The following is a 44,855-nucleotide window of genomic DNA, read 5'->3' as shown; positions in this document are numbered from 1 at the left end:
GGCGCTGCCGAAGGCACCGCAGATTCTTTAGCGCGTGCTGATGCCGTCTGGAATGACATTATTGCCGCAGGTTAATTAATCTGCGTTTGGGGTAGCTGTCAGCGTTTTTTAGCGCTGATAGTTGACCCCTTTTATTTTTGAATTTTTTTTAGCATGCAAGTTGCACAGCTTTCGCAACAGAGAATATTTTCATTCAGAATGAGCGTTGTTCACATTGTTGAATGAAATCGCGCTTTTTTATAAGTGTTCGCAGTGAACAGGAAAAATTCGCCTTTTCTGCTTCATCAATACCGACGAGCCCTGATTAGCAGAGCGTATTTATGCGCTGTATCACCCTGCTAAGCGACTCACGCTGCCTCTTTCCACCCCGTTCATGGGGTGACGATGACCTCAGGCATTCCTTCGGCACGTGCTCTTCACTCTCTGGCTCAAAAAGCGGGCGCGTTCAGGTACGCAGCCCAGCTTTTACGATCCACTTCAAAAATATCAGTAAATCCTCTGGCTGAAGGCCAAATATCAGTTGCCTGTTGAACAGGCTTCTCGAATGATAAGTAGAACGTTCTAGTAGAACGTTCTACCACTTATAACAGCACTTAAAAAGTGTCATCCAGGGTCTTAAATCGGGGAAAGCAGCATGAGTCTGTTCTCAGGATTGATAAAGTCGTTATCCAAACTATCGATGATCGGCCGCGCGCTTATGCTGCCTATCTCGCTGTTGCCAGCCGCTGGTCTGCTGCTGGCATTCGGCGACAAATTCCATCTGCCGCTGATGATGAACGCCGGCGGCGTCATCTTCGACAACCTGCCGATGCTGTTCGCCATCGGCTCCGCCGTCGGGCTGGCGTCTGAGTCGGGTATTGCGGCGCTCTCCGCCGCCGTCTCGGTTTTTATTACCAATATCACTATCGGCACGGTAATGGGCATTACCCCGGAGATGGCGTCGCAAGGAGGAAAATATGCGATGGTGGTCGGCATACCCACGCTGCAAATGGGGGTGTTTGGCGGTCTGCTCTGCGGCATCCTGGCCGCCTGGTGCTATAACCGCTTTCACACGCTGCAGCTGCCTGAGTTCCTCGGCTTCTTTTCGGGCAAGCGCTTCGTCGCCATCGCTACGGCCTGCTTATCCTTTCTGATGGGGCTGCTGCTGCCCTATATCTGGCAGCATATCCAGTCGGGCATCGATGCGCTTTCTGTGGTGGTGAACGGCGATAATCAGGCGGCCTCCACCTTTATTTTCGGGTTAGTGGAGCGCGCGTTGATTCCGCTCGGGCTCCATCATATCTGGTATCCCTCTTTCTGGTATTCGTTCGGCGACTACACCACGCACGCCGGCCAGGTGATCCACGGCGACCAGACGATCTGGTTTAAGATGCTGGAAGAGGGCGTTAAATCCTTCAGCAGCGACTCCTATCAGAACGCCGGCAAGTTCATGCAGGGCGAGTTCCCGCTGATGCTCTTTGCTTTGCCTGCCGCCTGCCTGGCGATGTATCACGAAGCGCAAACGGCCAATAAAAAAATCGCCGCCGGGATCCTCTTCTCCGCCGCGCTCACCTGCTTCCTGACGGGGATAACCGAACCGGTTGAGTTCACCTTTATCTTTGTCGCGCCGATCCTCTACGTGTTTAACGCCATCATGGCGGGCCTGGCCTACATGATGATGTATCTGATGCATGCGCATATCGCTAAATCATTTTCCGCCGGATTTATCGACTACCTCTCATTCGGCATTCTGCCCTCGTTCAACGGTTATCAGACCCACTTCCTCAACGCCGTGATCATCGGCGTGCCGATGGGACTGATTTACTACTTTACGTTCCGCTATGTTATCCGCCGCTTTGATATCAAAACGCCAGGCCGCACCCTTGTGACGGCCAATATGAACGATAAATCGGATAACGAGATTGCGACCGAAATTATCGGCTTGCTTGGCGGGGCGCAAAATATCAATACTGTCGGATCCTGCATCACCCGTTTGCGGCTTGAGGTAGTGAAAAGCGAACTGGTCGATAAGGATGGCCTTAACGGCGTCGGCGCGCGCGGAGTGGTCTTTGTCGGTGATACGGGCATTCAGGTTATTTTCGGCGCCCGCGCGCAGTTTATCGCGCAGACGATGTCGACCATGATGGCCAAATAGCAGGCAGCGGCGCTCTCCGGCTACGGCGGGAGCGCGCGCTGGAATAATGGATCGGATTGTTATCAGGAGCAGGTTTGAAAAAAGTCAGCATCATCGATGTGGCTAAAGAGGCTAGCGTATCGGTCTCTACCGTTTCGCTGGTTTTACGGCAGAAAGGCAAGATTTCCGATGCGACTATCGAGAAGGTTCAGGCCGCTATCCAGCGGCTGGGGTACGTGCATAACGTCGCCGCCGCCAACCTGCGCGCCAGCACCTCTAATCTGATAGGACTTATCCTCTGCGACTTCAGCGACAGCTATACCGTTAAGGTGATGGCGAGCGTGGTTAAAGAGCTCGAGAAAAAGGGATTTATGCTGTTTCTCGGTCAGCCGCACGATGACGAGGCGAGCCTGGAACGCTGCCTGCTTTCGTTTAAACAGCAGGGCGTCGCAGGCATTATCTACCTGACGTCCGACACCGTTAATCCCACCGTGCCGGAGCGGCTGCGACGCTGCCCTTTACCGTTCGTGGTGGTCTCGCAGACGCTAATCAGCGAAACGTGCAATCTGGTAATGCGCGACAATCGACAGGCTGCGGCGCTGGCGACGCGCTATCTGCTGGATCGCGGCCATCGTAATATCGGCTATATCGGCGGCGAAGCGGATTCGCTGCTGCGCACGCAGCGGCTGCAGGGGCTGCGGGCCAGCCTGCTGCAAAACGGTATTGCGCACAAGGACGAGCTCGCGCCTGCCTGCAGCGACGATACCTTTGCGGCGAGTCTGGCGACGCGCCACCTGCTGGAAAAAAACAACACCCTTACCGCACTGCTCTGTCATTCGTCGACGGCGCTGATTGGCTGTCTTAACGGCATTCAGCAGGTCGGGCGCACTTTAGGCAAGGATCTCTTCCTGACGCAGCAGGTCGCACTGGTCGGCTTTGAGGATATGCTGCAGGTCAATCTTACGTCTCCCTCCTTGACCTACGTCTCATCCGCGAGCGAGGAAACCGGACGGCAGGCGGTAGAGCTGATTGTCAGCAACATCCGGGATCCTGGTTTGCCCAGGCAGCGCATCTTGCTGAGCGGCGAACTTGTCGTGCGCGAGTCTGCATGACGCCGCTCCGCTTGTTTTCCACGTCGTTACCGACAGCCTGAGCGGTTTCCCCGCAGCCGAAAAAAAATCTTATGCCTCGGGAATAAAGCTGTCGCTGGTTCGTCTTATGCGCTCTTTGCAAACAAGCGATCCTATCCTATGACGAACTCTCCACTTTCCACCGGCCAGAAAGTCGCGCGCCTCGCGCTGGTCGGCGTGGTTCCGCTGGCGCTGATCATCGTGTTTTTATGGGCCGGCGGCTGGCTGGCGCCGCAGCGTCTCTCCGCCGATAAGCTGGTTACGGCATTGCAGCAGTCCGGCGGCGAACATCTTGGGTATCGGCGCAATCACGCCAAAGGGGTCTGCGTCATCGGCGAGTTTAGGGCAACCGGCAACGCCAGCGCCTTCTCGCGCGCGCCGCTGTTCGCGCAGGGCGCGACGACGCCGGTAACGGGACGCTTTGCCATCGCCGGCGGCAACCCCGGGGCGCCCGATTATGCCGTTCCGGTGCGCAGCATGGCGCTGCTGTTTCAACAGGCGGACGGACAGCAGTGGCGTACCGGCATGAATGCGATCCCGTTCTTTCCGGTTGCCACCGTGCAGGGGTTCTACGATCAGCAGGTCGCTTCGCGACCCGATCCGGCTACCGGCAAACCCGATCCGGCCAGAATGAAAGCCTTTGTGCTTCAGCATCCGGAAATCAAACCTTTCCTCGCCTGGATAAAAGGGTACGTGCCCTCGTCCAGCTGGAGCAGCGACAGCTTCAACAGCCTGAATGCCTTCCGTTTTATCGATAAATCCAGCGCTGCGCATCTGGTGCGCTGGAGTATGGTGGCGCAAACGCCCCGTCAGCCAGAGACCGCGGAAGAGAAAACCGACAAAGATTTCCTGCAAAAGGATCTTGCGCAGCGTCTGGCGAACGGGCCGCTGAAATGGGATCTGATGGTAACCCTGGCTGGCGCGGGCGATGCGGGTAACGACGCATCGAAAGTCTGGCCTGCCGATCGCCAGACCATTAATGCCGGGACGCTGGTGGTGACCCGTTCGCTGCCTCAGCAGCAGGGCCCGTGCAACGATATCAATTACGATCCGCTGATTCTGCCCGATGGCATCGCCGCCTCCGACGATCCCTTACTGAATGCGCGCTCCGCAGCCTATGCCAAATCCTATAACCAGCGCACCCGCGAACAGTCTGAACAGGCAGGTCATCCATTATGAAACAGGTAACCTATTTTCATCCCGCGCTGCGTCTGGTGCACTGGCTAATGGCGCTGGCGATAATGACTATGTTATTTATCGGTGTGGCGATGGTGTCGACCGTCTCCTCGCTGCACGGCCTGCTGGTGGCGATTCACAAGCCGCTGGGCCTGATGATATTTGTGCTGGTGGTGGTTCGGCTGTGGCTGCGCTTTTATACCGCCATTCCGCCGCTGCCCGGCTCGATTCCCGCCTGGCAGCGCGCCCTGGCGCACCTGTCGCACTGGGCGCTGTATGCAATGATGCTGGCTCAACCGCTGATTGGCTGGGCGATGCTTTCGGCGGCGGGCTATCCGGTGACCCTCGGCGGCGGATTCGTATTGCCGGCCATCGTGCCGGTGAATAACGACTGGTACGCGCTGTTGCGTCCGCTGCATTCCATCGTCGCGCTGTTGCTATTCCTGACCATCATGGCGCATCTGGCGGCGGCGTTACTGCATGCGCTGGTACTGCGCGACGGTGTGTTTAACAGTATGGCGGGAACCCGCAAACGCTGAGGAAAGCCTGTGTCGCAGCTGACTGACGAAGAGATCCGGGACGTGATGCCGCATCTGCAACGCTTCGCGCTGTGGCTGACCCGCAGCCCGCACAGCGCTGATGATTTAGTGCAAAGCTGTTTAATCAAGGCATTGACGCGAACGCCGCAGAGCCGGGATGAGCAGAGCCTGCGCGCCTGGCTGTTTGCCATTCTTTATCGGCAGTTTATCGACGGCGAACGGCGGCGAAAGCGCTATCGAACGCTTCTCGCCTTTTTTACCGGCGAGGAGGCGTTGAGTAGCTCTACCGAGTCGATGGCGATTGCAGACGATACGCTGGCGTTGTTCGCGACGTTGCCGACCGATTATCGCGCCATACTGCTGCTGGTGAGCGTGGAGGGGCTGAGCTATAAAGAGGCGGCCGAGACGCTGGATATCCCGCTGGGAACGGTGATGTCGCGTCTCTCCCGGGCGCGAAAACTGCTGCATGAGAAATTAGAAGGCAAGGTCAAGCCGTTACCCCTAAGGAGACTGAAATGAAACCCGACGAAGAGGATCTGCACGCCTGGATAGATGGCGAAGCGGATGACGCTACCGCACGACGCGTCGAGCGTTATCTGGCGGAGGATCCTCAGGCTGCCGAACGCGTGGCGGAGATGCGTTATGAGATGCAGCTTTTGCGGCAGGCGATGCACCAGCAAAAGCAGACGCTGGAAACGCCCGAGCCGCACGCTTTTCGCCGCCGTGCGCGGCAGCAGCGGCAGCGAAAGCTGGCGCTTGCCTGCGTATTGGTTCTATCCCTTAGCGTCGGCGGCTTTACCGGCTGGCAGCTGAAAGATTCGCAAATGGCCGGTCATTTGCCGATGGAAGATGCGGTGCAGGCCTATAAGCTGTTCGGCAATGCGACGCTGACGCCGATGGACGTGGTCGCCAGCCAGCAAAACGAGCTGGCGAGCTGGGTCGGGCGCTATTTTATCAACGGCAATTTGCCGCCTAATCTGGAGCAGTATGGCTTTAAACCGCTCGGCGCGCGCCTGATAGCAACGGCGCAGGGCCCGGCGGCGCTGGTGATGTATCAGGATGCGCACGGCACCCGCCTCGCCTGGTATATCCGGCCGCTCAGTCCGGTTAAGCTGCCGCACGGCGAGCGCAAAGCCGAGAATGTGATGGCGCAGTACTGGAGTGATGAGCATTACAATTATGCCCTGGTCACGCCGCTTGATGCGGCGGCGACCGGCGACGTGCGTAAAGCGCTCTCAGAAGTAACGGGGTGATATCAGGAAGCCCATCGACAATAACGTCAGCTAAATCATAACCGCTACGCCAACATGCCCGACTCTCTCTTTATCCCGGTTGTTTGAGCCGGAGGAGGGGCTGGGGACACTATCATGGAACCGGGCGTCCTTTGTAAGAGCGCTATCCAAATCTGTTATCTGCCTTTACCTGCTGCCTGGCATTATTAACAGCCGTGACAATGTCCAAATCCTTAATGCATACTATCGCCACATAGCTAAATCGGTTTAGCTTTTTACTGGAGTTTACTGATGAATCGAATCTGGTGTTTAGGTGATGCGGTGGTTGATTTGCTTCCTGAAGAGGACGGGCGTCTCCTGCAATGTCCTGGAGGCGCGCCGGCTAACGTGGCGGTGGGAATCGCCCGGCTTGGAGGAAACAGTCGATTTATTGGCCGTGTGGGAGACGATCCTTTCGGACGCTTTTTGCGACAAGTGCTTGAGAGGGAAAATGTGGATGTCTCCTGCATGTTGATGGATAAGACGCACCGCACTTCAACCGTGGTAGTAGCACTGGACGCCGAGGGTGAACGTACCTTCACATTTATGGTTCGCCCAGGCGCGGACTTATTTCTGGAACGCCATGATCTTCCTCAGTTTATCCCTCACGACTGGTTACACTGTTGCTCAATTGCACTGCTTCAGGAACCCTCTAGAAGCACCACCTTACAGGCAATGAAATCAGTGCGTGACGCAGGCGGCTATGTCAGTTTTGACCCCAATATTCGACTCGATCTCTGGCAGGATAAAGCTGAACTCCATCGCTGTATCAGGCAGGCACTTCAACTGGCAGATGTTGTGAAGCTTTCCGAGGAAGAGCTGATATGGATAGCGGATTGCGCCGACGTTGAAGCCGCTATCGAGGAGCTGGCGAAGCATTTTGCGATCAGATTACTGTTGGTCACTCAGGGTAGCGCAGGCGTATGGGCCTGGTATAACGACGGGCTTGTTCACTATCCGGCGAAGCCCGTACTCAGCATCGATACAACCGGTGCTGGAGATGCCTTTGTCGCAGGGCTGTTATGGGGACTTGCGCAGAACGGGCTTCCTGCTGATGCTGCGCAACTGGCGGCACGTCTGCAGTGCGCACAGGCATGCGGCGCGCTTGCGACAACAGCCAAAGGGGCAATGACAGCTTTGCCTGATTACCCGCAACTGCAGGATCACCTCAATCAGTAATCGCTTTTACTCCCTGTTTTGAGACATGCCTCACATCAACTAAACCGGTTTAGCAAATTCCGTTGCGCTTTCAAAATCAGCACAACTATGATGCTGACCTAAATCGGTTTAGCAATAACGTTTTATTGATGATGGCCTTACCTCAGGGATGCAAACCAGTGAAAAAACGTCTTTTAGCGCTTAGCCTCGGCACATTATTGAGTTCTGGCCCCGCCTGGGCGGTTAACTCTATGGAAAGTATTGAAGCGCGTCTCGCGGCAATGGAAAAACGCCTGGCTGCAGCTGAACAGCGGGCCAGTGCTGCGGAATACCGCGCGCTGGCTGCTGAGAATCAGGCACAGAAGCTGACTGCCACGCAACAGCAGCAACAGCAGCCCCAGATCGTGAACGAACAGAGAGAACCGCGCGCCGAGAAACCAGAACAGAGTAGCAGGAATAATACAGATGGATTTGAATTCCATGGCTACGCGCGTTCAGGGCTGCTGATGAATAGCTCCGCAGCAAAAACGCAGGGCGGCCCGACCGTCACGCCGGCAGGAGAAACCGGCGGTCACGTTGGCCGACTCGGCAACGAACCCGATACCTACGTTGAGCTTAATCTCGAACATAAGCAAATCCTCGCTAACGGCGCGACGACCAGGTTCAAGGCGATGCTGGCCGACGGTCAGCGAACCTACAATGACTGGAGTGCCGCCAGCAGCGATCTCAACCTGCGTCAGGCTTTCGTGGAACTTGGACAGTTGCCCACGTTCACTGGTGCCTTCAAAGACAGTACCGTCTGGGCTGGTAAGCGCTTTGATCGCGATAACTTCGATATTCACTGGATTGATTCTGACGTGGTGTTTCTTGCTGGCACCGGCGCAGGCATCTATGACGTCAAGTGGAGCGACGAAGCGCGCAGCAACCTGGCGATTTACGGTCGTACCTTCGGTGATATCGAGAATAATGACAACACCGCACAGAATTACATTCTGTCTCTGAATAATTTTGTAGGGCCGCTGCAGCTGATGGTGAGCGGCATGCGCGCTAAAGATAATAATGAGCGCACCGATATTGACGGCAATCGCGTTAAAAACGATGCAGCGAACAACGGTGTGCATGCGCTAATCGGACTACACAGCGATAGCTTCTATGGCCTGCGTGAAGGGTCATCGAAAACCGCGCTGCTCTATGGTCACGGCTTAGGCGCTGAGGTGAAAACCATCGGTGCCGATGGCGCACTGCTGCCGGAAGCTGATACCTGGCGTCTGGCCAGTTATGGCATGACGCCGCTCGGCGAGGGCTGGCATGTCGCACCGGCGCTACTGGCGCAAAGCAGTAAAGACCGTTACGTCAAAAGCGACAGCTATAAATGGGTTACCGCTAACCTGCGTCTGATTCAGGAAATTACCCAGAATTTCGAGATGCAGTATGAAGGCTCCTGGCAGTATATGGATCTGCGTCCTGCAGGCTACAACAACCGCAACGCCGTTAGCGGCAACTTCTACAAATTAACCGTGGCGCCGACGCTGAAGGCGAGCGACGTCGGGGAATTTCTAAAACGTCCTGAAATCCGCCTGTTCGCCAGCTGGATGGACTGGGATCACCGCCTGGATAACTACGCCACAGATGATGCCTTTGGCAGCAGCGGCTTTAAGGCCGGTGGTGAGTGGAATGTCGGCGTACAGATGGAAACCTGGTTCTGATATTGCGGCCCCCCACGGGGGCCCTGTTCCCTTTTGTTGGCATTAAAATGAAAAACTGAGGTCATTATGGATTTTGTGAACATCTCGCGCGCGCTGCTGCCGTTGCTAGGAGGCCGAGAAAATATTGCCAGCGCGGCGCACTGTGCAACGCGCTTGCGCCTGGTGCTGGTGGATGATGCCAAAGCGGATACCGCCGCAATTGGAAAAATTGAGGGAGTTAAAGGATGTTTTCGCAATGCGGGACAATTGCAGGTGATCTTTGGCACCGGCGTGGTTAATAAAGTCTACGCTGCCTTTATTCGCGAAGCCGGCATTAGTGAAGCCAGTAAGTCAGAAGCGGCTGATATCGCCGCGCGCAAGCTCAACCCCTTCCAGCGCATCGCGCGTCTGCTGTCGAATATATTTGTCCCAATCATTCCGGCCATCGTTGCATCCGGCCTGCTGATGGGACTGCTGGGAATGGTAAAAACTTACGGCTGGGTAAACCCCGACAATGCGCTCTATATCATGCTGGATATGTGCAGCTCGGCGGCATTCATCATTCTGCCAGTCCTGATTGGCTTCACCGCTGCGCGAGAATTTGGCGGTAACCCGTTCCTCGGCGCCACGCTGGGCGGCATTCTGACACACCCTGCGCTGACAAATGCCTGGGGCGTAGCGGCCGGATACCACACAATGAACTTCTTCGGCATAGAAGTGGCGATGATCGGCTATCAGGGCACCGTATTCCCGGTACTGCTGGCGGTGTGGTTTATGAGTATTCTGGAGAAACAGCTGCGCCGAGTGATTCCGGATGCACTTGATCTGATCCTGACGCCGTTCCTGACGGTAATCATTTCCGGCTTCATTGCGCTACTTATTATCGGTCCGGCAGGCCGTATGCTCGGTGACGGCATTTCATTTGTGCTCAGCACACTCATTGCTCATGCGGGCTGGCTGGCTGGATTACTCTTCGGCGGCCTGTACTCGGTGATTGTTATTACCGGCGTGCATCACAGCTTCCATGCCATAGAGGCAGGGCTGCTTGGCAATCCGTCGATTGGCGTTAATTTCCTGCTGCCGATCTGGGCAATGGCGAATGTGGCGCAGGGCGGCGCCTGTCTGGCGGTCTGGTTCAAAACCAAAGATGTCAAAATCAAGGCGATTTCGCTGCCATCCGGCTTCTCCGCACTGCTCGGCATTACGGAAGCGGCTATTTTTGGTATTAATCTGCGCTTTATGAAGCCGTTCATTGCCGGACTGGTCGGCGGCGCGTTAGGCGGGGCCTGGGTGGTATCAATGCATGTTTCAATGACCGCAGTAGGCCTGACCGGTATTCCCGGCATCGCGATCGTGCAGGCAAGCTCACTGCTCAATTATGCGACTGGCATGGTGATCGCATTTAGCGCTGCGTTTATTCTCTCTTATTTGCTCAAATACAAAACGGATGCAGACTAATGGGCTCGACCACACTGTTACCCCAAATTCTTAACGCAGTGATGCGTGGTCAGCCGAAGGCACTCAGCGATCCCCACTATCCTGGCTGGCACCTTGCGCCGGTAACGGGGCTGCTTAACGATCCCAATGGCTTTATCAATTTCGCTGGTCGCTATCATCTCTTCTATCAGTGGAATGCGTTGGGCTGTGAACACAAATTTAAATGCTGGGGACACTGGAGTTCCACCGATCTGCTCCACTGGCAGCATGAGCCGATTGCGCTGATGCCTGATGAAGCCTTTGACCGCAGCGGCTGCTACTCTGGCAGCGCCGTGGATGATAACGGCGTGTTGACGCTGATCTACACCGGCAACGTGAAATTTGACGACGGATCGCGCACCGCCTGGCAATGTCTGGCCGTCCAAAATGAGGCGGGCTGTTTCGATAAGCTGGGGCCGGTTATCGCGCTGCCGGAGGGATATACCGGACATGTTCGCGACCCAAAAGTATGGCGGCATGGCGATCAGTGGTACATGGTGCTCGGGGCACAAGACAGCCATAAGCAGGGCAAGGTGCTGCTGCTGCGCTCTGCAGATTTGCATCACTGGCACCCTTTAGGCGAGATTGCCGGCAGCGGTCTGAACGGGCTGGGCGACGCTGGCTATATGTGGGAATGCCCAGATTTGTTTACTCTTGGGGAGACGACTTTCCTGATTTGCTGCCCGCAGGGCATTGCACATGAAGAGCAGCGCTTTCTCAACGCACATGCCAGTGCCTGGCTCGCTGGCAATTTTAATTACGACACCGCCGACTTCGCTCATGGACCCTTTCACGAGCTTGATGCTGGCTTTGAGTTCTACGCCCCGCAAACCACGCTTACCGCCGACGGACGGCGGCTGTTGATTGGCTGGATGGGCGTGCCGGACGGCGAAGAGATGTACCAGCCAACAATTGCGCAATCCTGGCTCCACCAGATGACTTGCGTGCGCGAACTCGACGCGCGTGATGGTCGTCTTCTGCAGCGACCGGTCGCTGAATTGCAGGCATTGCGCGGCGACGAACACCGTTATTACGGTCGGGCAAGCGGCGCCCCGGTGTTAGCAGCGCAGCGGCTGGAACTGGTGCTTACGGGGTCGGGCGGTATTACGCTGAATTTTGCTGAAACTTTGTATCTGGACTGGCATGGAGAAGGATTGCGTCTCGCCCGGCGCAGTTTGGTGAGCGGCGAATGGCACTATCGCTACTGGCGTGGAGCGGTTACTGAGCTGCATATATTATGCGATCACTCCAGCGTTGAAATTTTTATCAATGAGGGTGAAGGCGTGATGAGCAGCCGCTATTTTCCGGCGCATCACGCGCAACTCACGCTGATCGGCGACGAAGAAGTGAATGCCCGCTACTGGCCGTTGCGTCACCTCATGGTAGAATAAGTCATTGTTTCATTAAATGTCGCATTGATGTGAAAAAAACCAGACGCGTTACCATTGCCGATATCGCCGCGTTGGCAGGCGTATCTAAAGCAACCGCCAGCCTGGTACTGAATGGCCGGGGCAAAGAGTTGCGCGTAGCGAAAGAGACGCGCGAAAGAGTACTAACGCTGGCGCGTGAACATCACTACCAGGCGAGTATCCATGCGCGCCTGTTACGTGAGAATCGTAGCCATACGCTGGGTCTGGTGGTGCCTGAGATCACTAATTATGGTTTCGCAGTTTTCTCTCATGCCCTGGAAAATCTCTGCCGCGAGGCGGGTTTACAGTTGCTCATCTCCTGTACGGATGAAAATGCCGGGCAGGAGCGGGTGGTCGTGGATAACCTTGTGGCGCGTCAGGTAGATGGATTAATTGTGGCATCAAGCATGCTCAGCGACAGCGACTATGTGAAGCTGAGCGAACAACTGCCGGTGGTGCTGTTTGACCGCTACATGAGCGATACCAGGCTGCCGCTGGTGATCACCGACTCTGTGACGCCTACCTCCGACCTGGTTGAAAGGATGGCGCGCGCTAATCCCGACGAGATTTATTTTTTGGGTGGGCAGTCGCGCCTTTCTCCTACCAGAGACCGTCTTGCGGGCTTTATGGCGGGACTGGAACGTGCAGGCGTTACGCCTCGTCCGGAGTGGATCATTCATGGTACTTATCACCCCAGCAGCGGTTACGAAATGTTTGCAGCGCTTTGTGCCAGACTGGGCCGTCCTCCTAAAGCGATATTCACTGCTGCCTGCGGGCTGATGGAAGGCGTTTTGCGCTATATGAGCCAGCACCATTTGCTCAGTAGCGATATGCGTATGGCCAGCTTCGACGATCACTATCTCTATGACTCGCTCTCTGTCGCGATTGATACTATTGAGCAAGATGTTCCCAGACTGGCCCAAGAATGTTTCACTCTGTTGACTGCGATGATTGGCGGCGAAGAACCTACTAACCAGCAAACGGTATTACCGGCAACCGTTAAATTACGTGGTAAACATTAATCTGAGGCTTGCCTTTTGTGTATACACTGGATCATAATTCGCATAATCATAATTATGTTAAATGTGATCGCGATATTCATACCGCCTCGATGTTCTGTCCGCTACCCTACTTTATGCAAAACCCGCGCTACCCGTTATTTTACTGCGCCTGATAGCTCACAGCGCCGTTCAGATCTTACAGCCTCACCTGCACGGCGAACTCAGGGCCGCCCGGGCAGCCCTGAAACCCAGCTTACTGCGCCTGCTGTTGATTCTTTTCCGCGTCCTTTTTCTCTTTTTTATGGGCCATATGATGGCCTACGGCGCAGCCCGCCGCCGCGCCGGCGACGGCATGATCTTTGATATGCCCGGCCGCGCCGCCGACCGCTGCGCCTTTGAGGCAGCCCTTCGCCTCAGCCTGGGAGGCGACCGACATCAGCAGGCCCAGGGTAATCACTAAACACGACAGTTTACGCATTTGAACGCTATCCTCATAAGAATTAACAGCACATTGCCGATAAGCAGCCCGATGAGCATAGTCGCAATGTTAGGCCCGTAGAGGGTAATACGACTACCGTTGTCATTCTGTTGAGGAATCGTTGCATGTTTATGTGAAGAGCACCCATTGCGCTTCTCGGGTTAGCGTCGGCGCCGCGCTTTGCTTCCCGGCGACAGCGTTCGGAGCAGTACTGCACCTGATCCCAGCACTTTTCCCATTTTTTACGCCAGGTCATCGGCTTCTTGCAGTTTTTACAATAGCGTACCGGCAGCGACTGTTTGTTTCCCTTAAAAACGCGCATTATTTGCCTCTCTCAGGTTCAGCATTATCGCTTCTTCGCTCGAACCGACCGCCCACCCACCAGAGCGCGAGCGCCGTCAGAGCGATAACGCCCAGCGCCGCGAATGCCGTGCTGTAGGAGTAACGCGCGGCAATGGTGCCCGCCAGCGCCGGACTCATCGCGGCGCCCGCCCCTTGCATCAGCATAATCGCGCCCTGCCCTGCATTGGTATGCCCGCTTCCCGCCAGCACGTTAACAATATAGCCCGGCACCGCCACGCCCAGCAGTCCGGCCGCCAGGCCATCCAGTATCTGAACCGGGATCATCCCCAGGGCGCCAGGCCAGGCAGAGGCGATAGCAGCGCGCAGCGGCAACACCAGCAGCGCCGCCGTAATCAGTAGTGAATAGCCCGACTTTTGCGCGCGGCTGGCGGCAAACAGGGCTACCGGGATCATCACGCACTGCGAAATCACCACGGTGGCGGCTGCATAAACGCCGGCAGGCATCGTCCCGTCATGGGCGGCGGCGGCACGCATGCTCAGCATGGGCAGCAGCGCGGCATTGCTGAGATGGAACAGCAGCAGCGTCAATCCGGTGATGATAATGGCGGGGTTGCGCAGAATAACCGAAAGCCTGGGCACCGCAAGCCGGTGGTCATCGCCGCTTAATCCGCGCGCAAGGCGATGATCGATATCTTCATGCCGGATAGCTAAAACGGAAAGCGCCGCGCAGAGCGCCATGGCGGTCATCAAAACGAAGACGGCGCCTGTTCCCCACCAGGCGACGGAAATCCCGGCGATAATGGCCGCGGTCATATTGCCGCCGTGGTTAAAGGCTTCGTTATGGCCCATCTGGCGGCTGAATCCATCTGGCCCAGTCAGGCCAAGCGTGATGCCGGTCAGCACGGGCGCGATAAATGCCGCTGCAAGGCCGGTGAGGATCTGCGAAAAAAGCGTTACCCATGAATCGGGAAAATACCAGAGCAGCAGCGTCGACACGGTAATGACCAGCGAGCCGACAATCAGCAGCAGGCGCTTATGGCGCGTCGCATCCGTTATCAGTCCGGCGGGAAGCGTGGCGAACAGGCCCGCCAGACCGCCGGCAGACATCACCCAGCCGATATCATCCGCTCGCCAGTGATGTTCGGTGAGGAAGATGCCCAAAAACGGGCCCAGTCCGTCCCGCACGTCCGCCATAAAAAAATTTACCAGACAGAGCGCCTGAAGCGATCGCAGCGTCATACACATCCTCGTTAATAAGTTTACGATTATCGGGGATAAACCCCGCTTCGTTTAAGCCTGGCACGGAAAGCGAGGTTGCGTAAAAAACAGGGGTCACTGGCCAGCTAAACGCCCTGCTACCCTGTCACCCGCGTCTATAACGCATAAAAAAAATTAACTGATAAATAAATCAGTTTGCATTAAGTAAAGAAGTAATAAATAGCGTCCCGGTGTAACCAAAAGAGACAAATGCTCAAACCGGATTAGCTGATAATAAATAGAGATAAGGCGAGAGCGAAGGAATAAATATTAAATAAATTAAATGAAAAAGGGAATGTTCCTATAATTATGCTTTGCTTTACTCGGTGGCGGAATTAAAAAGATGTTGATTATATAATCACTTCACCTGAGCGTGCTTTTTCAGCGTGTCACCTGTTGCTTCCGGAATTTTATCAGGGGCTTATATGAAAATAATAGTGAGCGGGCGCGGCTACCCGGAAAAAAGAAACATTATCGTTAACGAGCAGTACACCTACCTTGATTTTCGTTATAAAAATATATGGCTTTACATCAATAAAATAAGACAGAAGCTGGCGCGTGCTAATAAGGTCTTTATCTTCTGGCCTTTCCGTTTCCTTATGCCGGCGGACACCCAGGTCATCCATCTGTTTAACGAGGTGGCTCAGACCCGGCAGCGCTGGATCGCCACCTTTGAAACCGAGCTGCCACGCGTTCTGCCGGTGCCGGGCGTGCCCAAACTCGCCAATCCCGCGCTAAAGAAGGCGCTCAGGCTGGTCGCCGCGCCGCAGTGTGTGGCGATCGTGGCGATGTCTGAAGCCGCAAGGCAGATTCAGCTAAAACTGCTGGAAGCCTTTCCTGACGAGGCGGCAGCCATCATCCCTAAAATGCATAAGCTGCATCCCCCGCAGCCGGTGCTTTATGACGGGCCGCGCGATACGCCTGACAAAAAGCTAATTTTTACCTTTGTTGGTAATGAATTTTATCGCAAAGGCGGCGCCGAGGTGGTGCTCGCTTTTAGCGAGCTGGCCGAAGAAGGGGTAATTAATGCCGATACCGTCGAGGTGAATATAACAGGCGATCTTAACAATAGGTATAACATCGCGCATGGCAAATATCAGGATGAAGCCGCTTTTTACAGTAAAATTGAACAATCGCTAACGCGATATAATATTTTTACTCATGCTACCTCCAGACCCAACAGCGAGCTCATCGCGTTATTTAAGCGCGCCCATGTCGGGCTGCTGCCTAGCTGGCAAGATACCTATGGCTTTTCCGTTCTGGAAATGCAGGCGTGCGGCTGTCCCGTTATCACCACCAACGTGCGCGCGCTGCCTGAAATAAATCCGGACGCCGCGGGCTGGACCCTCGCCTGTCCTCTGAACGCGATGTTTGAACTCACCGTGGCGTCCGTTGAGGATAAAATAGCGCTGAGGCGTCTGATGGTGGCCCAGCTGAAAGCGCAAGTGCTGGCGATCCTGGCGGACCGGGCGTCTGTTCTCTCCCGTTCTCAAAACGCCCTGCGGCGAATCGAGACGCACCATAATCCGGCGCGTTTTAAAGAGAGCCTCGACGCAATTTATGCGCTGGCGCGGTGATGCAAGCAGCAGGGCCGCGAGAGTCAGATTCGCGCGTCGCCTTCCAGACGGACCCAGCGACGTCCGGTCGCCACCGTGAGCGCAACCAGCGTCAGGCCCGCTGCCAGATGCATTAAAAAATCGATCATATGCAGCTGCGTGTCGTGGCAGAGCGACAGCAGCATCGACGACATAAAAGCGATGCCGCATCCCGCCAGCGCCAGACTTTTTGCCGGAAAGAGCGAGCGGGTACGATAGAGGCTGAACACCGAGATCGCCATCATCGGCAGGCCCGCGCACAGCATAAAGAGATAGCAGTGAATGCCCTCGCCAAAGCGTCCTGCGCCAGCGGGCACCTGCGCGGCGGTCATGTTGCCGAGATTGAGCGCCAGCCACGCCAGCGCCGGCAAAAGAAGGTAACGCAGCGCGGGCGGCTTCCGTCCCGCCAGGCTAAGGGTAAAGGCTCCGGCGATAGCGCCGACGCCCAGCATAAAAGACAACAGCAAGGCCGCTATCGCCAGCGGCGCGCCGGGCTGCGACCAGTCGGTGTAGCGGCTGTGTAGCGCCCAGCTGCCGAGCGCGCCGCAGGGCAGCGCCGCCGCGATCCAGCCAGTGACGCGCCATGCCGTTGGCCAGATGCGTCTGACCGGCTGCGCTGACGCGCTGAGCTGTTCGATAAGTTGGTCATGATTTCTCATGCTTGCCACTTCCAGATTTACGCAGGTTGAGCATTGCGCGGTGCAAAAGCGATTTGACCGCAGAAAGCGAAAGATTGGCCTCAGCCGCCGCCTGGGCCAGGCTCTGTTCGCGCAGGTGAACGGACTCGACGATCTGTCGCTGACGTGCCGGCAACGCGCCTAAACAGTCGTTTAGCGCATCCTCGCCCGCATCGGTCTCGTTCGTTTCCGTCGTCTGGCGGTGAAGGACGTCCTCGTCCTGCACTTCATGCTGGCGGCCACGCTGACGCAGGGCGTCGATCGCCCTTGCCGAAGCGATAGCCGCCACCCAGGGCAGCAGGGGACGGCGCGGATCGTAAGTGTGGCGCACCCGATGTATCGCCAGCAGCGTCTCCTGAATCACATCTTCAACCAGCGCGTCGTCGGCGATTTTTTTGCGCACCAGGGCACGGATGGCGGGCACCATCGCTTTCAGAAGCTGGTTATAGGCGGCTTTATCGCCAGCCTGCGCGCGGGCCATTAAGAGAGGCCAGTGCTGAGCGCGCGCGTCAGTGGCGGGCATCGCCCGCGCTTAAAGGCTGAACCATCCGCCCGGCTAAGAGGTTAATCAATATTCACCCGTTCACGTTTTCTTTCCGCTTTCAGCGGCCTGCTCAAGCGCCGAAATAACGATGCCCGGCGTCAGGACCTGCGGCAGCACCAGCGGTTTTCCGCCGTTTGCCGGATAAACCACATAGAGCGGCAGCCCGCCTCGCCCGAAATCGCTGAGCGCCTGCTCGACGTCCGGATTATATTTCGTGGAGTCCGCGACCATATAGATGGTGTCGGTGCGCGCCATCGCCGCTTTCACCGCCTGAGTCGACAAAGAGGTGCGGTCGTTAACCTGGCAAGTGATGCACCAGGAGGCGGTAAAGTTCACCAGTACCGGCTTGCCCTGGCCTTTAATCGCATCCACGTTCTGCGGCGACCAGGCGACGGCCGCCGCCGCCACGGCGCTCCCGACGTTCTCTTCAGGCGCGGCAACGCTTTTCAGATTGATCAGCGGCGGCACCAGCAACAGCAGGAAAACCGCCGTCGTCAGATGCAGCGCCCAGTGGCGACGTCCCATCATACGGCGTTTCTGCGCCATGCCATATAGCCAGGCGGCAAAACTGAGCAGCAGGCAGCAGCCGAGGATCGCCGCCAGCGCCGCCGAACCCGCCTGGCGTTCCAGCACCCAAATCAGCCAGCCAACGGCGCCCAGCATCGGGAAAGCCAGCCCGTGTTTCAGCGTCATCATCCAGGCGCCGGGTGGCGGCAGCACGCGCGCCAGTACCGGGAAGAAGGCGATCAGGGTAAAGGGCGCGGCGAATCCGAGCGCCAGCGCGATAAAAATCACCAGGCTGACGGCGGGCGGCTGCGTCAGCGCATAGCCGACGGCGCTGGCCATAAAGGGCGCGCTGCACGGGGTCGCCACGACGATAGCGAGCGCGCCGGTGAGCGCCGACCCCACTAAGCCGCCACGATTGCCGCCCACCTCGCCTGCCCGCTGCAGGGAAAGCCCAATTTCAAACACGCCGAAGAGATTAAGCGCCGAGGCCAGCATCACCAGAATCAGCAGCGCGATGACCATCGGCGACTGTAGCTGAAAGCCCCAGCCGACCGAGGCGCCGCCCGCTCGCGCCAGCAGCAGTACCCCCACCAGCGCCAGCATCGTCACGACCACGCCCAGTAAAAACGCCAGCCCCTCGGCGCGGGCGTGCGCCGGTTTGTCGTGATGGCGGATCAAACTCAGCGCCTTCAGCGAAATCACCGGGAATACGCACGGCATAAGATTGAGTATCAGGCCGCCGAGAAACGCGGCGGCGATAGCTGTCAGCATGATAATTTCACCTGGTTCAGGGGTCAGGCAGGATTGGCCTGACGATATTTTTTCACTGCGTCCATCGCCTTCTGGATATGCGCATCCGGATTTTTGTCGGTATAGCTGAGCAGAATTTTGCCGTCCGGGGCGATCACGTAAGAGGTGCGATCGGAAAAAGTTTTCCCTTTAAAATCCATAGTGCTTTTGTATTCCGCCGCCACTTTGGCGCCGGGATCGGCCGCAACGGTGAATTTATCGCGGCACTCGAGCTGCGAGAATTTCGCAATCTGGTCGGTATTGCCCGCGGTCACGCCAATGACCGTCGCGCCCTGCTTGTTGAATTCGTCAGTCGCCTCGGCGAAATCGTGCGCTTCCAGCGTGCAGCCCGCGCTGAAGGCCGCCGGAAAGAAATAGAGCACTACCGGCCCTTTCTGCAGCGCCTACTGCAAAGAGAAGGTGGTCGCTTTACCGGCCAGCGCCGCGTCGAGTTTGAAATCGGGCGCCTTGTCGCCGACCTGCAGCGCGGCGAACGCCGAGGCGACAGGCAGGCTCAGGGCGAGAAGCGTGGCGGCCGCCAGCGTTTTCAGGTTGTTTTTCATCGGCATCTCATTCTTCTCCGTGGGTAATCAGGCGACATGCCTGGAGGATATAATCAAAGGTTCGTCAGCCGCTGCGGAAAAGTTTCGCTGCCGGAAAATATTTTTGCGGCAGGGCGATTCCTGAACCGGCGCGGGTACCTTGTGATACTATGCGCCGAACGGATTTCAGACCGCATGAGGCGCATCGGGATGCATAAAAACAGTACGCCGACCCCGCACGACGCGGTGTTCAAAACCTTTCTCTCGCACCCTGAGACGGCGCGCGACTTCATGGCGCTGCATCTGCCGCCCGCGCTGCTGGCGATCTGCGATCTCTCCACGCTGAAGCTGGAATCCGGCAGTTTCGTCGAGGATGACCTGCGTCCTTACTACAGCGACGTGCTTTACTCGCTGAAAACCGGCGGCGGGGATGGCTATGTGCACGTCCTGATTGAGCATCAGAGCTCGCCGGATAAGCATATGGCGTTTCGGCTGATGCGCTATGCCGTGGCGGCGATGCAGCGTCATCTTGATGCCGGGCATAAAACCCTGCCGCTGGTGATCCCGGTACTTTTTTACCAGGGCAAGCGCAGCCCTTATCCTTACTCGATGAACTGGCTCGATTCGTTTAGCGAACGTGAGCGGGCCGCGGCGCTCTATAGCGGACATTTTCCGCTGGTGGACGTGACCGTGATCCCGGATGAAGAGATTATGCAGCACCGCAGCATGGCGGCCCTGACCCTGCTGCAAAAGCATATTCGCCAGCGCGATCTTCGAGGACTGCTCGATCAGCTGGCCACGCTAATGCTGACGGAATTTATGACCGGACAGCAGGTGATGGCGCTGGTAAACTATATGCTTCAGGCCGGCGAAACGCCGGACGCGAAAGCGATGATTCGCGAACTGGCACAGCGCGTGCCGCAGCATGAGGATGAACTGATGACCCTTGCACAACAGCTTGAGCAGATAGGCCTGAAAAAAGGACTGGAACAAGGGCTGGAACAAGGCCGCCAGCTTGGCGAGCGTGAAGCCAGCCTCAATATCGCCCGAAACTTGCTGAAAAACGGTATGGACGTGCCTTCAGTGATGAAAGTGACGGGCCTGTCCGAAGAAGATCTGCAGCAAATCCGCCACTAAGTCCTGCCTGACTCATTACGCTTAGCCGCCGCGCCTTCCGGCGGCTAAGCTGTCACCCGCTTCGCTCTGTTTACTACGGCTTGATGACAGGCAGGCTTTCTGGCGAGGTGAAGATCGTCAGCCCGAGGGATTGGCCAAGGCGCACGTCATTGTCGGCGCCCTGCGACGCGCCCGGCATGCGCAAAATGGCGTCGCAGCAGGCGATTAAGCGATGCGCGACCGGATAGAGAAATCTCTCGCTGATCTCGTCGCCGATGTGGGCCGATCCTGCGGCGGCCGCGAGCGGCAGCGCCAGCCACTCGCCGATCACCGGCGTATGTCCGCGCTGATAAACCTCCAGCGCCATGCGGTTCATCTTCGCCAGGTTGGCATCGATCAACGCCGGATCGCCGTTCGTGCCGCTGCGAACCGGGCCCGCGATCAAAATCATCATTGGCTGTCCCCTTCGAAAACGGCGCTGAGCGCCAGGTGCTGCAGCAAGATGATGGTCTTGGCATCTTCAATCTCGCCGCTGCGGATCGCCGCCAGCGCGCGGGCGAAAGGCCACTCCAGCACTTCGATATCCTCGCCCTCTTCCGCCAGCCCGCCGCCCTTGCCGCGCCGATCGTCGTCATGATATTCGGCGATGAAAAAGTAGAGCTTTTCCGTAACGGATCCGGGGCTCATATAAGCCTCCAGCACCTTCTCCGCATGCGTAACCCGGAAGCCGGTCTCCTCTTCCGCCTCCGCGAGGATGCGCGCTTCGGGCGAGGCATTGTCGAGCAGGCCAGCCGCCGCCTCGATTAAATAGCCGCTATGGCCGTTGATATAGACCGGCAGGCGAAACTGGCGGGTCAGCACCACGCTTTTACGCGCGCGGTTGTAAAGCAGAATGACCGCGCCGTTGCCGCGATCGTAGGCTTCACGGCTCTGCTCTTGCCAGCTGCGCGCTGCTGCTCAAAGGTATATTTCTTCAGCGTGTACCAGTTATCGGATAACACCTGCTCGTGCAGGTGACGTATGTTCGGCTGCATGTTTTCTCCTCAGGAAGGTGACAAAAAACACGCTATCATGCATAATCGTGCAACATCAAGAAAAAACAAAGGCGTTTCTTTATGCTGAGTTCACAGCGCAAGCAGCAGATCCTGGCGATACTCGCCGAGGAAAAACAGGTGATGTCCAGCGAGCTGAGCCAGCGCTTTAGCGTCTCAGAGGACTCGATACGGCGCGATCTTCGCGAGCTGGCGGCGGAAGGCTTGCTGCAGCGCGTACACGGCGGCGCGCTGCCGGTATCTGCAGCGGTGGCCCCTTTTGAAACACGCAAAAACGTGCATGCCGGCTCCAAGCAGCTTATCGCGCAAAAAGCAGTCAGACTTATCCAGCCCGGTCAGGTCGTGATTATCGACGGCGGCACCACCACCGAAGCGATGGTGCGGCAGCTGCCTGCGGATCTGGCGTTTACCGCCGTCACCCACAGCCCGAGCGTTGCCGTGGCGCTGGTCGACTTCCCTCAGGTCGAGGTGATTATGCTTGGCGGACTGCTCTATCGTCACTCTGTCGTGGCGGTAGGTGCAGCGGTGCTGGAGGCTATCGCACGCATCAATGCCGATCTTTTTTTTATGGGCGTCACGGGCGTTCATAAGAACGCAGGATTGACCACCGGCGACTATGAAGAGGCGGGAATTAAACGGGCGCTGGCGGCGCGCGCCTCGGAAACCGTGGTAATGGTATCGCAGGAGAAGATGAATTCGGCCTCGGCGTTTGCCATCGGCGATTTGACGCTGGCCAGCACGCTGGTGGTCGACGGCGAGCCGGATGCGGAGATGAAGAGGCTGCTGGCGCAAAAGCAGATTACAGTGATTTAAAGGCGACGCATCTGGGGCGAAAACGGCGAGGAGACGACCGGCGCACCCTCGTCCGGGCTAAGGTGCGCCGCCGCAGAATAAGCGATTACTTCGCTAGCGCTTTCAGCAGCTGCGCCGCCGTTGCCGCCGATGAGCCCGGGTTCTGTCCGGTGATTAGCAGGCCGTCCTGCACTACCCAGGAGCCCCAGTCTTCGCCTTTGGAATAGAGGCCGCCTTTGGCGATCAGCTCATCCTCCACCAGGAAAGGCACGATGTTGGTCAGGCCGACGCCCTCTTCTTCGCTGTTAGCGAAGCCGGTCACTTTTTTACCTTCGACCAGCGGACGCCCCTCTGCGGTTTTCACATGGCGCAGCACGCCCGGCGCATGACAAACCAGCGCAACCGGTTTTTGAGCGGCAATAAAGCTTTCGATCAGGGCGATGGAGTGCTGATCTTCCGCCAGATCCCATAACGGGCCGTGGCCGCCTGGGTAGAACACCATATCGAAGTCGGAGGCGGAAACGCTCTCCAGGCGTACCGTTGACGCCAGCTGCGCTTTGGCTTCTTCATCCGCCTCGAAGCGATGGGTCAGATCGGTCTGGAAATCAGGCTCATTGCTTTTCGGATCCAGCGGCGGGTTGCCGCCCTGCGGCGAGGCCAGGGTAATTTCGGCGCCGGCGTCTTTAAAGGCGTAGTAAGGTGCGGCCAGCTCTTCCAGCCAGAAACCCGTTTTACGTCCGGTGTCGCCCAGCCGATCGTGCGAGGTCAAAACCATTAATACTTTCATGTCTGTTCTCCGCTTAATGAAGTTGCCATTTAAATAGTAGACCAGTCGTCTAGATTCTGCTGATAAAAAAAGTCGTTGCCGACCTTTTTTGCCGCCCCTCAGGAGGCAGCGTTAAGCATTTGCTGCGTCAGCGCCATGGCTGATGCAAACGGCCGCTTGTTGCGTACAATCTTGACCATCACGCTGGCGCCGAGCCAGAGCTGATAGAGAGTTTCCGCCACCACGGCCGGCTTCTCTTCAGTGCGCAGCGACCCTTCCGCTACGCCCGCCTCAATGGCGTCCGTCAGGCGCGCCACGATGCCGGCGGTGCCCTTTTCCAGCGTATGGCGCATCGCTTCCGAGAGATCGGCCACTTCGACGCCCAGCTTGACGGCCAGGCATTTGCCCTGACAGTCCTGAAAAGATTGCGTATCCTGCCACTGCTGCCAGTAGTGCATCAGCCTTTGCTGCATCGTGCAGTTGGGCTGGCTCAGCGTCTCATCCATATTCGCCAGATAGTCGTCAAAGTAACTTTCCAGCATAGCGACGCCAAAGGCATCTTTCGAACCGAAGTAGTGATAGAACGAGCCTTTCGGCACGCCTGCTTCCGTCAGAATTTCGTTGAGACCGACAGCCGAGTATCCTTTGCTGGCCATAATGCGCTGGCCGGTGTCCAGGATATGTTCGCGAATGCCTTCTCTGTGCTTGTGAGCGACTGTGTTCATGAATTCAAAATAGCCTTTATTAGACCGGTCGTCTAGACGCGGGCGCGATTTTTTTGCGTCTACTTTATCATGGATTATGCTAAAGCGTTAAAAAGCTTTTTAATCAACGGGATAAAAGAAGCAGCATGATGAAAAGAAAATAGCCGTAACGGTTTGCCAGGGCGGCGCCGGCGATCACAACGATCTGGCGATACCCGGCGCCGGCTGACCTGCGGTTCTCCGGGCCGGGAAGCGGGCTTCGCCTCGATCGGCTGGTGCTGGACGGCCGGTGTATCTTCATCTGGACTGCGATACGCTCGCGGAGAGCGCTTTTTTCAGGCATTGAGATCGCCGACGTCCAGCCCGCCTGGCAGCGCGTCAATATCGCCCGAACCGCTTATCAACGCGCTGCCGCCGTTATGGCGCGGGCGTTAACGCCCCTTCTTCTTGCGTCCTGGCTGGACAAAGCGTTTGCGGTTGCCGGCGCGGTCGTCGCTCTTTTCGCTTTTCTTCGGCGCGCTGCTGATAACCGGCTTTTTCACCGCGCTGCTTTTCGCGGGCGTCTTTTTCTTTGCGGGCTTCTCTTCCGAAGAGGAGTTTTCGATTAGCTTAAACAGCTCCGCCAGCTCGTCGTCGGTAAGGTCGCGCCATTCGCCCAGCGGAATGCCCTTCAGGCTGACGTTCATAATGCGCGTGCGCTCCAGCTTCGTGACCTCAAAGCCAAAATGCTTACACATGCGGCGGATCTGACGGTTCAGGCCCTGCACCAGCGTAATGCGGAAGACAAACGTGGACTCTTTCACCACTTTGCATTTTTTAGTGACGGTGCCGAGCATCGGCACGCCTGCGCCCATACCGGCGATAAAGTCGTCGGTGATCGGCTTATCAACGGTGACCACATACTCTTTCTCGTGGTTATTGCCCGCGCGCAGGATTTTATTCACCAGATCGCCATTGTTGGTGAGGAAGATCAGTCCCTGGGAATCTTTATCCAGTCGGCCGATAGGAAAGATGCGCTCGCTGTGGTTAACGAAGTCGCGAATGTTGTCGCGTTCGCCCTCTTCCATAGTGGTGATGATACCGACCGGCTTGTTCAGAGCGATCAACACCAGATCTTCTTCGCTGCGGGGCTCAATCAGCTGGCCGTTTACCTTGACGCTGTCACCCGGAAAGACCTGCGCGCCGACGGCAGCGCGTTTGCCGTTGATAAACACGTTGCCCTGTTCGATGTAGCGATCGGCGTCGCGGCGCGAACAGATTCCGCTCTCGCTGATGTATTTGTTCAGGCGCGTGGATGCGTTAAGCAAGGGAAACCTCCAAAAAGCGCGGACTATACAATAATCTTGCGGGTAAATCCTGCGCTTACTGCAGGTTAGCCCGTTCTTCTCATCTGCTGTTTTTATCGCGGCGGCAGACTGCGCTTATGTAGCATATTCTTGCGCGCTTTTCTCTCTGTTCGTCATGCCAGGCTTGCCAGCGCCATCACAATTTCCAATGACCCGCCGCCTTGTAACTTTTAAAACGGCATGACAACATCCGTACATGTATATACATGTAGCGTCGCAACGGTTAACAAAGGGCAGATAATAATTAACACTTCAACCTGGCGAGGAACCTATGTCAGCGGAACTTCCTGCATCAGCGCGTTCAGACGGCGAGAGCCAGCGGCTTTCTGAAACCCGATCGATCGATTTTATTCCCCACCGCGAACGTCACGGACATCCGTTCAGCCAGTTCACGCTATGGTTCGGCGGCAATCTGCAAATTACGGCTATCGTCACAGGCGCGCTCGCCGTGGTGCTGGGCGGCGATGTGGTCTGGTCGATTATCGGCCTGCTCGTGGGCCAGATCATCGGCGCGGCGGTGATGGCGCTGCACGCCGTGCAGGGACCGCGACTGGGCCTGCCGCAGATGATCACCAGCCGCATTCAGTTCGGCGTCTTCGGCGCGGTGATCCCGCTGGTGCTGGTATGCATTATGTATATCGGCTTCTCCGCCAGCGGCACGGTGCTGGCCGGTCAGGCGATGGCGAAGCTGCTGCATATTAATAACGCCGCCGGGATGATCCTGTTCAGCCTGATCATTATCGTGATTGCGGTGCTGGGATATCGCGTTATTCATAAGCTGGGCAAAGTAGCCAGCGTCATCGGCGTGCTGGCGTTCTTCTATCTGTTCGTCACGCTGCTCTCAACCCACGATTTAGCGCCGCTCTGGCAGAATCGCCACTTCGCTTTCTCAACCTTTTTACTCGCCGTCTCTCTCTCCTCGTCATGGCAGATCGCGTTTTGCCCCTATGTCTCCGACTATTCGCGCTACCTGCCGCAGGAGGTCTCCGCGAAACGTCTGTTCAGCGCGGTGTTCTTCGGTACCGTGCTCGGCACCCAGGCGTCGATGACGCTGGGCGTTATCGTCGCGGCTATCGCGGGCAGCGCCTTCTCCGGCAATGAGGTGGGCTATATCGTTGGCTTAGGCAGCAGCGCCACCATGGCGATGGTGATCTATTTTGCCATTTGCTTCGGCAAGATCACCTTTACCACGCTGAACGCCTACGGCAGCTTTATGTCGCTGACCACCATCGTTTCCGGCTTCAGCCGGCAAACCTCCCTGAGCCGGGGCGGACGGATTGGTTTCGTAGTGCTGATGGTGGCGATCTCCTGCGGTATCGCGCTGATCAGCGAGCCTGCTTTTCTTAAATCGTTCACCCACTTTCTGCTGTTCCTGCTGGCCTTTTTCGTGCCCTGGAGCGCCATCAGCCTGACCGATTTTTACCTTATTACCAAAGGCCATATCGACATTCCCGCGCTGTCGCAGCCGGACGGGCGCTACGGCCGCTGGAACTGGCCGGGCATCGCCACCTATTTTATCGGCGTGCTGATCCAGCTGCCTTTTATCGATAATCCGCTGCACCACGGCTCGCTGACCTGGATTTTCGCCGGGAATGACGTCTCGTGGGTTATCGGCTGGTTCGCTACGGCGCTGCTGTGGCTGGGGATGCGGCGTTTCGACCGCCGCGGTGCGCTGAGCGCGACGCGCTATCCGGTACAGTGAGTAAAAGCGGTGTGACCCTCTCACAGCCGTAAAAAAGGGGTGTCTGTGAGGGGGGCATTTCTGGCCGCAGGCTGGCGGGAAAGAGCCTCAGTGGCGGATTTGTGCCAGACCCTTTCCGGAAATCCCGCTCATTTTCATGAGGCTATCACGCTCGAGCACAGGGCGGGCAACTTCACACATACCCCATCAGCTTCAGCATCGACTGCGCCTGATGCATCGCCTCGGCGCGATGCGAGACGCCCAGCTTCTGATAGAGGTTGCGGATATGGGTTTTAATGGTGGTGGCGGCCACATCCAGCTCCCCGGCGATCTGGTCGTTGCTGTAGCCGGAGTAGATCAGGCCCAGCACCTGCCATTCGCGCTGCGTCAGCGGGCTGGTGCGGATCAGCTCCGGCACGTCGGGATGATTCAGCAGTCGGCTGACGAATCCCTCGTCGAAGTGGGCGAACTTATGGCGATGGTATTTGTTAATTTCATTCAGGATACGGCGCGCGCGATGATTATCCAGCTCTTCCAGCGCGTTAAGCTGGATAAGCTGGCGCAGCTGCTGCGCCATGATCTCGCCTTCGATCACGAAATGGCTGATAAAGCCGGTGCCGCGCGCCAGCTTCAGCGCCTCGATGAGCGCGCGCTGCGCTTCGGCTTTGCGTCCGGTCTGCCAGTAGATCTGATTGAGCAGCAGCAGGTTGCGGTTCATATCGCTCATCAGACGCAGCGCGCGCGCGTTTTCGTTGAGCTCTTCCAGCACCACTTCCGCCTGGCTGAGATCGCCCTGCAGGATCTGCGCCCGCGCGATATTGCGCCACTGCCCCTGCAGGAAGTGGTTATTGGCGAAGGCGGGCTTCGCGGTGTGCCGCATCCAGTGGCTGGCGCTCTGGACGTCACCCGTCATCTGCCAGTAGATCACCCTCACCTTGTCGGCGTTGGCGATCCAGTCGCTGTGCAGGCTGCCGTTGTTGAGCAGATTCTCCAGACGGTTCAGGTAGCTGCGCGCGTTATCCAGATTGCCGCGCGCCAGCGAGCACTGCACCAGCAGGCCCAGACACTGGATCTGCTGCTGCGGCGGGTAGCCCTTCAACACTTTCATACCTTCGCGCGCCGCCTGCTCCGCCTCGTCCAGCCGGCCCCACGCCCACATCAGCTGGGCGCGAATGCGCAGCAGAAACTCGTGCAGCGGAAACTGCGCCAGATGCTGCTCGCCAACCAGCACGAACGCTTTCTCCTGAATCTCCCAGGCGGCCTGCAGAAATCCCTGCGCGAAAAGAATTTCGCTTTGCTGGATCAAGCTCCAGAGCGCGTAGTGCCAGGTTTCGTCGCGGCGCGCCATCTGCTCGGTCTGACGCATCAGCGCCAGCGAACTCGCCAGCTCGCCTTTGCAGTGCATCACTTCGCCATGCACCGAGGTAGCGACGATGCGGCTGTAGCGGCGGCTTTCCGGCAGGGCTTCCAGCGCCAGGCGGGCAAGCTGCTCCGCCTCTTCGGTGTTGCCGTCGTTGATCGCCACCTGCGCACGCACGGCGTTGAATTCGCCCTGTAGCGCGGCGTCGATCTCGCAGCTGCACGCCTGCTCGAACTTCGCCAGCAGGCGGTTAACCTCGGAAAAGCGATGCTGGCTCTGCATCAGCCAGGCCTGTAGCAGCACCAGGCGTGGATTATCCACCAGCGTCGCCCAGGGAAGCGCGCTCAGCGAGTTCTCCAGCAGCGCCAGCTCGCTCTGATTGAACAGCGTCCAGGCGTGCGCCAGCAGCACGTCGCGCAGCATCTCGACGTCGCCTGAGGCGAGCGCATGATGGATCGCTTCGCCGGGGAATCCCTGCGCCATCCAGCTTTGCGCGGCTGCGCGATGCACCGCGGGCAGCTCGGCTGCCAGCTCCCACTGACAACGCTGGCGCAAAAACGATCCAAACAGCGGGTGATAGCTGAACCACTGGCCCGAATCATCCATACGCTGCAGGAAGAGCCCTCGCCGCTCAATCTCCTCCAGCCGCATGCGTCCGTTCGCCTCGCTGGTCACGCAGGCGACCAGGGCGTCATTCATCGAGCGTAGCAGCGCGGTTTTCAGCAGGAAATGACGCGTCGCGTCGTCGATATTGTCCAGCACCTCCTCCACCAGATAGTCGGCAAGGTGGCTGGCGTTGATGCCGGAGAGCCGCCGCGCGGAGTCCTGCGCCGAGCCGGCGCCCTGACGCGCGGAAATAGCGATCAGCTGAAGCGCCGTCGCCCAGCCCGCCACGTCGTCGCACAGGCGCCCGCTCTCTTCAGAGGCGAGCGGCGCGCTCAGGCGACAGTCAAAAAACTGTTTCGCCTCGTGATGGGTAAACGCCAGCTGCTGGCTGCCCAGCTCCAGCAGCTGTTCGCGCACGCGCAGATTAGCGATGCCGAGCTGCGGCAGATTGCGCGACAGCACGACCAGCGTCAGGTTGTCGGGCTGATGGCGCAGGAAAAAGCGCATCGCCTCATGAATGGCGGGGTTGGCGATGTGGTGATAGTCATCCACGATCAGCCACAGCGGCTGCCGCCAGTCGGCCAGCTCGATAAACAGCTGCGCGAAAAGCGCGTTGAGGTTGACGTACTGCCGCTTCTGCGCCAGCGTTTCGCTGCGGCTGCAGCCGCCCTGCGTCGCCTGCTGCAGCGCCGCGATAAGATAGTCGGCGAAGCGCTCCGGCTGATTGTCGCCCTCGTCTAATGAATACCAGCCCAGATCCTTTCTATCCGCCGCCCACTGCGAGACCAGCGTGGTTTTGCCGTAGCCCGCCGGACTGGTAATCAACACCAGCCGGTAATTGCCCGCTGCGCCCAGCTTTTGCAGCAGGCGATCGCGCGTGACGGTGCTTTCAAGGCGTACGGGACGACTGAGCTTCGAGGGAATTAACATGGGCGCACGCTTCTCCATTAACGTTCAGCGCATCATTTTTTTACGCTTCGTAATTAATCTTCATACACGTTCACGGATCCGTTAGCTGAATGCAAGCGAACCTGTAAGGCAGGCTTAACAAAAGCGAGTGCAATCACACTCCTGCGCCGCTTTCAGATTTACCCTGGCCTCTCCGCCCTCGTTATCCTCCCTGCTGAATTTCATGCAGGAGGAGGAGCGCCCGAAAGGCGGCAGGCAAACTGGCAGGCAATCCCTTTTCGTTCTGACAGGAAGCACACGACATGAATTCGCAACCCTTCGATCACGCCCGCTTTACCGCCGCACTCACGCGGCAGTGGCAACGCTTCGGCCTGCGCGACGCGCAGGAGATGACGCAACAGCAGTGGTGGCAGGCGCTGAGCGGCGCGCTGGCCGAACTGCTGGCCGAACTGCCTGCGCAGCCCGCATCCGGGCCGCAGCGCCACGTTAACTATCTCTCCATGGAGTTTCTCACCGGCCGGCTGACGGGAAATAACCTGCTCAACCTGGGCTGGTATCAGGCGGTCGCCGACGCGCTCGCCGCCTGGGGCATCGCCCTGAGCGACGTGCTGGAGCGCGAGACCGATCCGGCGCTCGGCAACGGCGGCCTGGGACGGCTGGCGGCCTGTTTTCTCGACGCGATGGCCACCACCGGCCAGCCCGCCATCGGCTACGGCCTGAACTATCAATATGGCCTGTTTCGCCAGCGTTTTATCGAAGGCGCGCAGCATGAACAGCCTGACGACTGGGGACGCGACCGCTATCCCTGGTTTCGTCACAACGCCGCGCTGACCGTGCAGGTCGGTCTGGGCGGCAAGGTGGTGACGGAAGAGGGGCGCCCGCGCTGGGAGCCCGCTTTCCTGCTGCAGGGCGAGGCCTGGGATCTGCCCGTCGTCGGCTATGGCAACGGCGTCACCCAGCCGCTGCGCCTCTGGCAGGCGAAACACGCGCGTCCGTTCAACCTGCAGCGCTTCAACGACGGCGATTTCCTGCGCGCCGAACAGCAGGGCATCGATGCGGAGAAGCTGACGAAGGTGCTCTACCCCAACGACAATCATCAGGCCGGGAAAAAGCTGCGCCTGATGCAGCAATATTTTCAGTGCGCCTGCACGCTGGCCGACATCCTGCGTCGTCACCATCAGGCGGGCCGCGCCATCGAGACGCTGCCCGACTATGAAGTGATCCAGCTCAACGATACCCATCCGACGCTGGCGATCCCGGAGCTGCTGCGCCTGCTGATCGACGAGCATCAGCTCTCCTGGGATCGGGCGTGGCGCATTACGCAGCGCACCTTCGCCTACACCAACCATACGCTGATGCCGGAGGCGCTGGAGTGCTGGAACCTGCGTCTGGTACGCGCGCTGCTGCCGCGCCATATGATGATTATCAATACGCTGAACGCGCAGCTCAAAAAAGAGGTTGAGGCGCGCTGGCCCGGCAATGAGGCGATCTGGGCGAAGCTGGCGGTGGTGCACAATCAGCAGCTGCGCATGGCTAACCTCTGCGTGGTCAGCGGTTTTGCGGTCAACGGCGTGGCGGCGCTGCACTCCCGGCTGGTGGTGCAGGATCTCTTCCCGGAATACCACGCGCTGTGGCCGGAGAAGTTTCACAACGTCACTAACGGCATTACGCCGCGTCGCTGGATCCAGCAGTGCAATCCGGCGCTGGCCACGCTGATTGACAATACGCTGTCGCGCCCCTGGGTTAACGATCTGGATGCGCTCAGCGACCTGGCGCCGCTGGCGGACGACGCCGCGTTTCGCGCGGAGTATCGCGCCATCAAGCAGCAGAACAAGGCGGCGTTAACGCGCTGGATCGCCGAAAAGACCGGTATCCGCGTTCAGCCTGACGCCCTGTTCGACGTGCAGATCAAGCGCCTCCACGAATATAAGCGCCAGCATCTGATGCTGCTGCATATCATCGCCCTGTGGCAAACGCTGGTCAGCGATCCGCAGGCGAATCTGACGCCGCGCGTGATGCTGTTCGGCGCCAAAGCGGCGCCGGGCTACGCGCTGGCGAAAAATATCATTTACGCCATTAACAAGGTGGCGGCCGTGGTTAACGCCGATCCGCGCGTCGGCGACCGCCTTAAAATCGTGTTTATTCCCGACTACAACGTCTCGGTGGCGGAGCGGCTCATTCCTGCCGCCGATCTCTCCGAGCAGATCTCGACGGCGGGCAAAGAGGCTTCCGGAACCGGCAACATGAAGCTGGCGCTTAACGGCGCGCTGACGATTGGCACCCTGGACGGCGCGAACGTGGAGATCGCCCAGCAGGTCGGCGAGGAGAATATCTTTATTTTCGGCCATACCGTCGAGCAGGTGACTGCGCTGAAGCAGGCGGGCTACGCGCCGGCGACCTGGCGCAAAAAAGATCCGCAGCTGGATCGGGCGCTGACCGCGCTGGAGGACGGCACCTTTAGCGACGGCGACACGACGGCCTTCGACGCGCTGGTGCGCAGCCTGGGCCCGACGGGCGGCGATCCCTACCTGGTGCTGGCCGATTTCCACCACTATCTCAACGCCCAGCAGCAGGTCGAAGCGCTGTGGGCCGATCCGGACGCCTGGACGCGCGCCGCGATCCTGAACACCGCGCGCTGCGGCATGTTCAGCGCCGACCGCGCCATCCGCGATTATCAGCAACGTATCTGGCAGGCCGCGCGCTGAGGAACGCCATGAAACCGAAAAATCATCTCGATCGCGCCGCAGACGGCCTGATTGCGCCCGATTACATTGATGCCCACGGCCGGCCGCAGCAGGTCTCTACGCTGACCCGCGAGCGTCTGCTGGGGCTGATGCAGCCTCAGAACGCGGGCGCGTCTCCGCTGCCGCCTGCGGCCATCTTACGCCAGGGCGAGCCGCTGACGCTCTCGCCGGTGCTTCTCAGCGCGGCCAGCTGGCAGCTGACCAGCGAAGGGGGCGCGTGCTGGTCAGGCCGCTGCGCGGCGGGCGAAACCCTGACGCTGCCGCCGTTGCCGGACGGCTACCACCAGCTGACGCTGGAGCATGAGGCGCAGCGCTACGGCTGCTGCGTTATCGTCGCGCCGCCGCGCTGCTATGAGCCGCCCGCGCTGCTGGCGGGCGAATCGCTGTGGGGCAGCTGCATCCAGCTCTATACGCTGCGATCGGCACATAACTGGGGCATCGGCGACTTTGGCGATCTGCGGCGGATGATCGACGAGACGGCGCGCCGCGGCGGCGCCTTTGTCGGGCTGAACCCCCTGCACGCCCTGTTTCCCGCCGAGCCAGAGAGCGCCAGCCCGTACAGTCCTTCGTCGCGCCGCTGGCTCAATATTCTCTACATCGACGTCAACGCGGTGCCGGACTTTCAGCAGAGCGAGGCGGCGCGGGCCTGGTGGCGTCTTGAGGCGACCCAGCAGGCGTTGCAGGCGGCGCGGCGCGCGGAATGGGTAGATTACCCTGCCGTGACGCGCCTGAAGCTGGAGGGCTTACGGCTGGCCTGGCAGGCGTTTCGACTGCGCGACGCGGATGACGCGGAGGCGGCGGCGTTTGAGGATTTTGTCGAGGCGGGCGGCGACAGCCTGCTCTGCCAGGGCCTGTTTGACGCCCTGCATGCCGAGCAACGTAAGCAGGATGGTGACAGTCACGGCTGGCAAAGCTGGCCGGACGCCTTTCAGCATCCCGACAGCGCCGCCGTGCTGGCATTTCGCATTGAGCAGAGCGATGAGGTGCGCTTTTATCTCTGGCTGCAGTGGCTCGCGGCCCGGCAGTTCGCGGCGTGCTGGCAGCGCTGTCGGCAGCATGAGATGGCGATCGGCCTGTACCGCGATCTGGCGGTAGGCGTGGCGCGCGACGGCGCCGAAACCTGGCGCGAGCGGGAGCTTTACTGTCTTGAGGCGAGCGTCGGCGCGCCGCCCGATATTCTCGGTCCGCTGGGGCAAAACTGGGGGCTGCCGCCGATGGATCCGCAGGTGATGGCCGCGCGCGCGTTTGAGCCCTGGATCACCCTGTTGCGCGCCAGCATGCAGGATTGCGGCGCGCTGCGTATCGATCATGTGATGGCGCTGCTGCGCCTCTGGTGGATCCCGCAGGGCGAAAGCGCGGCGGAAGGCGCCTATGTGCACTATCCGGTGGACGCGCTGCTGGCAATTCTGGCGCTGGAGAGTCAGCGCCACCGCTGTATGGTGATCGGCGAGGATTTAGGCACCGTGCCGGCGGCGATCGTCGACAAACTGCGGGACGCGGGCGTCTACTCCTACAAGGTGCTCTATTTCGAGCAGGCGTCGAAGCAGGCGTTCCGCGCGCCGGGGCAGTGGCCGCGCCAGGCGATGGCGGTCGCCACCACCCACGATATGCCGACGCTGCGCGGCTGGTGGCGCAGCGACGATCTTCGTCTGGGCAGCAAGCTGGGCCTCTATCCCGATAAGGACGTCCTGGCGGGGCTGTATCGCGACAGGCAGGCGGCAAGGAAAGCGCTGTTGCAGACCCTGCTGCGCAGCGGCGCGCTGCCCCCGCGCCGGCGCTTTCAGCGGGGCGGCGCGCGTATGACCCGCGCGCTCAGCCAGGCGATTCTGGGCTATCTGGCCGACACGCAAAGCGCCCTGCTCGGCCTGCAGCCGGAAGAGTGGCTGGATATGACGACGCCGGTAAACGTGCCCGGCACCGTCGACGCCTGGCCTAACTGGCGGCGCAAGCTCAGCGCGACGCTGGAGGAGATGTTCAGCGATCCGGCGGTCGATGCGCTGCTGGCGGCGGTGGATCGCGGCAGAAAGGGAATGAAATAGAAGAGAGACGTTAGCCCGCCGCGCGCGGGCTGACGATTATGGACTGCGCTATTTCCATCACCGTCAGACGATCATTTGCTCCAGTCTTCAAAAACAAGCCCTGGCACGCGCTCAAATTCCTTGACGTTATGGGTAACAAGCATGGCGTCAGCCGCAATAGCGTGCCCGGCAATGGCGGTATCATTCGGGCCAATGGGCCTGTCAATAGCGGTCAGCGCACGCTTGATTTCTGTGGTTGCGTCCACTGCATGGCGATCCCAGGCCAGAATGGCATCCAGGCGCGCGCAGAACGCTTCAACCAGCTGTACATGGCGAGGCGACGCTTTCTTGCCAACAGCGCCAAACCGCATTTCCGCATAGGTTATCGCCGACACAACAATTCGATGACGACGCAGCACAGCTTGCTCCAGCCGCATGAGTACGGCTTCCGGCTGTTCCCGCATAATAAAAGAGCAGATATTTGTATCGAGCATATAGGTTTTAATCACAGCTCAAATCGCCCTTCATCGCTGAAAACGTCTGCACGCTCCGTCATAAAATCGGCGTCAGCCTTTTCTTGCTCGCGAAATGACCCCCAGCTCGGCTTGACTGGTCGCAGGATCAGAGAGTCGCCTTCGCGAATAATCTCCAGTTCGTTTACGCCGTCGAAATCGAGATCGCGCGGCAGGCGAATCGCCCGATTATTACCGTTTTTGAATATCGATACCGTACGCATTTTTTTGTCCTCCCATCCTTACATATGCCAAGAATATGCCGAGGAAGGCGTGATGTATAACCGCCCTTCATACGTTATTTTTCCATAAAAAAAGGTGCGCCGTAGCGCACCAGGTGGGGCAACTCAGCACTGTCGGGGCAGCTTCACCCCTTGCCTTTAACACTGCTGATAAAGGTTTTGCGCGCCGACGTCGAACCCAGGCGTTCCGCCTCGTCCAGCAGCTTGAGGGCTTTATCGATATTGCCCTGATCCACCGCCTGACGGATGCTCTGATTAAAGTAACTTTCGGTATCCTCCACCAGCGGCGCCGACGGCGCGGCGGGCGCGGTGCGTGCCGCCGCCTGCGCAACCGGCTGGGTGCTGCCGACCGTAACCGGCGCCGGACCTGAGGAGCCGAACAGCGGGCCGACCAGAATCGAGGAGGCGGAGCTGGTGGAGACTTTCAGCTTTATTTTGCCGTCCACGCCGTGACGCGCGACCGGATCGGGAATATCGGGCACCGCATGGCCGGTGCCTCTGGCGTAGGCTTTCGCCGGATCCACCAGCGTGGTGGTCTGGCCGAGATCCTGCGCGGTAGTGAATACCAGCAGATAGATTTTTTGCTGGCCCAGCGCCGGCGTCAGCTTCATCACCCCTTCCAGGCGGTCGGCGCTCATCACGCCCGGCTGTTGATAGGTAAAAAAGCGGCTCGGGAACCAGGCGGCGGGACGCAGATTCTCGTCGAGCACCAGCACATTGGGGGCGAATACCTGATTGTGCGCCACTTCGCTGCTCAGCGTCACCGTCAGCTCGCCCTGGCTGGCAGGCAGGCTAAACGCGGCGACAGGACCGGTGATGCCGCTGACGTCAAGCTGCGTGCCGCTCTGCGACAGCGAGATGCTCTGCGGGCGCGAGGTGTCGACGGGCTGCCAGCTCAGTCGCTGCAGGCTCGCGGTCGGGATCGTCGGCGCGGCGGAGAGATCCTGCGGCACCAGGTTAATTTCAGCATGCGCTGGCAGTGCGAGGCTCGTCAGCAGCGCGGCGCTCAGACAGAGTGCGGTAAGCGTTTTCTTTTTCATTTTTTATATTCTCAACAGGCTGTCGGACAGCCGCTGAAGCCAGGCAATGGCCGCGGCTGCTCAGAAAGCGCCGTGCGCTGAACGCACGGCGGCCGTTTGCGTTACAGGTCGGTAGGGTTTACCACCAGATTTCCATCTGCGCGCCGAAGCTCCACTCATCGTTGTCGCCGCGGCTGTTGGTGAAGAGCCCGTTGCCGGTGCTGTCTGCGGAAGCCAGCGAGGTCAGATCGCCGGAGGCATCTTTGCTGTAGCCCCACTTCTCATCCCATTTGGCATAGGTAGCGAACAGGCGCAGCGCCGGGCGCGACCAGATGCTGTCGCCCGCCTGCCACTGCTGAGCGAGGGTGATTTTGTACTGGCCGTTGCGTTCGCTGACCTGCTGCGACTTCACGTTGTCGTAGCCCACTTCCAGCAGGGTGCTCATGATCGGCGTCCATTTGTACATCGGGCGCACGCCGACGGTGTACCACTCGGTGCCGCGGTTGTTGTCCAGATCGGTGTTCTGGTACATCGCCACGTACATCAGGTCCCAGCGATCGGCGAGCGAGATGGCGCCGTGATCGAGGACGCGGTACATGCTGCCGTTGTTGTTGATGTTGGTGCCCTGCGGCAGCCCTTTGCCCTGCGAGGTGAGCGCATCGGTGGCGTACTGCAGCACGAATTTGTTGTAGCCTTTGAGCATGCTCTGGGTATGCTCCGCCGTGAACATCCAGCCATCTTTCGACGCGCCGTCTTCGATACGGTAGCCGTCGCGCGCGTTGGCGCGGCCATAATCGACACCCAGCTCCAGCACGCCGTCCGGGTTGGTTTCCAGTCCGGCCAGGCGCACGTCGAAGACGTCGTTGGCGGTGCTGGTGGCGTAATCGCGGATGCGATCGCTGGAGAAGGTATAGGAGCCGCCCGCCTCTGAGGAGCGCGTCGCCGCGAAAGAGAGCTTGCCGAAGCCGAGATCCACATCTTCCAGACCGGCGCCCGGGCCGGAGATATCCCAGTAGTAGAAGTCGATCATATGCACGTCGTGACGCTGGTAGAAGCGCTTACCGGCCCAGATAGTGGAGCCCGGCAGGGCGTCGATCAGGTTTTTGCCTTTGACGTTCGCCTCGCGGAAGGCGGGGGATGTCGCCTCCCAGTCATTCTGTTGCGCCACTGAATAGGCGACGTTGGTGTCGAAGTAGAAGCTTTTGTCGCCCTCTTTCCACACTTCCTGGCCCAGCTTCAGTTCGGCGTAGGTTTCGCATTCGTTGCCCAGACGGTATTTGCTTTGCGCGCCGGTAGCCTGAAAGCACTGCTGTTCGCCGCCGCTGCCGGTCCAGCCGATGCCGGAACGGGCGTAGCCGGTAAAGTCGACCGCCATCGACGAGGCAGAGATCGTGCCCGCCGCGATGGCGATAGCGACGGGAAGTTTGCGCAGAGTTATCATTTTCTATCTCCTGAGATCATTGCTTTTATTGTTTTGCAGGGCTAAACACCAGGCTCCTGATGCAGCCTGCGACAGGCGCTCCCGTCCTCGCGGAACAGGTGACAGCGCTCCGGTGGCAGGCCAATGCCCATCAGGGCGCCCTCTTCTACCAGCACGACGTCCTCCTGGCGGTAAACCAGGTTTTGACGGATAGCGGGGATCTGGATATGGATTTGCGTTTCGTTGCCGAGCTGCTCGACCACCTGCACCTCGCCCTCGAGCGTGACGTCGGCGATATCGCTGGAGAGCAGGTGTTCAGGTCGGATGCCTAACGACATATTGCTGCCCACCTGGACGCCTGCGCTCTCGACCGGTAGCCAGATGCGCTGATCGTTAGGCAGGCGGACCTGCACCTGATCGATAGCGGTGGCGGTCACTTTGACGGGCAGGAAATTCATGCGCGGCGAGCCGATAAATCCGGCGACGAAGCGGTTAGCGGGATAGTGATAGAGCTCCAGCGGCCTGCCGACCTGGGCGATGCGCCCGGCATCCAGCACCACGATCTTGTCCGCCAGGGTCATCGCCTCGATCTGATCGTGGGTGACGTAAATCATGGTGCGCTTCAGGCGCTTGTGCAGGCGCGAAATCTCGATGCGCATCTGCACGCGCAGCGCGGCGTCCAGGTTGGAGAGCGGCTCGTCGAGTAAAAAGACGCGCGGCTCGGCGACCAGCGTACGGCCGATCGCCACGCGCTGGCGCTGACCGCCGGAGAGCGCTTTGGGCCGACGGTCGAGCAGATGCGCCAGCTGCAGCACTTCCGCCACCTGATTAACGCGATGCTGGATCTCGTCACGCCTGACGCCCGCCAGCTTCAGGCCGAAAGACATATTTTCCGCCACCGACAGGTGCGGATAGAGGGCATAGGACTGAAACACCATGCCGATGCCGCGCTCGGCGGGCGGCACCTCGTTCATTCGCTGGCCGCCGATCAGCAGCTCGCCGCGGGTAATGGTCTCCAGACCGGCGATCATGCGCAGCAGCGTGGATTTGCCGCAGCCCGACGGGCCGACGAACACCACAAACTCTCCTTCGCCGATTTCCAGATTGATGTCCTTCGAGACCAGGGTGTCGCCCCAGGCCTTGGTGACATTGCGTAACGCGACGCTCGCCATGATGCTTTCCTCTCCGCTTGCTCATTCTTGCCTGCATCGCCGCAGGCAGACTCCGGCGTCCACTATGGGAAAGGTTCCGGGCGCGCGCATCCTCCGCCGCAGGCGCTTTAGCTGGGGGATGAGAGAGGAGGAGGAGATCGCCGCGCCTCTCCCTGCAACGGCGGCGGCGCGCGGTTTTTTGTGATCGACTGCGCAGAGTCGCGGCGACCGGAGTGTGCGCCAGACCGTGATAACCGCCCGGTTTTGCAACGGAGATCACGGCTTAGCGTCGGCAGGCGTAGAGCGCGGGAGGATGAGAAGCAGCGGCGGATGGTCACAATGTGCGGGAAAACGATTTCCGTTTCCGCTAACAGGATGGAGTTATGACAATGAAAACCGGCGCACGCATTTTTGCCCTTTCCGCCCTTACGGCCATGCTGTTTTCGGCCTCGGCAATCGCGAAGATCGAAGAGGGAAAACTGGTTATCTGGATCAACGGCGATAAAGGCTATAACGGGCTGGCCGAAGTGGGTAAGAAGTTCGAGCAGGATACCGGCATTAAAGTCACGGTCGAGCATCCGGATAAAATGGAAGAGAAATATCCGCAGGTGGCCGCCACCGGCGACGGCCCGGACATTATCTTCTGGGCGCACGACCGCTTCGGCGGCTATGCCCAGTCGGGGCTGCTGGCGGAGATCTCGCCGGATAAAAGCTTCCAGGAGAAGCTCTTTCCTTTTACCTGGGACGCGGTGCGCTTTAACGGCAAGCTGATCGGCTACCCGGTGTCGGTGGAATCGCTGTCGCTGATCTACAACAAAGATCTGCTGCCTGACCCGCCGAAAAGCTGGGAAGAGATGGCGGCCGTCGACAAACAGCTGCGCGCCAAAGGCAAGAGCGCCATTATGTTCAACCTGCAGGAACCCTACTTCACCTGGCCGCTGCTGGCTGCAGGCGGCGCTTACGCCTTTAAAAAGAGCGACAGCGGCTACGACGTCAAAGATACCGGCGTAGATAACGCCGGCGCGAAAGCGGGCATGCAGTTCCTGGTCAATCAGGTTAAAGCCAAAACCCTCAACGCCGACACCGACTACTCCATCGCCGAAGCGGCGTTCAATAAAGGCCAGACCGCGATGACCATCAACGGTCCCTGGGCCTGGAGCAATATCGACAAGAGCGGCATCAACTACGGCGTCACGCTGCTGCCGACCCTGAACGGCAAACCGTCGAAAACCTTTGTCGGCGTGCTGAGCGCGGGCATCAACGCCGCCAGCCCGAATAAAGAGCTGGCGAAAGAGTTCCTTGAGAACTACCTGCTGACCGATGCCGGTCTGGACGCGGTGAATAAAGACAAACCGCTGGGCGCAGTCACGCTGAAGTCGTTCCAGCAGGCGCTGGAAAAAGACGAGCGCATCGCCGCTACCATGAACAACGCGCGCAGCGGCGACATCATGCCGAATATCCCGCAGATGGCGGCCTTCTGGTATGCGATGCGCACCGCCACGCTTAACGCCCTGAGCGGACGTCAGAGCGTCGATGCCGCGCTGAAAGATGCGCAGGCGCGCCTGAACAAGTAACGCCTCTCCCAAAGCCGGTTCGCGCCGGCTTACCACTGGTTGTTAAGGAACACCGAATCATGTCAGGAAAACCGAAAACAGGAGGCGCGGGCCAGCTGCTGAAGCGCGTTCTCGTCGGGATCTGCTGTCTGCTGGTCGGCTACCTTCTGGTGCTGATGTATGCGCAGGGCGAATATCTGTTTGCGCTGCTGACGCTGATCGTCAGCGCGGCGGGCATCTGGATCTACGCTAACCGGCGCGCCTACGCCTGGCGCTATGTTTATCCCGGTCTCGCCGGGATGGCGCTGTTTGTGCTCTTTCCCCTCGCCTGTACCGTGGCGATCGCCTTTACCAACTACAGCAGCACCAACCAGCTCACCCAGGCGCGCGCGCAGCAGGTGTTGCTGAGCCGTCAGTATCAGGACGGCGCGGGAATGAACTTCGCGCTCTATCCTGCGGGCGATCGCTGGCAGCTGGTGCTCTCCGCCGACAGCGAGAGCTATGTCTCGCCGCCGTTCGCTTTTGGCGGCGAACAGCAGCTCAGCATGACCCCTGCCGCGCCGCCGGCGGGCCAGCGCGCGACGCTGAAGGTCGTCACCGGCAACCGGCAGGCGCTCAGTCAACTCCGCGCCAGGCTGCCGGACGGCCGCGAACTGGTGATGAGTTCGCTGCGACAGTTCTCCGGCACGCGGCCGCTCTATCAGCTCACCGCCGACCAGCGGCTGAAAAATCAGCAGAGCGGCGAGATCTATCAGGCGAACGATCAAACTGGCTTCTTTCAGCGCGTCAACGCCGACGGCAGCTGGGGCAGCGAGCAGCTCAGCCCGGGCTTTACGGTTGGCGCAGGCTGGAAGAACTTTGTGCGCGTCTTTACCGACGAAGGCATCCAGAAGCCCTTCCTGGCGATTTTCGGCTGGACGCTGCTCTTCTCCCTGCTGACCGTGGCGCTGACCGTCGCCGTCGGTATGGTGCTCGCCTGTCTGGTGCAGTGGGAGGCGCTGAAAGGCAAAGCGATTTATCGCGTGATGCTGATCCTGCCCTACGCCGTACCGGCCTTTATTTCGATACTGATTTTCAAGGGGCTGTTTAACCAGAGCTTCGGCGAGATCAACGTGCTGCTCAACGCCCTGTTCGGCCTGCAGCCCGCCTGGTTCAGCGACCCGCTGCTGGCGCGCGCCATGCTGGTTATCGTCAATACCTGGCTGGGCTATCCCTATATGATGATCCTCTGCATGGGGCTGCTGAAGGCGATTCCGGACGATCTCTACGAAGCCTCGGCGATGGATGGCGCGGGGCCGATGCAGAATTTCTTTCTGATTACCCTGCCGCTGCTGCTGAAGCCGCTGATGCCGCTGATGATCGCCAGCTTCGCCTTTAATTTTAACAACTTCGTGCTGGTGCAGCTGCTGACCAACGGCGGCCCCGATCGCCTTGGCACCACCACGCCGGCGGGCTATACCGATCTGCTGGTGAACTATACGTGGCGCATCGCCTTCGAGGGGGGCGGCGGACAGGACTTTGGTCTGGCGGCGGCGATCGCCACCCTGATCTTCCTGCTGGTGGGCGCGCTGGCGGTGATTAACCTGAAAGCCGTGCGGATGAAGTTCGACTAAGGAGGCGTTATGGCTATGGTACAACCTAAATCGCAGAAGCTGCGTCTGCTGCTGACCCATCTGCTGCTGCTGGCGTTTATCGCCGCGATTCTTTTCCCGCTGCTGATGGTGGTGGCGATCTCGCTGCGCGCGGGCAACTTCGCCACCGGCAGCCTGATCCCGGAGCAGATCTCCTGGGAGCACTGGCGGCTGGCGCTGGGCTTCAGCGTGACCCATGCCGATGGCCGCGTCACGCCGCCGCCGTTCCCGGTGCTGCTGTGGCTGTGGAACTCGGTGAAGATCGCCGGCATCAGCGCGCTCGGCATAGTGGCGCTTTCCACCACCTGCGCCTATGCTTTTGCTCGCATGCGCTTCGCCGGACGCGCCAGCCTGTTGAAAGGGATGCTGATTTTTCAGATGTTCCCGGCTGTGCTTTCGCTGGTGGCGCTTTATGCTTTATTCGATCGGCTGGGGCAGTATCTGCCTTTCCTGGGGTTGAATACGCACGGCGGCGTGATTTTCGCCTACCTGGGCGGTATCGCGCTGCACGTCTGGACGATTAAAGGCTATTTCGAAACCATCGACGGCTCGCTTGAAGAGGCGGCCGCGCTGGACGGCGCGACGCCGTGGCAGGCGTTCCGACTGGTGCTCTTGCCGCTGTCGGTGCCGATCCTGGCGGTGGTGTTTATTCTGGCGTTTATCGCCGCGGTAACGGAAGTGCCGGTCGCTTCGCTGCTGCTGCGGGACGTCAACAGCTATACCCTGGCGGTGGGGATGCAGCAGTATCTCAACCCGCAGAACTATCTGTGGGGCGACTTCGCCGCCGCCGCCGTGCTCTCCGCCATCCCGATCACGCTGGTGTTTCTGCTGGCGCAGCGCTGGCTGGTCAGCGGCCTGACGGCGGGCGGCGTTAAGGGCTAATCTCTTCATCATTGCAGTGCCACTGCTTCCTCAATACTAACCATAATTGAGGGTTTTTGGCGGCCTTAGGGCCGCCGTTTTTATTTGTGCTGAAAGAGGCGCTTACGGCATAAAAATAAAGGCTGACCACATCGCGCGGCCAGCGTGCGGCTTATTTCTGCGCCTAATCTTTACGTTCGTCGAGGGTCTGACGGTACTCGTCCAGGAAGGGTTGCTCTGCCGGATCGATACGGTCCATGCCGCTGGTGAAGCGGTGCCAGTAGGGATAGCGCGGCGCCGGACGCGTCACGCGTTCAATGCGCTGGCGCTGCTCATTGCTCAGGGTGAGTTCGAAGGCGTTGAGGTTTTCACGCAGATGCGTTTCGCTGCGGTTGCCGACGATCAGCGCGCTGACGCCGGGACGCTCCGCCAGCCAGGCCAGGCAGACCTGCGCGATAGAGGCGTTAATCTCTTTGCCGACCTGCTCCAGCACCTCGATAACGTTATAGGCGTGCTCCATATCGTGGACGTAGGGTTCCGGCCAGCCGCTGCCCTGACGCGTGGATGCCGGCGCTTTGCCGTGACGGCTGACCGCGCCGGTCAGCAGGCCTTCGCCCAGCGGCCCCCAGATCAGCGTGCCGATCTGCTGGTCGATCGCCATCGGCAGCAGCTCGAACTCCGCTTCGCGCGATTCCGGCGTGTAGTAGATTTGCTGGCTAACAGGCTTGAGCAGCTGCTGTTCGCTGGCGCAGCCTAACGTCTTCATCATCTGCCAGGCGGTGTAGTTGGAGGTGCCGAAGTAGCGGATTTTGCCGCTTTTCACCAGATCTTCCAGCGCGCGCAGCGTCTCTTCAACCGAGGTGACGCCATCCCAGTTATGGATCTGATAAAGGTCGATGTGGTCGGTTTTCAGGCGGCGCAGGCTCGCTTCGCACGCTTTGACGAGATGGTAACGGCTGGCGCCGCTCTCATTCGGGCCATCGCCCAGCGGGCTGCGCGCTTTGCTCGCCAGAATGACCTTGTCACGTTTATCGCCGAGCGCTTCGCCGACCACCTCTTCCGCGCCGCCCATCGAATAGAGATCGGCGGTGTCGATCATATTAACGCCGTGATCTAGCGCGATATCGATAAAGCGGCGCGCTTCGCTGGCGTTAACGTTGCCGGTTTTTTCAAAGCCGGCTTTGCCGCCGAACGGCACGGTGCCCAGCACGAATTTCGAGACCAGCAGGCCCGAGTGGCCCAGTTTACGGTATTGCATTTACTTTCCTCCTTTACAGCTTAAAAAGGCGATCGTAGTCGCAATGGGTTTTGTGTGTTCAGGGGGAAAAGCGTAGGAGAGGATTGGGAGGGGTGCAAATTGTTCAAAAGCAAGTCAGCAAAGGTGCAATTTATTTTTTCCTTGTAACAACTACATTAAATGCTGAAGTAAGGTATTTGTAAAAAAAATAAATCACGATCTGCTAGCTAAAATGCGCAATATTTTCGCGCAAAAAATAGATAAACATGTAAACCATCACTTTGCGTAACAGTTTGTTTGGGGAGATGAGCCCTGGTAATGCTATAAATATATTCACTCGCACATTTTTGATGCGAGACGCCACATTTTAGGGCAAGAATCTTCCTCATGTATATTAAATTTCTATAAAACAGCGATATTAGCGTTCTGTTCAGGCATGGCACGGTAAATGCTTTAAAAAGTAAAATGCGTTTAAGCCGGAGTGT

The 44,855-nt window shown here is 58.9% G+C and carries 36 protein-coding genes and 3 pseudogenes; 20 read left to right on the top strand and 19 right to left on the bottom strand.

What is annotated here, in order from left to right:
* The first annotated feature begins 634 nt into the window (after positions 1-634).
* The 11 genes from Q9R34_RS20265 to Q9R34_RS20215 all read left to right on the top strand — a co-directional run bounded on the left by Q9R34_RS20265 (position 635) and on the right by Q9R34_RS20215 (position 12,979).
* Positions 635-2,134: a PTS transporter subunit EIIC gene (locus Q9R34_RS20265; protein WP_033755594.1), complete on the top strand. Its 1,500-nt coding sequence runs from the start codon at positions 635-637 to the stop codon at positions 2,132-2,134.
* A gap of 74 nt (positions 2,135-2,208) precedes the next feature.
* Positions 2,209-3,225, top strand: a complete 1,017-nt coding sequence (locus tag Q9R34_RS20260; protein ID WP_048782051.1) for a substrate-binding domain-containing protein — start codon at positions 2,209-2,211, stop codon at positions 3,223-3,225.
* A 138-nt stretch (positions 3,226-3,363) separates the two neighbouring features.
* A complete protein-coding gene (locus tag Q9R34_RS20255) occupies positions 3,364-4,422 on the top strand; it encodes a catalase family peroxidase (RefSeq protein ID WP_485896100.1) in 1,059 nt (352 codons plus the stop codon).
* A complete protein-coding gene (locus Q9R34_RS20250; protein ID WP_033755600.1) occupies positions 4,419-4,958 on the top strand; it encodes a cytochrome b in 540 nt (179 codons plus the stop codon). The genes Q9R34_RS20255 and Q9R34_RS20250 overlap by 4 nt, the downstream gene beginning before the upstream one ends.
* A 9-nt stretch (positions 4,959-4,967) precedes the next feature.
* Positions 4,968-5,477: an RNA polymerase sigma factor gene (locus Q9R34_RS20245; protein ID WP_227741457.1), complete on the top strand. Its 510-nt coding sequence runs from the start codon at positions 4,968-4,970 to the stop codon at positions 5,475-5,477.
* Entirely contained in the window at positions 5,474-6,211 is a 738-nt protein-coding gene (locus tag Q9R34_RS20240) for an anti-sigma factor family protein (RefSeq protein WP_048782055.1), read from the top strand. Before Q9R34_RS20245 ends, Q9R34_RS20240 begins: the two co-directional genes overlap by 4 nt.
* A 270-nt stretch (positions 6,212-6,481) precedes the next feature.
* Positions 6,482-7,408, top strand: coding sequence for an aminoimidazole riboside kinase (locus Q9R34_RS20235; RefSeq protein WP_373688006.1), 927 nt, complete (start codon positions 6,482-6,484; stop codon positions 7,406-7,408).
* A 131-nt stretch (positions 7,409-7,539) separates the two neighbouring features.
* A complete protein-coding gene (locus Q9R34_RS20230) occupies positions 7,540-9,093 on the top strand; it encodes a carbohydrate porin (protein ID WP_485896103.1) in 1,554 nt (517 codons plus the stop codon).
* Between the two features lie 66 nt (positions 9,094-9,159).
* Positions 9,160-10,530 (top strand): sucrose-specific PTS transporter subunit IIBC, encoded by a 1,371-nt coding sequence (locus Q9R34_RS20225; RefSeq protein WP_103797233.1) that lies wholly within the window; start codon positions 9,160-9,162, stop codon positions 10,528-10,530.
* Positions 10,530-11,939 (top strand): sucrose-6-phosphate hydrolase, encoded by a 1,410-nt coding sequence (locus Q9R34_RS20220; protein WP_033755608.1) that lies wholly within the window; start codon positions 10,530-10,532, stop codon positions 11,937-11,939. Before Q9R34_RS20225 ends, Q9R34_RS20220 begins: the two co-directional genes overlap by 1 nt.
* 29 nt (positions 11,940-11,968) lie before the next feature.
* Positions 11,969-12,979 carry a substrate-binding domain-containing protein gene (locus Q9R34_RS20215; protein ID WP_033755610.1) on the top strand — a complete coding sequence of 337 codons (1,011 nt, stop codon included), beginning with the start codon at positions 11,969-11,971 and terminating at the stop codon, positions 12,977-12,979.
* A gap of 232 nt (positions 12,980-13,211) precedes the next feature.
* Here Q9R34_RS20215 and Q9R34_RS20210 read toward each other — a convergent pair whose 3' ends face one another.
* From Q9R34_RS20210 to Q9R34_RS20200, 3 genes and pseudogenes are all read right to left on the bottom strand, one after another.
* Positions 13,212-13,436 carry a hypothetical protein gene (locus tag Q9R34_RS20210; protein ID WP_033755612.1) on the bottom strand — a complete coding sequence of 75 codons (225 nt, stop codon included), beginning with the start codon at positions 13,434-13,436 and terminating at the stop codon, positions 13,212-13,214.
* Between the two features lie 166 nt (positions 13,437-13,602).
* A pseudogene (locus tag Q9R34_RS20205) lies at positions 13,603-13,758 on the bottom strand (DUF2256 domain-containing protein); the annotation flags it as partial.
* Positions 13,758-14,978 carry an MFS transporter gene (locus tag Q9R34_RS20200; RefSeq protein ID WP_048782062.1) on the bottom strand — a complete coding sequence of 407 codons (1,221 nt, stop codon included), beginning with the start codon at positions 14,976-14,978 and terminating at the stop codon, positions 13,758-13,760. The pseudogene Q9R34_RS20205 and the gene Q9R34_RS20200, both read right to left, overlap by 1 nt.
* Positions 14,979-15,421: 443 nt before the next feature.
* On the opposite strand from Q9R34_RS20200, the gene Q9R34_RS20195 reads away from it, so the two are divergent.
* Entirely contained in the window at positions 15,422-16,573 is a 1,152-nt protein-coding gene (locus tag Q9R34_RS20195; protein WP_084885405.1) for a glycosyltransferase, read from the top strand.
* A 23-nt stretch (positions 16,574-16,596) separates the two neighbouring features.
* On the opposite strand, the gene Q9R34_RS20190 is transcribed toward Q9R34_RS20195, so the two are convergent.
* The 4 genes and pseudogenes from Q9R34_RS20190 to Q9R34_RS20175 all read right to left on the bottom strand — a co-directional run bounded on the left by Q9R34_RS20190 (position 16,597) and on the right by Q9R34_RS20175 (position 19,677).
* Entirely contained in the window at positions 16,597-17,250 is a 654-nt protein-coding gene (locus tag Q9R34_RS20190; RefSeq protein WP_033755617.1) for a DUF1109 domain-containing protein, read from the bottom strand.
* A complete protein-coding gene (locus tag Q9R34_RS20185) occupies positions 17,237-17,791 on the bottom strand; it encodes a sigma-70 family RNA polymerase sigma factor (protein ID WP_033792446.1) in 555 nt (184 codons plus the stop codon). The genes Q9R34_RS20190 and Q9R34_RS20185 overlap by 14 nt, the downstream gene beginning before the upstream one ends.
* A 60-nt stretch (positions 17,792-17,851) precedes the next feature.
* The gene (locus tag Q9R34_RS20180) at positions 17,852-19,090 is read right to left on the bottom strand and encodes a protein-disulfide reductase DsbD family protein (RefSeq protein ID WP_485896094.1); all 1,239 of its coding nucleotides are present in this window, start codon (positions 19,088-19,090) and stop codon (positions 17,852-17,854) included.
* Between the two features lie 23 nt (positions 19,091-19,113).
* Positions 19,114-19,677 (bottom strand): annotated as a pseudogene (locus tag Q9R34_RS20175) (peroxiredoxin).
* 183 nt (positions 19,678-19,860) lie between these two features.
* On the opposite strand from Q9R34_RS20175, the gene Q9R34_RS20170 reads away from it, so the two are divergent.
* Positions 19,861-20,787: an Rpn family recombination-promoting nuclease/putative transposase gene (locus tag Q9R34_RS20170; RefSeq protein ID WP_033755621.1), complete on the top strand. Its 927-nt coding sequence runs from the start codon at positions 19,861-19,863 to the stop codon at positions 20,785-20,787.
* A gap of 73 nt (positions 20,788-20,860) precedes the next feature.
* Here the strand turns inward: Q9R34_RS20170 and Q9R34_RS20165 are convergent, their stop codons facing one another.
* On the bottom strand, positions 20,861-21,220 hold the full coding sequence (locus tag Q9R34_RS20165) for an NUDIX hydrolase (protein ID WP_033755623.1): 360 nt from the start codon (positions 21,218-21,220) through the stop codon (positions 20,861-20,863).
* Positions 21,217-21,800: pseudogene (locus tag Q9R34_RS20160) on the bottom strand (GDP-mannose pyrophosphatase). The gene Q9R34_RS20165 and the pseudogene Q9R34_RS20160 overlap by 4 nt, the downstream one beginning before the upstream one ends.
* Before the next feature lie 81 nt (positions 21,801-21,881).
* On the opposite strand from Q9R34_RS20160, the gene Q9R34_RS20155 reads away from it, so the two are divergent.
* Complete coding sequence (locus tag Q9R34_RS20155) at positions 21,882-22,631, top strand: DeoR/GlpR family DNA-binding transcription regulator (RefSeq protein WP_103797230.1); 750 nt, start codon at positions 21,882-21,884, stop codon at positions 22,629-22,631.
* Between the two features lie 85 nt (positions 22,632-22,716).
* Here Q9R34_RS20155 and Q9R34_RS20150 read toward each other — a convergent pair whose 3' ends face one another.
* From Q9R34_RS20150 to rluF, 3 genes are all read right to left on the bottom strand, one after another.
* Entirely contained in the window at positions 22,717-23,397 is a 681-nt protein-coding gene (locus tag Q9R34_RS20150) for a type 1 glutamine amidotransferase domain-containing protein (protein WP_103797229.1), read from the bottom strand.
* A gap of 98 nt (positions 23,398-23,495) precedes the next feature.
* Complete coding sequence (locus Q9R34_RS20145) at positions 23,496-24,101, bottom strand: TetR/AcrR family transcriptional regulator (RefSeq protein WP_103797228.1); 606 nt, start codon at positions 24,099-24,101, stop codon at positions 23,496-23,498.
* A 410-nt stretch (positions 24,102-24,511) separates the two neighbouring features.
* The gene (rluF, locus tag Q9R34_RS20140) at positions 24,512-25,387 is read right to left on the bottom strand and encodes a 23S rRNA pseudouridine(2604) synthase RluF (RefSeq protein WP_033755631.1); all 876 of its coding nucleotides are present in this window, start codon (positions 25,385-25,387) and stop codon (positions 24,512-24,514) included.
* A 310-nt stretch (positions 25,388-25,697) separates the two neighbouring features.
* Between rluF and Q9R34_RS20135 the strand changes: the two genes are divergently transcribed.
* The gene (locus Q9R34_RS20135; RefSeq protein ID WP_103797227.1) at positions 25,698-27,128 is read left to right on the top strand and encodes a purine-cytosine permease family protein; all 1,431 of its coding nucleotides are present in this window, start codon (positions 25,698-25,700) and stop codon (positions 27,126-27,128) included.
* Positions 27,129-27,300: 172 nt separating this feature from the next.
* Here the strand turns inward: Q9R34_RS20135 and malT are convergent, their stop codons facing one another.
* A complete protein-coding gene (malT, locus tag Q9R34_RS20130; protein WP_103797226.1) occupies positions 27,301-30,003 on the bottom strand; it encodes an HTH-type transcriptional regulator MalT in 2,703 nt (900 codons plus the stop codon).
* A gap of 281 nt (positions 30,004-30,284) precedes the next feature.
* On the opposite strand from malT, the gene malP reads away from it, so the two are divergent.
* Together malP and malQ are read left to right on the top strand one after the other, a co-directional pair.
* Positions 30,285-32,687, top strand: a complete 2,403-nt coding sequence (gene malP, locus Q9R34_RS20125) for a maltodextrin phosphorylase (protein WP_239314976.1) — start codon at positions 30,285-30,287, stop codon at positions 32,685-32,687.
* Between the two features lie 8 nt (positions 32,688-32,695).
* Positions 32,696-34,765, top strand: coding sequence for a 4-alpha-glucanotransferase (malQ, locus tag Q9R34_RS20120; protein ID WP_103797224.1), 2,070 nt, complete (start codon positions 32,696-32,698; stop codon positions 34,763-34,765).
* A gap of 71 nt (positions 34,766-34,836) precedes the next feature.
* Here malQ and Q9R34_RS20115 read toward each other — a convergent pair whose 3' ends face one another.
* From Q9R34_RS20115 to malK, 5 genes are all read right to left on the bottom strand, one after another.
* Entirely contained in the window at positions 34,837-35,253 is a 417-nt protein-coding gene (locus Q9R34_RS20115; protein ID WP_103797223.1) for a type II toxin-antitoxin system VapC family toxin, read from the bottom strand.
* Positions 35,250-35,480 carry a type II toxin-antitoxin system VapB family antitoxin gene (vapB, locus tag Q9R34_RS20110; RefSeq protein ID WP_048782087.1) on the bottom strand — a complete coding sequence of 77 codons (231 nt, stop codon included), beginning with the start codon at positions 35,478-35,480 and terminating at the stop codon, positions 35,250-35,252. Before vapB ends, Q9R34_RS20115 begins: the two co-directional genes overlap by 4 nt.
* Before the next feature lie 143 nt (positions 35,481-35,623).
* The gene (gene malM, locus Q9R34_RS20105; protein WP_103797222.1) at positions 35,624-36,538 is read right to left on the bottom strand and encodes a maltose operon protein MalM; all 915 of its coding nucleotides are present in this window, start codon (positions 36,536-36,538) and stop codon (positions 35,624-35,626) included.
* 118 nt (positions 36,539-36,656) lie between these two features.
* Entirely contained in the window at positions 36,657-37,958 is a 1,302-nt protein-coding gene (locus Q9R34_RS20100) for a maltoporin (RefSeq protein WP_033755645.1), read from the bottom strand.
* Between the two features lie 41 nt (positions 37,959-37,999).
* Complete coding sequence (malK, locus tag Q9R34_RS20095) at positions 38,000-39,109, bottom strand: maltose/maltodextrin ABC transporter ATP-binding protein MalK (protein ID WP_033755647.1); 1,110 nt, start codon at positions 39,107-39,109, stop codon at positions 38,000-38,002.
* A gap of 362 nt (positions 39,110-39,471) precedes the next feature.
* Here malK and malE point away from each other — a divergent pair, with 362 nt between their 5' ends.
* From malE to malG, 3 genes are read left to right on the top strand one after another with little or no spacing between them, the layout of a single operon-like run.
* Positions 39,472-40,662, top strand: coding sequence for a maltose/maltodextrin ABC transporter substrate-binding protein MalE (gene malE / locus Q9R34_RS20090; protein ID WP_146053864.1), 1,191 nt, complete (start codon positions 39,472-39,474; stop codon positions 40,660-40,662).
* 59 nt (positions 40,663-40,721) lie between these two features.
* Positions 40,722-42,254 carry a maltose ABC transporter permease MalF gene (gene malF, locus Q9R34_RS20085; RefSeq protein WP_084885377.1) on the top strand — a complete coding sequence of 511 codons (1,533 nt, stop codon included), beginning with the start codon at positions 40,722-40,724 and terminating at the stop codon, positions 42,252-42,254.
* Between the two features lie 9 nt (positions 42,255-42,263).
* A complete protein-coding gene (gene malG / locus Q9R34_RS20080; protein WP_033792433.1) occupies positions 42,264-43,154 on the top strand; it encodes a maltose ABC transporter permease MalG in 891 nt (296 codons plus the stop codon).
* Positions 43,155-43,317: 163 nt separating this feature from the next.
* Here the strand turns inward: malG and Q9R34_RS20075 are convergent, their stop codons facing one another.
* Complete coding sequence (locus tag Q9R34_RS20075) at positions 43,318-44,391, bottom strand: aldo/keto reductase (protein ID WP_239314977.1); 1,074 nt, start codon at positions 44,389-44,391, stop codon at positions 43,318-43,320.
* Positions 44,392-44,855: the final 464 nt, after the last annotated feature.

It is taken from the genome of Enterobacter sp. BRE11 (assembly GCF_031844285.1).
In the GTDB taxonomy this organism is placed as follows: Bacteria; Pseudomonadota; Gammaproteobacteria; order Enterobacterales; family Enterobacteriaceae; genus Pantoea.
This window is presented reverse-complemented; position numbering and strand designations above follow the sequence as displayed.

What these genes read in the sequence shown, in the direction of transcription:
- Q9R34_RS20190 (WP_033755617.1), bottom strand. Translation starts at nt 17,250, where the DNA reads ATGAGAAATCATGACCAACTTATCGAACAGCTCAGCGCGTCAGCGCAG.
- Q9R34_RS20235 (WP_373688006.1), top strand. Translation starts at nt 6,482, where the DNA reads ATGAATCGAATCTGGTGTTTAGGTGATGCGGTGGTTGATTTGCTTCCT.
- malG (WP_033792433.1), top strand. Translation starts at nt 42,264, where the DNA reads ATGGCTATGGTACAACCTAAATCGCAGAAGCTGCGTCTGCTGCTGACC.
- malQ (WP_103797224.1), top strand. Translation starts at nt 32,696, where the DNA reads ATGAAACCGAAAAATCATCTCGATCGCGCCGCAGACGGCCTGATTGCG.
- Q9R34_RS20195 (WP_084885405.1), top strand. Translation starts at nt 15,422, where the DNA reads ATGAAAATAATAGTGAGCGGGCGCGGCTACCCGGAAAAAAGAAACATT.
- malT (WP_103797226.1), bottom strand. Translation starts at nt 30,003, where the DNA reads ATGTTAATTCCCTCGAAGCTCAGTCGTCCCGTACGCCTTGAAAGCACC.
- Q9R34_RS20225 (WP_103797233.1), top strand. Translation starts at nt 9,160, where the DNA reads ATGGATTTTGTGAACATCTCGCGCGCGCTGCTGCCGTTGCTAGGAGGC.
- Q9R34_RS20180 (WP_485896094.1), bottom strand. Translation starts at nt 19,090, where the DNA reads ATGCTGACAGCTATCGCCGCCGCGTTTCTCGGCGGCCTGATACTCAAT.
- Q9R34_RS20185 (WP_033792446.1), bottom strand. Translation starts at nt 17,791, where the DNA reads ATGCCCGCCACTGACGCGCGCGCTCAGCACTGGCCTCTCTTAATGGCC.
- vapB (WP_048782087.1), bottom strand. Translation starts at nt 35,480, where the DNA reads ATGCGTACGGTATCGATATTCAAAAACGGTAATAATCGGGCGATTCGC.
- malM (WP_103797222.1), bottom strand. Translation starts at nt 36,538, where the DNA reads ATGAAAAAGAAAACGCTTACCGCACTCTGTCTGAGCGCCGCGCTGCTG.
- Q9R34_RS20265 (WP_033755594.1), top strand. Translation starts at nt 635, where the DNA reads ATGAGTCTGTTCTCAGGATTGATAAAGTCGTTATCCAAACTATCGATG.
- Q9R34_RS20250 (WP_033755600.1), top strand. Translation starts at nt 4,419, where the DNA reads ATGAAACAGGTAACCTATTTTCATCCCGCGCTGCGTCTGGTGCACTGG.
- Q9R34_RS20230 (WP_485896103.1), top strand. Translation starts at nt 7,540, where the DNA reads ATGGCCTTACCTCAGGGATGCAAACCAGTGAAAAAACGTCTTTTAGCG.
- Q9R34_RS20165 (WP_033755623.1), bottom strand. Translation starts at nt 21,220, where the DNA reads ATGATGATTTTGATCGCGGGCCCGGTTCGCAGCGGCACGAACGGCGAT.
- malP (WP_239314976.1), top strand. Translation starts at nt 30,285, where the DNA reads ATGAATTCGCAACCCTTCGATCACGCCCGCTTTACCGCCGCACTCACG.
- malE (WP_146053864.1), top strand. Translation starts at nt 39,472, where the DNA reads ATGACAATGAAAACCGGCGCACGCATTTTTGCCCTTTCCGCCCTTACG.
- Q9R34_RS20100 (WP_033755645.1), bottom strand. Translation starts at nt 37,958, where the DNA reads ATGATAACTCTGCGCAAACTTCCCGTCGCTATCGCCATCGCGGCGGGC.
- Q9R34_RS20150 (WP_103797229.1), bottom strand. Translation starts at nt 23,397, where the DNA reads ATGAAAGTATTAATGGTTTTGACCTCGCACGATCGGCTGGGCGACACC.
- malK (WP_033755647.1), bottom strand. Translation starts at nt 39,109, where the DNA reads ATGGCGAGCGTCGCGTTACGCAATGTCACCAAGGCCTGGGGCGACACC.
- Q9R34_RS20210 (WP_033755612.1), bottom strand. Translation starts at nt 13,436, where the DNA reads ATGCGTAAACTGTCGTGTTTAGTGATTACCCTGGGCCTGCTGATGTCG.
- Q9R34_RS20170 (WP_033755621.1), top strand. Translation starts at nt 19,861, where the DNA reads ATGCATAAAAACAGTACGCCGACCCCGCACGACGCGGTGTTCAAAACC.
- malF (WP_084885377.1), top strand. Translation starts at nt 40,722, where the DNA reads ATGTCAGGAAAACCGAAAACAGGAGGCGCGGGCCAGCTGCTGAAGCGC.
- Q9R34_RS20240 (WP_048782055.1), top strand. Translation starts at nt 5,474, where the DNA reads ATGAAACCCGACGAAGAGGATCTGCACGCCTGGATAGATGGCGAAGCG.
- Q9R34_RS20255 (WP_485896100.1), top strand. Translation starts at nt 3,364, where the DNA reads ATGACGAACTCTCCACTTTCCACCGGCCAGAAAGTCGCGCGCCTCGCG.
- Q9R34_RS20200 (WP_048782062.1), bottom strand. Translation starts at nt 14,978, where the DNA reads ATGACGCTGCGATCGCTTCAGGCGCTCTGTCTGGTAAATTTTTTTATG.
- Q9R34_RS20145 (WP_103797228.1), bottom strand. Translation starts at nt 24,101, where the DNA reads ATGAACACAGTCGCTCACAAGCACAGAGAAGGCATTCGCGAACATATC.
- Q9R34_RS20135 (WP_103797227.1), top strand. Translation starts at nt 25,698, where the DNA reads ATGTCAGCGGAACTTCCTGCATCAGCGCGTTCAGACGGCGAGAGCCAG.
- Q9R34_RS20155 (WP_103797230.1), top strand. Translation starts at nt 21,882, where the DNA reads ATGCTGAGTTCACAGCGCAAGCAGCAGATCCTGGCGATACTCGCCGAG.
- Q9R34_RS20075 (WP_239314977.1), bottom strand. Translation starts at nt 44,391, where the DNA reads ATGCAATACCGTAAACTGGGCCACTCGGGCCTGCTGGTCTCGAAATTC.
- Q9R34_RS20220 (WP_033755608.1), top strand. Translation starts at nt 10,530, where the DNA reads ATGGGCTCGACCACACTGTTACCCCAAATTCTTAACGCAGTGATGCGT.